Raw genomic sequence first — 57,532 nt, 5'->3', positions numbered from 1 at the left:
CCGCCAGCCGCCTGTTCAACGCCGCCAAGGCGTTCCTGAAACCGGTCTTGGCCAACAGTTCGCTCGCGCTTTCCCTGGAAATGCGCGACATCGATCCGGACCTTTCGCCCAAGACGGGCACCATACGCGACCATTTGGGGACTGCTTGAACCATGTCTGACCTTCAGGACAACATTCAAAAGCTTGACGGCTACCTTGCCCGGTTCAAAAACACCGGCGTCTTGAACCAGATCGGTGGCGAGGCGCTGCCGGCCCAGTCCGGCGAGGCGTTCGAAACCCGCTCTCCGGTGGACGAGAGCCTGATTTGCAGTGTCGCCAAAGGCGGTGCCGCCGATATCGATGCAGCTGCCAGGGCCGCGAAGGCGGCCTTTCCCGCCTGGCGGGACATGGCCGGGGCCGAGCGCAAGAAGATCCTGCACAGGATTGCCGACGCCATCGTGGAGCGCGCGGAGGAAATCGCACTGTGCGAATGCTGGGACACCGGCCAGGCCCTGCGCTTCATGTCGAAGGCGGCGCTGCGCGGTGCGGAGAATTTCCGCTTCTTTGCCGACAGGGCTCCTGCGGCCCGGGACGGCCAGTCCCTGCCCTCGCCGACCTTGATGAACGTGACCACCCGCATGCCCATCGGCCCGGTCGGCGTGATCACGCCGTGGAACACGCCGTTCATGCTGTCGACCTGGAAAATCGCTCCGGCGCTGGCGGCAGGCTGCACAGTGGTACACAAGCCGGCTGAGTTCTCGCCGCTGACCGCGCGTATCCTGATGGAGATCGCCGAAGAGGCCGGTCTGCCGAAGGGTGTCTGGAATCTCGTCAATGGCTTTGGCGAGGATGCCGGCAAGGCGCTGACCGAGCATCCCGACATCAAGGCGATTGCCTTTGTCGGCGAGAGCCGGACCGGCTCCATGATCATGAAACAGGGCGCCGATACGCTGAAGCGCGTGCATTTTGAGCTTGGCGGCAAGAACCCGGTCATCGTGTTCGACGATGCGGATCTCGACCGCGCGCTCGATGCGGCAATCTTCATGATCTATTCGCTCAACGGCGAACGCTGCACCTCCTCCTCGCGCCTTCTGGTTCAGGAGACAATTGCAGACGAATTCGAAACCAGGCTGATTGAACGGGTCAACGCCCTCAGGGTCGGCCATCCGCTCGATCCGCTGACCGAGGTCGGCCCGCTGATCCACAGAACCCATTTCGACAAGGTGACCGGCTATTTCGACATTGCCCGGCAGAACGGCGCGACCATTGCCGCAGGCGGTCAACGTGTCGGCGACACCGGTTACTTCGTCCGCCCGACCCTCTTCACCGGCGCAACCAACACCATGGCCATTGCCCAGGAGGAAATCTTCGGGCCGGTGCTGACCTGCATCCGCTTCAACACCGAGGACGACGCCCTCCGGATTGCCAACGATGTCCCCTATGGCCTCACCGGCTATGTCTGGACCAACGACCTGACCCGCGCACTGCGCTTCACGGATAGCCTGGAAGCGGGAATGATCTGGGTGAACTCGGAAAACGTCCGCCACCTGCCCACCCCCTTCGGCGGGGTCAAGGCCAGCGGTATAGGACGCGACGGCGGCGACTGGTCCTTTGAATTCTACATGGAACAGAAGAACATCGCCTTCGCGACAGGTAACCACAAAATTCCGAAACTCGGGGCGCTGTGAGCAAGTCTGACTACTGAAAGTTTCCGGACTTCAAGCGCAACAGATACCGCCGGCCTTCCGGCAACTCATGACCAACAGGACGAAGACATGCCGATTCCCGCACCCAATCTTTATCCGCCATTCAACATCGTCCGGCTCAGCCATGTGGAACTGGCAGTGACGGATCTTTCGAAAAGCCGGGCGTTTTATGTGGATACGCTCGGACTACAGGTTACTGACGAGAGCCCGGAAGCGATTTATCTGCGTGCAATGGAAGAACGCGGGCACCACTGTATCGTCCTGCGGAAATCAGATGAACCCTGCGCCCGTGATCTTGGGTTCAAGGTGTTTGACGAAGATGATCTCGACAAGGCAGTGCATTTTTTTGAAGGCAAGGGACTTCCGGTCGAATGGGTGGACCGGCCTTACCAGTCGCGCACCTTCCGCACGCGGGACCCACATGGCATTCCGCTTGAATTCTATTCCAGGATGGACCGCCTGCCGCCGATACACCAGCAATACGCACTTTATCGCGGTGTGAAGCCACTGCGGATCGATCACTTCAATTGCTTTTCGCCCAATGTCGATGCCTCGGTCGCCTTCTATAATGAACTCGGTTTCCGCGTGACAGAATATACCGCAGATGAGGAAACCGGACGGCTCTGGGCGGCCTGGACGCACCGCAAGGGCGGCGTCCACGATATTGCCTTCACCAACGGCAGTGGGCCTCGCCTGCACCACACGGCCTTCTGGGTGCCGACACCGCTCAACATCATTGACCTGCTCGACCTCATGTCCACGACGGGATGGGTTTCGAACATCGAACGCGGGCCGGGTCGGCATGGCATCTCAAATGCGTTTTTCCTTTATGTCCGCGATCCAGACGGCCACCGGATCGAGATCTACTGCTCCGACTATCAGACCGTGGATCCGGACCTTGAACCGATCAAATGGGACCTCAAGGATCCACAGCGCCAGACGCTCTGGGGAGCCCCTGCCCCCAAGAGCTGGTTCGAGGAAGGCTCGCTGTTCGAAGGCGTCGACATCCAGGCGTCCAGTCTCGCCGCCCAGCCGATTGTCGCGCCATGATTCTGGCGCATAATCGGCGTGACCGAATCGCCAAGCTTTAAGGATTAGCGCATGGACTGGGACGAGTTCGCCGAGTGGAGCAAACAGATCGCCGATTGGGCAGCGGACTATCACAAGACGCTTGCGGACCGTCCCGTTCGTGCGCAAACGGCTCCCGGCGAGATCGCGGAGCAACTGCCAGTCGCGCCACCGGAAGACGCCGAAGCCATGGAAACGGTTCTTGCGGATTTCGAAACCATCGTCATGCCGGGCATGACCCATTGGCAGCATCCGCGTTTCTTTGCCTATTTTCCGGCCAATGCCGCCCCACCCTCCATGCTGGCGGAAATGCTGGTCACGACGATCGCCGCGCAGTGCATGCTCTGGCAAACCTCGCCTGCAGCGACGGAGATGGAAGGCGTCATGGTCGACTGGCTGCGCCAGGCGCTAGACCTACCGGAGACATACACAGGGGTCATTCAAGACAGCGCGTCTTCTGCAACTCTTTCCGCCGTTCTGACCATGCGCGAACGCGCAACCGGCTTCACCGGCAACCGGCACGGATTGTCCGGCAAAGGCAATCTGCGCATCTACTGCTCGGACCAGGTGCACAGCTCCATTGACCGAGCCTGCTGGGTTGCGGGGATCGGCCAGGAAAACCTGGTCAAACTACCGGCCACCGGGCCTCGATTTGCGCTTGATGCCAATGCATTGGAGCAGGCCATTGCAAGAGATCTTGAAGACGGGCAGATCCCGGCGGGCATCATCGCGATTACCGGCGGCACCGGCGTGGGCGCTTCGGACCAACTCGAACCCGTCCTTGGCGTTGCCAGGAAACACGATCTCTATACGCACCTGGACGCAGCCTGGGCCGGGGCGGCGATGATCTGTCCCGAGCTGCGTGCCGATTTCTGGCACGGCGTGGAAGGCTTCGACAGTATTGTCTTCAATCCGCACAAATGGCTTGGGGCGCAATTCGACTGTTCCGTTCAGTTTCTGTCCGATCCGCTTCCCCAGCTCAACACGCTGAAGATCGAACCGGAATATCTCAAGACCACCGGAGAGGCGGTCACCAATTATTCGGAATGGACCATTCCGCTCGGCAGACGTTTCCGTGCATTGAAGATCTGGTTCCTGATCCGCTCATACGGGCTGGAAGGTCTCAGGGCCCGAATACGCAATCATATTGTCTGGTCCGGGGAAATTTGCGAGCAGATCCGCGCGTTCGAAGGTTTCGAAATCGTGACCGAACCGATCCTCAGCCTGTTTTCGTTTCGCTGCCCGGGCGACGACGCGACGCAGCAACGTCTCGTGGATGCGCTGAATGATGATGGACGTATCTACCTCACCCAGGGAGCCTTTCAGGGCCACAAGGTCATCCGTTTCCAGGTGGGTCAGTTCGACACGACCCGGGAAGACGTCATGATGGCTGCCGGCGTCATCAAGGACGTCTGGAGGCGCATCGCGTGACAACGCGAATTCAATTGACGGACACGCACCCTTGAACCGCGGTTTCCGGCGCCGGGCAGATCGTTTGAACGCACGGTTCCCGATCTCTTCAACACGGTCAACGGTATCTCACAGGAGTTTTAAATGCCTGCCCCACACAATCCTTTCAAGGCGGCCCTGAAAGAAGGAAATATCCAGATGGGCTGCTGGCTGGGCCTGGCAGATCCCTATCTTGCCGAGGTCAGCGCCCATGCCGGCTTCGACTGGCTCCTGATCGACGGCGAACATGCCCCGAACGATCTGCGCTCCGTCATTGCCCAGATGCAGGTGATTGCGGCAGGCAAGAGCCATGCCGTCGTCAGGCCCGTGATCGGCGAAACCTGGATGATCAAGCAGCTTCTGGATGCCGGTGCACAGACGCTCCTTGTTCCCATGGTGGAAAGCGCCGAGCAGGCACGCGAACTTGTTGCCGCGGTCACCTATCCGCCACATGGTGTTCGCGGCGTCGGCTCCGCCCTTGCGCGTGCGTCAGGCTTTGCAGGCATTCCCGATTATCTGACGACCGCGCGGGACGAGATCTGCCTGCTTGTTCAGGTCGAGAATCGAAAGGGCATCGCTGCCCTCGACGACATCCTCAACGTTGAGGGTGTCGACGGCGTGTTCATCGGTCCTTCCGACCTCGCCGCCGACATGGGGCATATCGGCAATCCCGGTCATCCGGATGTCGAAATTGCCGTTCTTGATGCCATGAACAAGATTGTTGCTTCCAACAAGGCCGGCGGGATCCTCACATTACAGCCCGGGATGCAGAAAAAGTGCCTTGAGCTTGGAGCGACTTTCGTTGCAACAGCGGTTGATGTCACGCTCTTTGCAGCAGCGATACGCAAGAGCGCTCAGGAGGCACAATCCCTGCGGAACGGCTTTCGTTGATATCAGGGTCGCTGCGTTTCACAGAAAAAACGGGGCATGATTGAACCGGAAACTCAAGACATGACCGCAACCAATTGATTTGACCGCTGTCATGTCCGGAACAAAGTGCACACTTCTCCTGTCACCAAAATTTACTCGATGAAGGTTCGCGACAGGCGTTCGCTCAATGGCTGTGCAAGGTAGCTGAGGACCGTGCGTTCGCCAGTGGTGATGAACAGGTCAGCCGGCATGCCCGGAACCAGATCCAGACCGGCGACGTTCGCCGGCTGATTTTCATCAAGTCTCACCTTTGCCACATAGAAGGCATCGCCCGTTCTTTCGTCGGTGACGGAATCGGCCGAAATGTCATAGACCTTCCCGTTCGCTTCCGGCACGTCCTGAAGGTCGAATGCGCTCAGCCTGACCCTGGACACCTGCCCGACGCGAAGTTTTTCAATATCCGAAATGTTGATGCGCGCTTCCACGATCAGCTCTTCACTGAGCGGGACCAGTTCCAGAATGTCTTCTCCCGGACGCACCACACCACCCAGCGTGTGAAGTGCCATGTTGACGACAGTCCCGTTGACCGGGGCGCTGACGACCACCCGCCTCTGCCGTTCCACGGCACCCTTGAACTGCGGTTCGACTGCCGCAAGCTGTGCCTCAACCGCCGCAAGGTTCTCAGAAGCTGATTCAAGACGTTGCTGCTTGGCACTGAAATCATTGAGTTCAAGCTCGCCGATCTCGTTTCGCGCACGGGCCTGATCGGTTCTGAAACCCGCATCAAATCCGACCAGACGTTCTATATCCAGGCGTACGGAGTTGATCCTTGCCGCGGTAACGAGCCCCTTTTCAAACAGCGTTTGAAGGGAGGCAAGTTCACTTCTGGAAATCTCGATCTGCCGCGCATTGGACTGGCGCTGTTCTTCAAGTCCCCCGATCTCGTCTTCGAGAGCCGTTAACCGGCGTTTCAGGACATCTTGTTCGCTCATGCGTGCCCTTGCCTCCGTGTCGAACACACGTTTCTGGGTCAAATATGCGCTTTCCCAGAGGACCTCGGGAATTTCCTCTTCGATCATGTTGGCAACGTCTTTCCTGCGGAACGTGGCTTCTCCGCCGATCTGGGCCAGCAGACGTGCGCGTCGCGCCGACAGTTCACCGACCTGGCTGCTCAGAACCGTCAGATCGACTTCCGCCTCGGTACTGTCGAAGACAACCAGCGGCTGCCCGGCCTCGACGACGTCTCCGTCCGACACGAGCAGATCGCGGACGATGCCGCCGTCGAGGTGTTGCACGGTCTTCCGATTTCCATCGACGACGAAGGAGGCCTCGGCAACCACCGCACCATCCAGCTTAGCCTGTTGCGCCCAATACGCGGTTCCGCCAAAAAACAGGGCCACGACGAGAAAGCCGAACACGACAAGCTTGCCGATACGCGGCTCCGGCAAAGGCTCACCCTGGCTTTTTCCGGGCTCAAGATGTGAAACATGGCGGTTTTGGGAAGAAAGTGTCAGATCTTTCACTGGACTGCCCTTTCCTGATTGGTCTTTGTGATTTCATTCGAGTTCTGGCTACGGGCCGGAAGGACGTTTCGCTTCATGTCGCGCAAGACCTCGTCGCGCCTGCCGAAGGCCGTCTGGACCCCCTGGTTAAGCACAAGCACCTTGTCAACAACCTGCAAGGTGCTGGGACGATGGGTCATCATCACAACGACACCGCCTTGCTCCTGGGTGGCGCGGACCGCTTTCTGGAGCGCGGCCTCACCCGTTGAATCTAGATCGGAATTCGGTTCGTCGAGCACCAGCAGAAACGGATTGCCGTAAAGCGCCCGGGCAAGTGCGATCCGCTGACGCTGGCCACCCGACAGGAAGTACCCGTTGCCGATCTGTGTTTCATAACCGTCCGGCAAGTTCGAGACGAGGTCATGCACGTCGGCGGCAAGCGCAGCTTCCAGCACGAGAGCATCGTCGATTTCAGCAGCAAAACGGGCAATGTTCTCCCTGATCGTGCCGTCGAACAGCGCCACGTCCTGGGGCAGGTATCCGATATGACTGCCCAGGTCCTCGGCCTCCCATTTGGCCGTCGGGTTGCCGTCAAGCCGGATCGAGCCGCGCTGCGGTGTCCAGACACCGGCAAGCATCTTCGCCAGTGTCGTCTTGCCGGAGGCGCTCGGCCCGATCACCGCAACCGCATCCCCGGCCTGCAGGTTCATGCGGATATCGGACAAGGTTGCATTTTGTGCCGTCGGCGGACCCGCCTTCTGGATCGCCACGCTGACCGACACCTGCGGCCGAGGCAGCTGAAGCCGTCTTTGACCGGCCGGATACTCGTGAACAAGTTTCTTCAGCTTTGCATAAGATCCCGTCGCGGCCAGAAAGCTGCGCCATTGCCCGATCAACTGGTCAATCGGAGCGAGGACCCTGCCGAGCACGATGGTTGCCGCAATCATGATACCGGCTGAGCTTTCGCCTGTGATCGCAAGGGCTGCTCCGAGCCCCAGAATAGCCGACTGAAGCCCTGTCCGGAGGGTTTTGGAGACGACCGAAAATGTGGAAATGCGGTCGTTCACCCTGCCTTTCAGGCGATGTGCTTCAAATTGCAACTGGCGCCATCTTTGCGCAAGGTCGCCACGCATGCCCATGGCATGGACTATTTCGGCATTAGCCTCTCCTGCCCTGTAGAGCGTGTCGCTACGCCTGCGCGCTTCAGCAGCTTCCATCATCGTTTCGTGGCTGCGCGCATTGTTGATCAGCGCCAGAACAGTCAGGACGATCGCTCCGGCCAATCCAAGATGGCCGAGATAGGGATGGAGAACATAAAGGACGGCGATGTAGACCGGTATCCATGGCGCATCGAAAAACGCAAGCAAGGTACTTCCGGAAATGAAATCCCTGAAGCCGTTCACATCCTCGATCGAATTGTCGCTCGCCGACTGGCTGCCGTGAATTTTCCGCTGCATTGCCGCGTTCAGAACAGGCACGCCGACTTTCAGTTCGAATCTGGCCCCCAGACGGTTCAACATCCGCTGACGAACCCAGTCGAGCAAACCTACTACGACAAAAACACCGCCGAGCAGCAAGGTAAGGGCGATCAGCGTGTCCATATTCTGGCTGGTGAGCACCCGGTCATAGACCTGCAACATGTAGAGGGGTGCAGCAAGTGCAAGAATATTGAGAGCCATGCTGAACGCGGCAATGGCCCAAAAACCCGCACTCAGCGAAGACCAGGCATTGCGGACGGGAGAGATCTTACGGAACATTTCTTGCTCCATTTCCTAAGTTCGGGTCGAAGTACTTTTCGGGAAAGTTCCAGGGTGGCGGAGGCGAACACCGCCACCCCGGGCAACCGGCTCAGACGAGGAAGTCGTCTTCGCCCAGTTGCGACGCGTCGATGTTGACCAGGCGCAGTGAACTGTCCGACCCGAAGGACAGGACTGCATCCGAGCCATCCTGGATCGCGCCGGAGAGAACTTCGGCAACGTCGAAATCATCAGCGAAATCACCGCTTGATATCCGGTCGGTGCCGAGTTCGAAGTCAGTTACCGTGTCGGCACCCTGGCTTGCGGCGAAAATGTCCGCACCGTCGCCACCTGTGAGCAGATCGTCACCGCCGGCACCGTTCAGGAGATTGTCGAAACCGCTGCCGGTAATGACATCGCCGTCGTTGGAACCGATGACGTTTTCGATTGAGCTGAGAACATCCGTTTCGACACTGTTTTCGATCACGTCCTCGCCGACAACACCTGTGCTGGAAATCGGCTCGACGGAATCGAGTGTCGCTCCTGCATCCACAAGCGTATCTTGAACAACCGGACCATTCTGGCCTGCAGGTGCATTGTGAAGGTGGATTGCGGAGACCACTCCCGGAATCGGTGTCTGCAAATCCGCTTCATTGAGGCCAGAGACATCCAGTACGCTGGAATAGGTGACTTCACCCGTTGTCAGGTTCTGGACGATGGTCACCGTTGCCTCGCCGGTTGCTTCACTTTCGGAGAGCGGTCCCGGTTCCTGGGCAGCATCCAGTCCTCCGGAGAGTTCGATGGTCCGGATGCCGTGTTCCGTCACGTCGCTGTCGACAAGCAGCTGCCCCCTGATCTCACCACCCGGGAAGTCCGAAGTGTGGATGTTGTAGTAGAGATTGCCCACGGCTGCCTGGTTTGCGAATGCGGCTCCGTCCGCAATCGCAGAACCGAATTGCGCAGGCGCGGCAACCACCGCATTTTCCACTCGCACGGTGAAACCGGTATCCCGCGTTGCGGTTCCGTTGCCGTTGGCGCCGAGGTTCACGTTGACAGCGACATCCAAGTCGGAAAAGTCCGCCGTGTCGACGCCCTCCCCACCATCAAGGAAATCGTTGCCAAGGCCACCGACAAGGACGTTGTCGCCGTCACCCGCGATCAGGGTGTCATTTCCGGCGCCGCCATTGATGACACCATCGACGAGACCGAGATCGACAAAGATGTCGTCCTCGTTGCCGAGCAAGACATTGCCGTTGATGACGCCGCCGTCGTTGACGATGGTAACGGAGCCGCCTTCGCGGGCATCGATCGCGTTGACGGTGCCCGAGATTTTTCCCTCGTTGATGATGGCTCCCAGAATGTCCAGACCGCCATCGATGCGGATGCCTGCAGCAACCTCGGACCCTTCGGCCCCTGCAATGACACCTTCGTTTTCGACAAGACCGGCAAACCCTGCGTCTTCAACGTTGGAGAACAGACGCAGGCCATCACCAATTGTGTTGCCTTCGCTTGCATCGCCGCCACCGAAAATTGCTCCCTGGTTGATAATCGACGCCGAGACAATATCGCCGTCGACATCACCGGTCTGCAACGAAACTCCGGACGCGTCGTTGCCGTTGGCGTCCACCGTCCCCTGGTTGGTGAAGGTGTAGTTGTCCGCTGTCCCGTCAGCATAAACGGTGCCGTTGCGCTGCGTGCCAGTTGCAAGGATTGCGCCCTGGTTGACAACATCCAGGCCTACGCCGTCGATGTTCAGGGCACGGCTGTCGGAGGAAACGGTCCCCTGGTTGACGAATGATCCGCCGGAATGGTTACCCGTTCCGAAATAGACACCATTTTGAGCGCCGGCAAAAACACCGCCGGCTTCATTTACAAGCGCTCCCTGGAAGTCGACACCGTTGACCGCTCTGAAGGCACCGACTGTACCTTGCTGACTTTCAGCGGTCACCGTACCGGAGTTGATGATCGACCCGGTGAACAGCGCTGTGGCAAAACCACCCTCAGCCAATCTGGCGCCTTCCAGCCTGATGCCGTCTCCCGCGGTTCCGGCAGCCGCGGATGCCTGGCCACGACCAGCAATGGTTCCCGCGTTTTCAACTTCAACCTCACCGTTGCCGTTTGCGGACAGGGAGAGAGAAATACCGGCGCCATTGTTGTTTGCGCCAGCATCGATCACACCGGTCGGCAGGTTGCCGATGGAGTAGTCACTGGCTGTGTCATCGGCATAGACCGTGCCGTTACGTTGATCACCCGTTCCCAGGATGTTGCCGCCGTTGAGGAGGTTGACGCCGGAACCGTCGATATTGACCGCGCGGCTGCCTGACTGGATGGTTCCGAAGTTCTGAACATCCAGATCGTGCTCGGCATTGCCGATATAAAGACCATTGCGCGGTCCTTCGATCGTGCCGGTGCTGGAGTTGAAGATCCGGCCCTCGGCTGCAATACCATCCGCGATACGGATTCCAGCCGTCGTTCCCTGATTGCTTTCGGTGCTGATGAGGCCACTGTTGAAGATGTCGGTCTCCAGCACAGCGCCATCTGCCCCGTCATCAATCCGGATTCCATCGCCTGCTAGCGGCGTGTTGGACGCAGCTTCATCACCCCGGCCCTGAATGACACCACCGAACCCGTTGAATATGCTGCCCTGGACAACGTCATTGAGTTCATCACCAACCTGAAGCGAAATGCCCGCTCCCTGGTTGCCTTCGCCCGCATCGATCGTTCCTCCGGTGAAGTTGCTGATCGAAAAGTCTTCCGCGGTACTGTTGGTGTAGATCGTGCCGTTCCGCTGATCGCCCGTGCCGACGATGTCTCCAAAATTGCGGACGCTGACGCCCTGACCCTGAATATCGACCGCGCGGCTGTCTGACGAAATCACCGCACCACTGAAGTTATCCAGTCGCCCTGATGATTGTGCACCGGCAAACTGGACGCCGTTGAATTCGCCATCGACTGCTCCGAAATTCCGGATGTCGGCGCTGCCGCTTACCTGGATTCCGGTGGCAAGCGCATCCGGACCGCTGTTGGCTTCAATCCGTGCATTGCGAAAATTGAAGACCTGAGCGTCCTGTCCGCCAACGGATACCGCGGCGGCGGCATTGTTCGTGGTCACATGACCAAAATTCAAGAACCGTGTGAAATCATTGTCGAGGACAAACGCGGGCGTGTTGTCAACGACCACATTATTGAAAACACCGTTCGTAAGCGATTGACCGTCACGAGCGGTTTCCTGCGCCAGCGTGGAGGTCGTCAACAAGCGCGCCCGCATACCGGCAAGCATCCCAGATACCATTTGGAAATCTCCATAAGAGTTGTCATCCGGATACGCCCTCTGAATGACGGCGCCCGGTACTCATGGATCTGTTGTGAGCACCTGAGTTCTTGAAATTCATATTGCCAATACACGCCATAACCTGACGAAATGATCACGGAGCGTGTTATCAGGTAGAATTATTTATCCTCATGTTTACAGAGGTTTGCCACTTTTCCTTTCGAGACTGAATCTATTCGTTCACCTGTTTTGGCAAAAACGTGAAGCAAAACAAAAATGAAAGCATTCGCCGTTCGATCCGCGTCAGACGACTTCTGTCTGATGCGGATGCCGAAACGCTCTACTTGAGGACGATCTGGACTGATTTCGATTGCCGGGATTATCGCAACACACGAGCACTTGAAAAATCATGGGCCACCCAAAAGAGGTGATCAGATCGCCGCTGCGGTACGCTCAGTCACTGAATGCACTACAGCTTGCCGTGCGCCATGGGTGCCCTTGGGAGGCGTTTCGCCAATATAGGAACTGATCGAAGCGACCACACCGTAACGGGAATATTGCCGACGGGTAATCGCTCCGAGTTCGCGAACGCTGCCCTCACCATCAAACGGAACAAAGGCAAGACCGAGATTGTCGCGCTTGAACTGTTCGGCAGCAATTGCGTTCACGATTGTGCATGCATCGCAATGCACCAGGTGGCGGCACAGGGTTTCAAAGCGAGCGGACCTGACATCGATCCCAAGCCGCTCGGCGGCATCTGAAGACGAGGCAGGAAGATCCTTTTCAAGGTCATAGCCGAATGGAATGTCGAAACGGATCAGATATTTTGCGGGAACGTCTGCTGCGCGAATACCATTCCTGCCTGACAGAACATGCCCTTCCCGCATACCGAGATAAAGAGGCTCAAACCAGAGCGGTGTAAATGTCAGCGCATCATCAGAGCCTTCGCCATACAGCATGACATGGCTGTTGCGGGAGATCAGAGCTGCATCCAACTGCATCTGTTCGACCATCCTCGACAACTCGGTCGGTTTTTCCTCGACGATCACGAGCCTCAGATCCGGAAACAGCTCAGCGATCATGTCCAGAAAATAGCCTGACAGATAGGCGGCAAGTGTTGGTGTCATGCCCAGCCGAAACGGTGTTGCCTCAAGTTTTCTGAAGTGCTGTGCCGTTTCAGATATGCGGTCTACCAGTCCGTTTATTTCCGCCGCAACTTCAGCGACCTGCTCGCCAAATTCCGTCAGAAGAACATCGTTTCGCGTGCGCTCGAAAATCTGAACGCCGAGTTCGAGTTCCATTTTCTTGATCTGGTTGGACAACGCTGGTTGGCTGACATGGACGGCGCGGGCGGCGCGCGTGAAATTTCTGTGGTGCGCCACGGCAGCAACATATTGCAGATCCCGAAGGTTCATTCTGCTCTCGGACATGACTGGTTAAGTTCGCGCGCATACTGCAACAGGAAAATTCACAGATAAAATGACATTAAATTTATGGATTTTGACTGTTTACTAGAAGCATCTGCCCGCATGGCCGCGCCTGATTGAAGAAAATATTCAACAAGTCTCGTTTTTAATTTTTTTGTAACCTAACCCTATGCCTTGCAAATCATTCTGCCACCGGACCGGCCTTGATTGCCGGTGTTCTGCAATTCTGCCTCACAGAGGTTACGCTCGCGCAGAAAAGATCTTTCAGGTCGGGAAAGATTGCTCATGTCTCCCTGGCCTGCACTCATGTTCTTGTCGATTGCGCCGAGAATGTTAATGAACGAGATATGCGCGGAGACCCGTGCGGGATGCGGACTTGGGGTCAGGACCCATTAATCCGGAAGGTCGCAATGACGGCTTCAAGGCAAACGAGATCAATGCCACTTGTGGAACGAATTGCGGCTTTCCGAGCTCTGCCTTAGGTGTCGAAACCCACGATCAGGCGTAAGAGCTCAATTTGGCTTCTGACGCCGACCTTCTCGTAGACTCGCCTCAGATGTGTGCGCGCCGTGTTCTTCGAGACACCCAAAGCGTCTGCTGCCTCGGCAATCTCAAGACCATTTGCGATCAACCTGACAATTTCTGCCTGCGACTTTGAGAGCGCGTAGATTACCTGCAATATTTCTATCTGTTTGGATAAATCACTGTTGTGCCCAAAAAGGATATAGACACGACCGTCGCTTACCTTGACCCAGCATAGCAAGAGAGCACCATCGGTATTTTCGCCCAAAACAACCGGAAACTGGACCTCGCCTCCGCCAGAACTTTTTGCGCGATTGAACTCGCCAAAACCGGTCAGCCTATGCGCGCCCGAGATGGCATTTCGCAGTTCGGAATTCCATGAAGGCTTTGAGGCGCGGAGCGTTCCATTGCTGACAGTGAGACCCTTGAAATTCTTCAACTCCGATTGAGCTGCACGATTCATCCAAAGAACACGACCATCTTCAGCAACTTCAATCGCAGCGCTTTCAATGTCACGCAAAGATTCAGCCCAACACCCGTGAAAGAGGATGCGCCAAGCCCCATTCGCATGCTCTAATAGACGAAAGTTGTGTGAATGATTTGGTGCGGCCCGTGGATTGGACGTACTTGTTACAGTTTCTTCGTAAGTCGCCCACGCGACATTATTGGATATCTCAATTTCCAAGTTCTCAAACCGCACCTCGGCTTTGACCGGTTCAGGCTCTGTGTCCATTGCGTCGAACACATTCAGACGGAACTCTTCGAATGAGCGCGCAATCTGCATCGTTCCACATTCCATGATGCTTCGAAAACGCGAGTCATTCACCCAGCACTCCAGCCAGGCATCACGATCACGCGCGAGGTAGCTTTTGATGTCCGCCTCGAGAACCTGACGAATGGCATCGCGTGCTGCGGGCAAATTTAGGTACTCAGACATATTCATTTTTTCATAGCTGGATCCGTATAAGCTACTCCGGCAACCGGCAAACGCAAACCGCGTTTAAAGTGCGCTTGGATGACGCGTGCGAACACCATGAACAGCTTCAAGCCGGCTGCCTGAAGCCGAGAGCTTTCCGGACCTGCGAAAAACTCAAAATATGCATCTTGCTCCGATTTCGTCCTACCTGCGAAGTCGCCATGTTTTTTTGCGCTGCGGGAAATATCTGCCCAGTCGGCCATTGTGTCCCTCCAAGAATGTAACCCTGAAGATTGGCTATCATTGAAAGAACCCTTGGCTTGTCACCCGCGCGGACGACAAATCCCAAAAAAGCACATCATAGACGTGAAGCCGGCCTTCGCGTAAAGCGCAGCAAAAAACTTCTCGGAGACCATTTAGGCGGACGCTGCGCCGTAGCCGAATGACTGCCTGTCGTGCTCAGCGCCGAGATCCGGTCTGATTGGTGGAAAGTATTTCGCAGCCGAGATGACCAAACAACTCCGCCGCTTTTCGGGAAGCTTCTTGGGCGACCACCAGACCGTCAATGTTTGTCCAACGCGCAACTTCGAAGGACGAAACTGCCCCGAACTTTTCTGACGATGCCAAAATCACGGCTGATCCCGATTTCTCGATAACCGCGCGCTTTACCTCTGCCTCTTCGCTTTCTCCCGTCGTAATCCCTTGATCCGGGTGCAGCCCGGTGGCCCCGATAAAGCAGATATCGGGGCGGTAGCGACCAAGCCAGGCGATAGTCGCGGCACCACTTGTCACGATGGAATGACGCAATAGCCTGCCACCCACAATTTCGACTTCCAGTCCTTGATGGTTGAGAAGTTCCATCGCGATGTTGGGGCTGTGCGTGATGACCGTCGCATCGAGGTGTCGAGGCAGATGCCGCGCAAGTTGAATCGCTGTCGTACCGCCATCCAAAAACACAACATGACCCGGCTCGATCATCGCAGCAGCACGCTTGCCAATCTTTACTTTTTCAGGGGTGGCAATCCCGATTCGACCCGGAAACGGAGCATTGGCCGGTGCGATCGGAACGGCACCGCCATGCACGCGTTTCAGGCGTCCGTCCCTGGCCAGCTCACGGAGGTCGCGCCTGATCGTATCTTCGGACAGGCCCAATTCACGGCTTACGTCCTTGGCGACAACGCTGCCTTGTTCATCAAGCAGGGATAGCAGGTGGGTCTTTCGTTCATGACTCAGCATTGCACGATCTTTCTTGACTCTGCACGTTTTTGCACGTTACTGCTTCCCAGAGCCAGGAGCAAGATTTTATGAATTCACGTGAATACTACCGTCCGATTTCGAAGGAAGTTCTGTCAGACGACTGGGGTCTTTTGACAAAGCACGAGTTTGAGCTTCTCAGGCGCAATGGTGAATGGCAGCGACAGACCCGCGAGACTTATGATCGTGGCAATGGAGCGACCTGCCTCCTTCATAATCCTCAGACAGATCACGTCTTGCTCACGCGTCAATTCCGACTTCCGGTATTTCTAAATGGTGGTCTGCATTCGATGATCGAGACGCCCGCCGGACTGTTGGACGGAGCGCGTGCCGATGAGCGGATGCGGAAAGAACTCATCGAAGAAACCGGCTTTGAGGTCGACACCCTGACGCATTTGTTTGACGTTTACATGAGCCCGGGCTCGGTGACGGAGTATCTCGCATTCTTCAAAGGCACCTATTCCGCATCCGATCAGACCGGTGATGGCGGTGGCACGTTCGAAGAGGGCGAGGACATTGAGGTGATGCAGGTTGCGCTGACGGAGGCGATGCGGATGATCGAGAACGGTGCGATCTGTGATGGCAAGACGATCATCCTGCTTCAACATCTTTTCATCAACACGCTTTTGAAAAGAGCCGAGACATACTGATCCTGATTTCCGGACCCTACCGTTCGGGGACCAACGACAATCCCGAAAAGATGGCGGCAAATCAAAACGCGCTTGAAGCGGCATCATGGCCGATTTTCCAGCCCGGATACATCCCGATGATTGGCGAGTGGGTTGCTCAACCTGTCCGGCGAGCAGCCGGAGGGAAACTGCCGGGCGATGATCTCCATGAAGAGATTTTCTGTCCCGCCGCGGAGCGGCTTATCTCGATCTGCGATGCAGTGTTGAGGTTGTCCGGCGACGGTCGCGGTGCTGACAACGACGTTGAGCAGGCCAAAGCGTGACTGCTGCCGGTCTCCCACAGTCTGGATGAATTTCCGAACGCCCAGGCGCGGCAAATCAGTCTATGTCGCAGCCGCTGCGAAGGTCAGCAACTGTTTCGAGCGTAAAAGAGCGTGCACATACCAACGCCATCTATTGATATCGCTAATCAACGCTTCAGCACTTAGCGCCTGTCATGTGGTTTTTGACTGCAATCTGTCCGTGCGTTGAGGCCCATCATATCGATACTTTAGAAAAATCATAGTTACGATTGTGACGCAAAAGATCGCATTCATAATGATAACAGGTAAAAGCCCCAAGGCGATTGCATAGATCTCATATGCTATGATGCTGATGAGCGTCGTTGCCAACATCATCCAGGATATGTCATCGGTCGACTTGGTGACCAGTGCCTTCAGAATTTGCGGAAAAAAGCTGATCATCGCAAAAGTCCCACCGACATAGGCGAGCAGGTCTATCATGGGCAAAAAACTCCTTTGGCGTGGCCTGGACCTGTTTTTGAGCTTGCAACTCAGCGGCGCCCCACCCTGAATCAGATTCACGCATGGAGCGTATCAATATCCAAAAAACTGTCTGTCATGAATTGTAAGAAATGCCCCCCTATTTCGGAGAGTCTGTTGCCTCGAAAGTAAGGATGTCCACGGCACCGACATCGATTTTAATGCGAACCGGCTCCTTTACATCGCGCGCAAGCTGAGATGCGAACTGATTCAAGTCTTCCTGTGCGGATTCCAGGTCGTCACGGCCTGCTGTAATTGCCAAGGCAATAACAACAGTCCCTTCACGAAAATCCACACCCATCGTATGGATTAACATGCCCTTGCGTTTGATGTCTGTGAAATGGTCCTTGTCTAGATTTTTATCTATCAACCTGATCACGCGGTTTTTGACGTAAATCTTGTAGAACGCTTGCTGGAGCGGTGGCAGCAGGACATAACTCCCAAGTACAAGAGCAAGAAGTACTGCCAACCCTTTTTTCCATTTGCCATAACCCTGAACAAAAAAAACAAGTGTCGAAACGAAAATGATGCCGACGAAGTTCGTCAGGAAGAGCAGAAACCCTCCCGCAGCTATATCAAAACCACCATTTTGCAGGCCAAACCCCTCAAACCCGATGCCGACATCAAAACCCAGATTTGCCCCTAGCGCCAATCCAATACCTGTCACTGCAAGGGGTGGAACAAGCGCAACCGCAATGGCGACACCGGCAATCGAGTCGGCGATCTTCGGTCGAGTCTGTGCATAGGCACCCGCGCAGCCCGCGGCGAGGGCCACGACAAGATCAAGAAGAGACGGGCTTGTGCGTGAGAGGATCTCAGAGCCCACGACATAGGCACCGATCAGTATCGTGCCAAGATATCCGATACCGATGACGCTGAGAGCGCCGAGCACAACAGTCAGGGAAGCGATTAAGATTACCCGGAAATCGAAGTCAGCAATACCGAAGGCCGTGCTCATGATGGGCGACATCAAAGGCGCGATAATCATCGCACCGATGACAGTCGCAATGCTGTTTGAGATGAGGCCCAGCGTCGCCAGTATGGCGCTCAAGGTCAACATGATGAAAAACGGTACGGTCGGTTTTGCGGCGTGTTTCATCCGGCGCGTCAGGTCGATCGGTTTCGTTGGGCCGCTGTCTTCAGGATCCGATTTCGTTTCGGCCCAAAAGTCGGAAAAAAACCGCCTCAAAGTCAAACCTCTTTCTCTTTTTGCGTCGTAAACCGGTCACGGCCAAAACCGATGGCAAAACTTGCCTGGGCTCAAAGGGCGACAATCGCCGCTGATCGTTCCAACGTCCAATACATGGCAAGTGCACCGATCAAATATGTTGGAACCAGTTCTACCCGGCGTGGGAAACAAACTCCGATCATGCTGATTGTTTTCACTGCCATCAGGATCGCAAATACGAAGGTGAGTTGGCCAAGTTCAACGCCGATGTTGAAGAACAACAAGGCAATCGGAATTTCTCCCCGAGCCAGCCCGATCTCAGACAGGGCACCGGCAAAACCGAGACCGTGCAGAAGACCGAACGCAAATGCGATGATCCACGGATATCTATGGGTGAGACTGACCCGCCCCTGTGCCGCATGAACAATCTCAACGCACAAAAAGACGATCGACAGAGCGATAACCGTTTCGACCGGCCCCGATGGCAGTTTCACATAGCCGAAAGTGGCAAGACCAAGTGTAATGGAGTGTGCAGCGGTGAAAGCTGTGATGGTTTTGACCAGCATCCAGCCGTTTCTTACCAAAATCATGAGCGCCAAAACGAAAAGAAGGTGGTCAAAGCCCTCCAGGATGTGTTCGAAGCCCAGAAACAGATAGCGCTTGGAGGCTGCCCACCAGGGGCCTGAGCCCGCTCTGAGCTCATTCATCGGCAGGTTGATGATCCCTGCTTCATTTTTGAAGAGACCGCGCACTTCACTGCCATCTGCCCAGACGACATTGATCATGACCCCATCTCGGCGCCACGGAAGACGCAGGATATCTTCCGCCGTTAAGGTGCGCTCGCCACGAAATTCAAAGAACTTCCACGGTCCAGCCTGGTTACCGCGTGGATTGGCCGTAAACCAAAACCCCTCAGGTAACTTTGGTGCCGGGAACGTGGCCTCCGATAAAGCTCCTGTCAGAACCCGCAAAGTGTATTTGTTACCCGACAGCTCATGAAGTTCCGTTTTTGAAACCCCGATGTCGTGTGCAAGCGCAATCCCACAAAAAAAGAACATCGCTATGAAAGCAAGAATCTCAGTCGCGGTTTTTTGGCATCTCACCAAGCGGAAGTGGCCGCGCAGCGCTAACGAAGACATCGCTTTCAAATACTGTGACTTGAATCCGGGTTTCCAGATCTTTTCTTCAAGTCGCTCGCCTTCTTTTGCTGAAGGAAACCCTCTGCTCATTCCCGTCCCACCAAAACATCATAGTCGTCTCGGACTGTTTCCAATTCAACTTCAATGAGCTTGCGTGCTTCTTCTGACTGCCAATCCATGAGGAGATAGGGCTCCACGTCTTCGAATTTCGAAAGTTGCGGTGGGATCAGCCCGGTTCGGCGCACAAAATGAATGCCATTTGAAGACGAAAACGGCCCCATCCATGCATCGGGCTTAGCGTTGACAACGGACAGACCAGCTTCCCTGCCAAAAATCTCCACGAGTTCGCTGCGAGTAGCTTGTACCGATGACCGGCCAAAGGTTGGCGTATAGCGCTCGGAAACAGACCGAAAATCCGCACCTTGGTCCAATTGCTCCAGAAGGCCGTCCGGGATCGATGCTTCCTCACGAAAAAAGACATGATCGACTTGAAACTGTTCTTCCGATGTATAGCGTTCTGTGGAGTCCTGGAAGAAGTCTTTGAGTTGTTGTTCAGTCGGCGTGTCCAGTTCGGCGACCAAGAGACCTCTCATTTTCAGGATCATATTGCGACGCATGCGACTGTCACCCTCATTGAGGCCACGCTTATAAGCCTCGCGGTAGAGAATTTCGTCTTCAACATGCGTTGCAATCAGATCTTCCACCTCCGAAGGAGCTATATCCCTCAGCTCAATATTTTCCTGCCGCGCTACGAGGTAGTCGATGGTGCTCTGGTCGACGATGATTTGTTCTTTGCGCGCCGACGCGAAAAAAGCGTCGGCGGCAAAAACGAGCCCCCCCAAGATCAGGAAATGAAACAAGGGCTCGCGCCAGAAAGGCGTTTTGGTTCTCAACTCAAACAATCCACATCTCAACCGTTGAAAATCCGGCAGATTGGTACTCTAGTTGTCACCGCCGTTGTGCAGGATACGCTCGGGATCAAAATACAGCGGATCTTCGATGCCTTCACGCCGCCCCTGCATACCAGCCATCAGCGAACGTGCAAGTCGATCCATTAGTATACCCGTGGATTGGTGGGCATCGTCCAGAAACGGGTTGTACTCGTTGAACTCGGCTGCAACGATCTCATTCTGTATCCCTACCGCACGCATCAACTGAATGGCTTGTTCAGCAGTCAAACCGCCGGGCTCCGACGTGCCAACCCCCGGCGCATAGGCCGGATCAACACCGTCCATGTCGAACGAGACATAAAGCTTCATGCCCTTCAGTTCGCCAAGCAACCGGGCCAGCACCGCGTCCCATCCATCCTTTTCGATCTCTGTCTGGAAGTGGAACCGCAGCTTGTTTTCGCGCATCCATTTCAGGTCTTTGTAATCCGGTGTGGATCCGCGAAGGCCGATGTGGTGAAGCTTTGCACCATCCAGCAAGCCGCTATCAACCGCCAGTTTGAAAAACGATCCGTTATGAACAAAGTTACCGGCTTCTTTGCTGTAGGCGTCGTAATGCGCGTCGATATGCAGGACCGCAACCTCGCCTGGGCCGTGTTTCTGTCCGAGGGCTGTCATGAAAGCGTAGCTTTGGATGTGCGTTCCACCAATCCCGATAGGAACCGCCCCGGCATTGATTATCTCAGAGAGCACTTTATGCACTTCATCGAGATTGGTCTGGTTGTCAGCCATCCAATTTGCAGCAATCGTTCCGTAGTCGGCCACCACGAGCTCGGAAATATCGACACCAAGCGCCTGATCTGTGCCTTGGAACGGGTAAAACAGATAATCGGTAAGCGACCGCATCTTCATCGCAGCAAACCGACCACCCGGCAGCATCTGGTCGCCAATCGAGAGGCCGACCAATGCAACATCCACCTCTCCCGCTACCAAGTCTTCGGGAGACATGGCAATGGGCGCACCCATGAAAGTCGGGATCGAATTCCACAACGGGCCGGTCACGTAGCGGTTAGGATAGAACAAGCCCGGCTGGCGCTCGGGGTCATCCGACGTGTCACGCCGAGCAAACAGATCGTCCTTACTGTCTTTGTAAATCAAGACATTCGGGTTGTTCGGATCTTTCCAAGGCGCCCACTCGAATGGGATGCCGTTGACGCTGTTCTCTTGTGCGTGGATGGTACCGGGAACTGCTACAAGAGCGGCGACGGTCAGAGCTATCAGAGAAACGGAAAATTTCAAATCGGCCTCCATTGGGCAAAGCGCCATAGCGGAACTAAAAGGGTTAGCCTCAATTTAAACCATGTGTCGCTCTTTTCTTTTATGCAGTTTGTGCAAAGTTAAAGGTAATAAGCGCGTGCATTCTTTATGATCGAGATCGATGATGCTGACACATGCAACAGTCCACGGATTGGAACAAATAACTGATATTGTTGTCAGTTCGCAAAGCCATGAGGTCGATGTTCTTCAGCTTTCTGCCGGCGAAGCAACGTGCAGTGCTATGTTGCTTGAGTTCGCTGATCTACGGCTTGTAAGAACCAAATTTGGCGCCCGGCACCGATGGATCGACACAGGAAATGACCGCTCTGTTCATCTTGCGGTTCCGGCAAAAACAACACGCTCCGGAGCCACCGTAAATGGGAAGTCTTACACGGCTTCAAATCTATTCTGCCGCGCTGGTCCTGGCAGTGTGGCCTCGGTTTCGGAACCAGACTTTGAATCATTCGAAATCGTATTGAGTGAAAGACTGGCCGACGAAGTGGGACACCCTGACGATATCGTTGCATTCCTCACTCCTGCAAAGGCGGCACATGACCAGTTGACTGGTTTGTTGCACAAGGCGCTAATGCTCTCTGAAGGAGGGAAAGTTCAAAATTCTGTAACATCAGAGCAGGTTCTCGGTGCAGTCAGTGGAATACTAGGAGCGGTACCTGTTTCCACTTCTGCACCAAATGCGGCAAATCGAAATCGCGAATTGATAATCTCACACGCAGAAGCCATCATGAACGACTGGGATCCGGAGGCCAGACTGGAAATAGAAGACCTCGGTTGTGAACTCGGCATATCACGCAGAACTTTCCATCACGCCTTCAGGGAACATTTAGGCATTGGCCCGGTGGCGTTTTATCGCCTAAAGAGGCTTCACGCATTGCGAGCCAGCCTGAAGGTTGCCGAGCGCGGGAAGATGCTGGTTGCAGATGTCGCTCATTTGCATGGTTTCTTTGAGATTGGACGAATGGCAGGCTATTACAAAGAAATTTTCGGTGAATTGCCGAGCGAGACTTTGAACCGACAGCGGCCCCGTTGAGACCAATCGTGCAGTACAAACAAGCGGCCAACTTGGTGATTCTGGACCAAACTTCAATGCCAGAACCCCAAGCGGCCCTCGCGGTCTATCTACTGGTGTACGCCTAGGCCACAAGTCCACTAATGGCGATCGCGCGCGACAAGCGCCCGCTTGTTCAACTTTCATCATGGGTAAAGTGTGCTGAAATGAATAGCCTTTTTGCAGGACTAATCGAGGCCAGCCAAATGGCTATTACGAACGTTCGTGATCGATAGGATCAATGACAGCTTCGGGGCGTGAATAACGTTCGTTCAACGGTCAGCAAAGTTCCCATTGCTGTTGTCGGTGCCCGGTGCAACCAATTTCCGGAATGAGCCTCGTCTACCGAAATACCCCTCCGTAGCAAAAGTCTGCCCATGCCAATCAGCGGCCTGGACGATGAACCCTCACCTTCGCCGACGTGCCAGCTCGCGATAGAGTGCGGGTGGCGATACACCTATCTGATCGGCAACCCTTATCCATCCGCCAGACGGTGGTTCACCGTTCAAATCCAACCAGGCGTCCAACCTGTCCGACACCCGGCGAAGGCGCAATATCTCGATGCGCGCCCGTTGGGACTGGATCTCCCTGGCATAAGTTTCGATAAGGCCTAGAGCATCGTCTGGCCGGTCACGCAGCGCAGATCGGAAGGTGGCACGAGGCATGAACGCTATCTTGGAATTCAGGCATGCGATCGCATCGCAGTGATAGGTCTTTGCTGACAACGACGCCTCGGCCAGAGCCATTCCAGACGTGGCAACGCTGAGCGTAAGCGCGGTTCCATCCGCGAGCGGGCGCTCAAGCGCGACCATGCCGGATCGAACAAGATACATCGACCGAACGCGATCTTCCCGACGAAAGAGAATAGCACCCTGCTCCAAGGTTCTTGTCGGCGCATCCTCAAATAACTGCTTCCAGTCTGACATGATAGAAATCATACGACGTGGGTACAACGTTGGATAGGGTGTTCTCGACAATTGCGAGGCAAGAGAATGAAAACGAAGACAATTTTGGCCGTCGTAGTGCTGCTCGGTGGAGCGGCCTTTGCAGTTGCCCAAACGACCCACTCAGGCCATGACGACAGCACGGATCACGCGACCCACGTTCAAGACCAGTCACCCCGGGGCACGATCCTGAGCGAGCCGGGACAAGGGGCTTTCGCGGCGCTTTCTGAAGTTGTGCGCGTGCTCGAAGCCGATCCCGACACCGACTGGGGCCAAGTTGATCTGGCGGGCCTGCGGGCGCATCTGGTTGATATGGATCGCCTGGTCTCAGACGCGATTGTGGAAGAGACAGCACTGCCGGACGGCCTTACCGCGATTGCGACGGGGGATGCTGACACGGTCGCCACACTGCGACGCATGGTGCCCGCACATGCAGCCCAATTGGCGCAGGACGACCGCTGGACCGTCACAGCAATCGAAGCGGAAAACGCAGTGGAACTGCGCGTCACAAGTAACGATCCCGCCGTGGCCGCGCGCATAAAGGGGCTGGGCTTTTTTGGACTTATGGCAAGTCAGGACCATCACCGGGAACATCATCTGATGATGGCGCGTGGCGCAGATGCCCACGCACATTGACGTGGCCTGACACGTTTCGCCCAAAGCCGGAGCTCATGTCTTGGCACAAGGGATGCGAAGTCGATGGCAACCTGCCGTTCGACCGGCTGGATTGGAAGGCAGCAAAGTCCGCATTTTCCAGATTCTCGCTGGCGCGCATTTCCATGATCTGGTCATGGCCTTTGTGATGATTTCAACGAGAGTGATCGCTCCAGCTTTCACTGTTTCAATGCTGACGGGTTCGCCGGCAACTCCGGGAAGGGGCATAAAGAACAAAAGAAACAACAACTTCTTCATCAGTCACGCCAAACAAGAAGGTAGCGAAACGCGAAACTGCTCGTCGACGAAGTCAACTATGGTGCTTGAAAAATGCAAAGACCGCCGGCTGCAAAAGCCGGCGGTCCATTCATCTCTTTAAAGTTTGAAGCAGGCCTCACCAGATTTTTTCAAGGCCCAGCTTTTCTTTCAGCTCTCTTGCTGCGCGTTATTGGATCACGCGGCAGCGACCTTGGCCAGGAAGTCATCGACCACGACCTTGATGTGGCGTGCCTGGTCCGCGACCTCGTTGGATGCCATTTCCACCTGGCCCGCAGATTGTGCGGCTTCGGCGACAGCGCTCATGACACTGGATATGTTGTCAGCCACACCCTGGGTCCCTTCTGCCGCATCACGAACGTTTCGGGAAATCATCGCCGTTGACGCGTCTTGCTCCTCAACTGCCGCCGCAATGGCGGACGTCGTCTCGTCAGCCTGTTCCATCGTGTCACGGATCTCCTGGATCGCGACGACAGACTGTCCGGTTGATGACTGGATTGCCTCGATCTGCGTGGCAATTTCCTCTGTCGCCTTCGAGGTCTGGGTCGCCAATTCCTTGACCTCCGCAGCAACCACCGCAAAGCCCTTCCCGGCCTCACCTGCTCGTGCTGCCTCGATCGTCGCATTCAGGGCCAGAAGATTGGTCTGTTCCGCAATGGCCCGGATCAAAGTGACGACTTCGCCGATCTTGTTTGCCGATTCAGCGAGCTCCGAGACCTTCTCGGTCGTCATCCGGGCACTTCCGGAAGCGTTTGTGACAATCTCGGTCGCGCGGGAGACCTGTTGCCCGATTTCCGCGATCGATCCGGCAAGCTGTTCTGCCGCCGAGGCAACCGATCCGACGTTTTCGGATGCGGCCGTGGAACTTGCTTCTGCTTCGGAGGCCTGAGAGGCGGTCTCAGTGGAGATCTGGCTCAGAACCTGTGCTGTGGATTGCATCTGATCCATGTTCGCGGTGACATTGGCAAGCACGGATTCCATCTCGTCGCGGAAGTCCGTGATCATGTCTTCGATACGGCTCTGCCGCTCCAGTTGCGCGTTTTGTTCTTCCCGGGACACGGCTTCCAGGTTGTTGCGTTCCACCGCGTTTTCCTTGAAGACTTCCATTGCCTTTGCCAGATCACCGATTTCATCGTTGCGGTTTGTTCCGGCGATATGTCCATCGAGCTCACCGTCGGCGAGCGCTCGGGTAATACTGACAAGACCCAGCAGCGGTTTCACCAGTCCACGGTCGACGACAAAGAAACCGATTGCACCTGCAATCACCAGGCTTGCAATCCCGATGGCGATCAGAGCAAGAGACCCGTTGTCGAACAGCCTGTTGATCTGTGTCGTTGCCTGATCTACCGCAGCCAGTTCCATTTCGATGAGCGAAGCGACGGACTGACCGATACGCTCAACTGCGGTGAACATCTCCGTCACCTGTTCGTTCGACTTCCTGGTGCTGGTGAGTTCTTCCAGGTGATCGCGCAAAAGACCGTTGTCGGGATTGCCATACGCCAGAAGCTGTTCGAGTTGTGCCTTGATGTCTTCAGACCCCAGGGTATCAAGGCCATCACGCATGTGTTTCGCGTCGGCTGTAATTTTCTCCTGAAGCGGCACCAAGAGCGCCGGATCCTGCGTCAAGCCGCCTTGAACAAGGGTTGCGACAAACTTGTTGGCAAAGGCCTGTGCTTCCAGGGTGCTCTTCAACTGGCCCACTTGATTGTTCAGCAGATCGGTGATGATTGCCGAGTTTTCCGTTACAGCCTCTTCCGTGTCGATCGTCAGCGTGAACAACTGGTCGTCGATCTGCATGATGAGTGCATCATCAATTGCTTTTTGCAGGCCGATTGCTTTCTGTAACGTCTGCTTCTGCTCGCCGGCCGTAATGTTGTTCGCGCTGCTTTTTGCCAGCGTGCTTGCAACCAGTTCGTTCAGTTCGTCAAACTCGGCTTCAGCACCCGTAATCAGCTCGAGCGCGCTCAATTCCTGACGATAGTCGGCAATCTTCTTCTCTGTCGCGATGATCTTGTCTTCGAAGAGGGTCAGCAGCGCAGCATCATCCACAAACGCGACAGTTTCGGCCAATCCGACAAGCAGGTTGGTTTCCGCACGCAGCTCCAGATAAAGTCTGAGCTTTGCCATTTCAGTATTGGCAAGATTGTCGACGAGTTCCTTGCTCTGAGTTGCCGCGTCTTCGCCACCCAGCACAACGGTAAAGTAGGCATCGTCCACGATTGGCGTTATCGCACTGTTTACACCGTCATAAGCCTTGAAAAGAGCAGCCATGCGCGCATCTTTTGCATCTCGCGCAGCAATTTTTTCCTTGGTGGCCTGATCGAGGACGCCCAGGCGTTCCTTGAAAGTATGGCTTTGGGAAAAGAGCGCTTCAACAATCTCGCGGTTCGAGTCCGAAGCGACAAAAGTCGTTTCTATGCCTTCGATGACAGCGACAGATTTCTGAAGAGCCTGAAACGAAACTTCCTGGGACTGCAGCGTCACGCTATTGGCTACAGCTGCGGCCGCAGTCGCAACTTCCGTACTTGAAAGCGCCAGCTGGGCTGCATTTTCAATTGAAGGCAGCCGTTTTTCAGAAAGTTCCGCAAAACCGCTTTCGACCCTCTGAAAGGAAAAAAGGCCTATGCCGATCGCTGTCGCGGTCAGCAAGACCAATCCCGCAAACGCGGTGAACAGTTTTCCCCGGGTCCTTAAATTGAATGATGATCTCATCCGAGAAGGCCCTGAAAAGAATTTTTTAAACCCAACCATGTTCCCGACAGTCCCCCAAAGAACACATGCTCTGCCATGTTATCCAACCCCAGATGGCAGAATGGAATTTCGCTGGCCCGTGTTCCGGGCCAGCGACAAGGAGCTCATTAGCTCGCAGGCTTGTCGATCGGCGAGAAGCCGCCGTCTTTTTGAATGGTCGTCAGGAAAACGTCGTTCATGCCCTGGTTGTCGTCCTGACCGAAGGACAGGGTCACACCGCCCAGGTCAAAGTCACCAGTGGACCAGAAAGCGTTCAGGAAGTTTTCACGCGTGACGTCTTTTCCGGCTTTTTCCAGCCCCATGACAGCCAGTCGACCAACCACATAACCTTCCAGCGTGACAAAGCCCGGCTCAGCAGAAGGATCTTTTGCCTTCAGTGCAGCCTGATATTCCTTGACGAGCGGAACAGTCGTGTCCCACGGGAACGGAACAACCTGGGAGATGATCACACCTTCACCGGCATCACCGAGTTCAGCAGAAAGGGCTTTCGAGCCGACGAAGGAAATGTTGACGAATTCCGCATCCATCTTGACCTTCTTGGCAAGCTTGATGAATTCCGCGATCGGCTTGTAGGCACCGACCATGACAACTGCCTGCGGCTTTGCCTTGCGAATTTCAAGAAGCGCAGACTTAACGGCGGTGGTGTTGCGCTGATACGTACCTTCCGCGACGAGTTCCAGGCCACGCTTTTCCATGGCAGCCTGAACACCGGCAAGACCGACACGGCCAAATCCGTCGTCCTGATAAAGAATGGCGATCTTGTCGAGGCCCAGCGCGCCGTTCAGGTGATCGATCCAGGCTTCGGTCTCCGCAGCGTAGGTCGCCCGGACGTTGACAATGTTGCCGTGCGCCGGATCACGCAGGAAACCAGCTCCGGTGAACGGACCGACAAACGGAACTTTCGCAGCTGTTGCAATTGGCTGGGTCGCCTTGGAGGTCGGCGTGCCGACCGGGCCGATCAGACCGAAGACCTTGTCGTCATTGATAAGCTTGTTGACCGCTGCAATCGAACGATCCGGCTCGTAGCCATCGTCCATGCTGATCAGTTCGATCATGCGCCCGTTGACGCCGCCAGCAGCATTTGCTTCGGCAAAGGCTGCTTCGATCCCCAGCTTCATTCCCGTGCCGAGAGCGGCAGCCGGCCCTTCAAGAGCAGCAGCCTGACCGAATACGACCTTGGAATCCGTGATACCATTTTCCGCAAGCGCCGGACTGATCGACATCATAAGTGACGCAGCCAGCGTTGAAACTAAAGCATTTCTCAATGTTGTCATTATTTGAGCTCCCCCAAAGAGTGTGCGACGCACAACTGCACGTCTATTCCGCTAAGGTAGAGTCAAAGTATTAAAAACCAGTTTTCGTTGAATACACAGTTGTAACTTCAGGTTTTACATTCACCACAAGATTTATATTTATGAGCTTGAAATTCATGTTTTAAGGTGCTGAGTTTACACATGAAAACTCAAAATCCGACTGATTGAAATTTAGCAGCAAATCGCTGCAACTTTCGAGATTCCAGCCAATTTTTCAGCGCGCACATTCAAGAACACCCTAGGGTTTCATTGTAATAACAACCCAATACAAACCCTTTTTGCGCGTGTCTCTCGTTCAAGATTCATATGCCGCTCAATATTGTTGCTTCGAAACCCGGTCCACTTTCGCAGCCTCCAACAATTGACGCAGTTCGCCCAGATCCCCGATACGGTTTGCCATCAGCAGAATGAGCCGTGCGTTGAAGGCATCGCTCTCTTCCTTGCCGAGTTTCTCATGAGCGGAAAGCAAATCGGCGTAGAACGCGTCGGGAGCTTCCAGATTTGGTGTGGTGACGCTTTCGCTCATTGAACCTTCCCTCCGATTGCCTTGGCTAATGCCGCCCCGATCTCTGTTTGATCGTAATCCAGCCATCGCGCCGCGACATGCTGATCCGGGCGGATCAGGTAGATTGCGGCTTCGGCGTTTCCAAGATAGCGATCCCGGAGCTCCGGACTGATGTTTTCCCTGCCGATAGTGATGCCGGTGAGCGAAACACCGTTGATCTCGTTGTCTGACGGAATGTCGACGCCAAGCCCGAGAAGCACGAATTCCCCTGTCAGGTGATCAAGCAGCCAATCTTCACCGAGTGGTGCATCCACAACGGTACTGCCCGGGCGGGTTCTTTGCGGCAGAGAACTGACATCCGGACCGTTCAGCGGCGAGCCGTCATACGTGCAAGGGACGGACAGGCGCCCTGAATTCACAAGCGGCCGGGCAAATTCGTAGTGTTCCGAGAGATCGAGCACAGCATCGCGGAAAATCCGGCTCATTTCCGATTTCGGTGTTATGAAATCCGTCGAGCGGGAGCTTTGCAGTATATTTTCGTCGGCACCATGCTCGCGCTCGAATGAATAACTGTCGAGCAGCGTTTCAGGTGCCTTGCCGTCAAGAACCAGCTTCAGCTTCCAGCCAAGATTGTCGACGTCCTGAAAGCCGGAATTTGCACCGCGGGCTCCGAAGGGTGAAACCTGATGGGCCGCGTCACCGGCAAAGATCACCCTGCCGTGGCGAAACTCTTCCATCCGCCGACACTGGAACGTGTAGATGGATACCCATTCCAGGTCGAACTCAACGTCGTCCCCGAGCATCTGCTTCAATCGGGGAATGACGTTTTCCGGCTGCTTTTCCTTTTCCTTGTCAATGTCCCAGCCGAGCTGAAGGTCGATCCGCCAGACACCGTCCGGTTGCTTGTGAAGCAGTGCCGACTGGTCCTTGTTGAAGGGCGGGTCGAACCAGAACCAGCGTTCGGTCGGAAAATCGGCCTTCATGATGACATCTGCAATCAGGAAATTGTCTTCAAAAACGCGTCCGACAAAGTCGAGGTCGAGCATCCGCCGCGTCGGCGACCCTGCCCCGTCACAGGCAACAAGCCAGTCGGCCTCCAGGTTGTAGGCTCCTTCAGGAGTCTCGATCGTTACAAGCGTATGGTCATCATAGCAATGCAGGTTTTCAACGCGGTTGCCGCCCCGGATTTCCACCGGCTTGCCTTCCGTCTGCAGCGCCCTGATGCGTTCGACCAGATAGAGCTCGCAGTAGTATTGCTGCAGATTGATGAAGGCCGGACGCTTGTGACCGTCCTCGGGCAGCAGGTTGAAGTTATAGACCTGCCGGTCACCGAAATGGACCTTGCCGAGGTTCCAGACGACCCCCTTGTCGACCATTTCGTCACCGCAACCCAGCCGGTCGAATATCTCCAGGGAACGCTTTGAAAAACAGATCGCCCTGGAACCGACACTGACCTTGTCATTGTCGTCGAGCACAACGACTGGAACGTTCGCCTGGGCAAGATCGATTGCCATGGCAAGCCCGACGGGTCCTGCCCCGATAATGACGACCGGGTGGTGGACAGGTGCCGGCGCATCCTGGTCAGCGGTGCGCTTGTAGGGATAGAGCGGCACTTCAAATAATTTGGTCACAGGTTTGTCTCCCAGCTCCCACGTCACATGTGTTTTTCAGCCGCCGAATGGCGGTCGAACTCAAGAAAGAACTCATCCAGCTGAGGCGGTGCGACACCGGTTCCGGCCAGCATGGCATGCACCTGTCCACGGTGATGGATCTGGTGCTGGAAGAGATGCAACAGCGTGTTGCCAATGGTCTCTCGCATGACACCATTGTTTCCCCGGTCCTGCGCAACGCTTCTGTCCAGATCCGCTTCGCTCAAGCCGTCACAGAACAGAACAAGTTGTTGATCCTGCCAGGTTTGCGCCGATCTCAACTCCTCCGCAGTCTGAAGATGCGGCGTCTCGTAGACTGCCAGGCCCTTCCCATCTTCGCGCAGTGCATCCAGGTAGTAGCGATCAACTTCCCAGTTGTGATTAAGCGTTTCCCGGATCGACGGGAAAAAGCCGCTCCGCTCGGCCTCGAACTCTGCCTGACTGAGGCGGCAGCACGCCTGATAAAGCCGTTCGTTGGCATAGGCATTGTTGCCCGCCATCAGTCCGAGGTGTTGAAGTGCTGTAGACATGAGGACCTTTAGTACAAGCCAAATCGAGCGTGAGAACTTACAAGTTCCTCGAGCTCTGGTTCCAGATCTCCAACGCCGTCAAATACCCGCTTTGCGTGATCTATCATATCGTCTGAAGCAGCAAACAGCGTTCCACTGCCACAAAGGTCCGATTGCGATACCGCCAGCCGGTCTCCAGTATCCAGTATTGGAGGGCTAGGAAACACACCGTTTGCAAGATCCTGAGGTTCGCGATGAAACTTCCACATGCTACCGGTGTTCACATTCAATACTGCAAGGCCAAACAAGAACTTTCTGCCTTTCCATGTTGCGTGTTGGCAAGCCAAAGACGCTTCATAACCTCCTGCAGGTAAAAGGACTATCAGGTCGCTACCTTGCATTAACGGCGCCGCATTCCCGCGGATCTGATCGGTAACTTCGATGACAAACTCCAAAGGTTTGCCTTGAGTTTCAAGAGGCCTCATTTGCTGTATTGTGCAATCCGCGAAGCGCCCGGCCACTACGATTTCTGAACGTATGAGGCGTTTTATACTTCCTGCACCCGAGCGAGTGCATGCCGTAGCAGCAGAGGTCAGCAAAACCAGCATTACGGCTATTGCGACCAGAAATTTCACCCCTGAAGATCCGTCCACATTTTTGCATCCCGTTCGGCCGTCCAGATACGCGGCGTGTCGATGCCGAGTGCCTCGTCATAGGCCCGAGCAACATTGAACGGCAGGCAATGCTCGTAGATCGCGTAGTCCTTGAACTTCGGATCGCATTCGGCGCGGCAGGCGTCCCAGGCCTCTTTCAGCGATCCGCCACCCTGAGCGATCCGGGCGACCGGCCGGTAGGTCGAGGACACGAAGTCGGCCGTGTTGGTCAGCGCCTTGCCCACCATCTCCTTGCCAACCAGCGCGTCGCCGCGACCCGGTGCGATGGCTTCCACATCGAAGGTACGGATTGCTTCAAGCGTTGCCGGCCAGTCGTTGAAATGGCCGTCGCCGCAATAGCAGGCAGAGTGGTATTCGACGATATCGCCAGTGAACATGACGTTCTGGTCCGGCACATGGATGACGATGTCACCCGCCGTATGGGCGCGACCAAGGAAGCGCAGATCGACCCGGCGCTTTCCCAGATAAACGGCCATGCGGTCGTTGAAGGTGGTGGTCGGCCAGGTCAGGGGCGGAATGTCGTTGACATTGTCATAGCCCATGAACAGGCGCGGGAACCGCATGAATTCAGATTCCCGGTCTTCAGCGCCACGCTCCACAACCATGGAACGGGCCTTCTGGCTCATGATCACGGTCGGTGCCTGATAGGCGGCAGCGCCCAAAACGCGCACGGCGTGATAATGGGTCAGCACAAGATGGCTGATTGGCTTGTCCGTGACGGAGCGCACCTTTTCGATCACCTTGTTGGCAAGTTCAGGTGTCGCCTGCGCCTCGATGATCATGACGCTGTCATCACCGACGATGACGCCGGTATTCGGGTCCCCCTCGGCGGTGAAGGCCCAGAGGTCCTTGCCGATCTCGGTGAAGGAGATCTTCTTTTCCGCCATGTCCCCGGCGGATGCGAATTGTTTGCTCATGCGTACTCCCCAGACACTGCGCCTGCTTGTTGTTTGATCCGGACCGGGTCCGGGACCGTGTCAGCTTCGATTTGACCGGCAAGGTCTGCCTAGACCTTCTCCACCGTCTGCTCGATCGCTCCGAAGATCGAATGCCCTTCCCCGTCCATCATTTCGATACGCACCGTGTCACCGAATTTCATGAAAGGAGTCTTGGCCTGACCGTCATTGATCGTCTCAATCATGCGGATTTCGGCAATGCAGGAATACCCGACGCCACCGTCTGACACCGGTTTGCCCGGGCCTCCGTCAAGCTTGTTCGAAACGGTACCTGAGCCGATGATTGCTCCTGCGCCAAGATCACGCGACTTGGCTGCATGGGCGATCAGCTGGCCGAAATCGAAGGTCATGTCGACACCGGCTTGTGCTCGGCCGAACGGCGCGCCGTTCAGATCCACATGAAGCGGCAGGCTCAGCTTGCCGTCTTTCCAGGCATCGCCCAGCTCATCCGGTGTGACAGCAACAGGTGAGAACGCGGAAGAAGGCTTGGACTGGAAGAAGCCGAATCCCTTGCCGAGCTCCGCAGGAATAAGACCGCGCAGAGACACATCGTTGACAAGCATCACCAGCTGAATGGATTTCAAAGCGTCCTCGGAGCTGACACCCATTGGCACGTCGCCAGTGATGACGGCGATTTCGCCCTCCATGTCGATGCCCCAGGCTTCCTCGCGCATTCTGATCGGGTCGCGCGGTGCGAGGAAAGTGTCGGAGCCGCCCTGATACATCAGCGGATCGGTCCAAAAACTGTCCGGCATCTGGGCGCCTCTTGCCTTGCGCACAAGTTCCACGTGGTTGACATAGGCCGAGCCGTCCGCCCACTGAAATGCGCGCGGCAACGGTGACAGGGCATCATGTTCGTGAAACCGGATCGTCGGCACGGCATCGTGCGACAGGCTTTCGGCCAGCAGCTTCAGCTTGGGCGAAATGACATCCCAGTCGTCCAGCGCGGCCTGCAGCGTCGGCGCGATGTGGCTTGCATCGGTGCAAAAGGTCAGCCGTTCGTTGACCACCACCAGCTTGCCGTCCCGGCTGCCATCCTTGAGCGTTGCCAGTTTCATTAATTTCAGCTCCTTGTGATTGTCAGCCCGTCATGGCCGACAATGGTTTTACCGGAAAAGGCTTTCGTGGCATCCAGCCATTCTTCTGTTTCAAACCCGGGCAGATCCGCCGGGATCAGGTGGTTGAGCACGAGCGTCCCGGCCTTAGCAGCCTCGGCAATCTTCGCGACATCGGGCGCCGTTGTATGGCTCGCCAGAAGGTGTTCCCTTAGCCGCGCACCATTGCCCGTAATTTGCACGATCCTGTCAACACCGCGTTCCAGCATCGCCTCGTGAACAAGCACTGCACACCCTTGAGCAAACTTCGCCAACGGCGGAAAATAGGTTGTATCGGCTGAAAGGACGACAGACCAGTCAACCGTTTCGAACCTCAGTGCAAAGCAATCGGCAACCGGCGGATGATCAACCTTCAGCGCTCTCACGGATAGCTTTTCGTCTTCCAGCGACAGGTCGCCTTCACGAATCAGATGGATCTCCACCAGATCACGCAAATCGGGCCGGCCTTCATCGTCGATCCTCAGATCGATGTCGTAGCGCATGGAATTCAGGAAACCGTCCCAGTATTCCATCAGGTCTGCCGGTCCGTAGACCCTCACCGTACGCGCAAGTCCCGTTGTCCATGCGGTGTGAAGAAGCGGCCCGAGTTCCAGCACATGGTCTGAATGCATGTGCGTGATGAAGACAAGGTCGAGGTCCTTCAACTGAACCCCTGCCTCCACAAGGCCTCGGGTTACACCCAGCCCGCAATCGACAACGCATCTTCGGCCGCCGATCTCGATCAGCGAACTGGTCGGCGACGGGCCACCCGGACGTATGGCCGGGCCACCTTTCGACCCGAGAATGACCAGGCGGTCCTTGAGATCCGTTGACGCCATCTGTCCAATCAACCCTTGTTCCACGTTCCTTCCGGGGTCCCGTCAAACTTTTTCTCAAGTGTCTCCCAGCAGTCAATATAGTCGTCCTGAAGCGGTGCTTCCCGGGCAGCAAATTCGGTAAGGTGCTGCGGAAAGCGGGTCTCGAACATGAACGACATGGTGTTGTCGAGTTTTTCCGCTTTCAGATCCGCATTGGACGCGCCCTCGAAGGCATTCTTGTCAGGTCCGTGCGGTATCATCATGTTGTGCAGGCTCGTGCCGCCTGGAACAAAGCCTTGCGGTTTGGCGTCGTACTGACCGTAGATATTGCCCATCATTTCCGACATGATGTTCTTGTGATACCAGGGTGGACGGAACGTATCTTCCATGACCATCCAGCGCTCGCGGAACAGCACGAAATCGATATTGGCCGTGCCAGGCACGCCAGACGGTGCCGTCAAAACCGTGAAGATCGACGGGTCCGGGTGGTCGAACAGGATTGCTCCGATAGGGCAGTAGTTCCTCAGATCGTATTTGCATGGAGCATAATTGCCATGCCAGGCAACGACATCCAGCGGAGAGTGTCCGATCTTTGTCTCATGAAACTGACCGCACCATTTCACTGTTACGGTTGACGGCGCTTCGCGATCCTCGAAACAGGCAACAGGCGTCTTGAAATCCCGCCGGTTCGCCATGCAGTTGGCACCAATCGGTCCCCTGCCCGGCAACTCGAACTTCTGCCCGTAATTCTCGCAGACGAAGCCGCGCGCGGGACCTTCCAAGACTTCGACCCTGTAGACAAGTCCTCGTGGCAGGATGGCAATTTCCTTTGGCTCAAGCTCAATGACGCCGAGTTCCGTACAGAACCTCAGGATCCCCTCCTGGGGCACCACCAGAAGCTCGCTGTCGGCTGAAAAGAAATACTGGTCTTCCATCGATTTCGTGACGAGATAGATATGGCTCGCCATGCCGACCTGGGTGTTGACATCACCGGCGGTGGTCATCGTGCGCATGCCGGTCAGCCAGGTGAGATCTTCATCCGTATGGGGCACCGGATCCCAGCGGTATTGGCCGAGCGAGATGACATCCTCATCAATGTTCGGCGCGCTCTTCCAATAGGGCAGATCTATCTTCCTGAAGCGGCTGGTATGCTTCACAGACGGACGGATGCGATAGCACCATGTGCGTTCATTCTGATGGCTCGGCGCGGTAAATGCCGTGCCCGAGAGCTGCTCACCATAAAGACCGTAAGCACATTTCTGCGGGCTGTTCATGCCCTGTGGCAAGGAGCCCGGAAGCGCTTCCGTTTCGAAGTCGTTGCCGAAGCCCGGCATGTAGTCGGTCTGCGAAGAATTGCGGCCGTTGCCGGACACATCCTGAGTGCTATCCGTTCTCTGATCCATCACGTCCTCCCGGGTCAGGGCTAAATTAGTTACATATGTAACCAATATTCGAAATGGGTCAAGATATATCGGCAATGATTTTTTCAACTTCAATTTATTGAACGCTTAACTATCTGATTTAACTAAAATAATTTACCTACCATCACCCCTTGCCAACAAGGTGTCTTGATCGCCGGGCCAGATTACGCTAAAAAGAACAAACTAAGAACATTTGAGGTAAGCATGCAATTTGTCAGCCCTGTCCAAGGCCAGTTTGCTGTTGTGGTGGCTTCACAAACGTCCGGTTTCGATGCGTTGCCGACCACGGATGTCACGCCGGAAGATGTCCGCGAGATGATGACCTACCTGCGCAAGGCCAAGGAACGGGCGGTCGCCATACGGGATCACTCGCCGGCAGGCAGCTACATGGAAAGTGTTTTGACGAGAACCATCGACGGCATCACGCTTGAACTCTCCCAACTTGACTACCTGCTTGCACGCAAACCCGTCATGCTGGCGGAAAAAGGCCCATCGGACCGGCGCATGCGTCCGGCAATCTGATACGGTCTCGGAAGATCCCGATCTCCCCGGAAGTGTCGTTCGGGTTTACCTGTACTTTCCGGCGGTGATGAACTCACCGAAGGCCTCGCACCACACCAGCACCGTATTGTAATCGTCGATGCTCACGTCCCCGGGAACTTCAACGATGAAGCCGTCGAAAGTCTTGATATCTCCGAGCCGGACAGCAGACTCCTTCATGGCAATAAAGCCGGCCTCATCATCGACGAACTCCTTGACGAGATAGAGTTTGTAGTCCGGGCCAGGCGAGAGTTCGCCTTTGTGGACAATCCGGCGATCGGAAAGACTGATCGTGCCTTCGCCCCAATGGAGCAGGTCGCTACCCTTGAGGTCCCGAGACAGGGGAACCTCATATCTTGCACCTTCCGCCGCTGCAGCCAGCGCGGTCGCGTCCGGCCCATTTGGTTCTGTCAGGATCGGCAGAAAATAGACGCCGAGCGCGAAACCGATGGCCAGAACGGCGCCATGGGAAACCAATAGAAGAAGCAGCTTCAGCATATCAGGTCCTTGTTATCGATTTGGCGTGCGCTTCAACAGGTGAAGACATGTGACGATACAACCAAGTCAAGGTGACAATTGCGTGCAAGACCTTTGAACCGGGCCGCCCTTATGCCGCCGCCTCGTCGCCTGGCGCTGTCTGCCAGCCAAGATCTGTCAAGGTGACAATGCGATTGCCGCGCAGGTCCGTTGCGCAGACGAGGAAACCGCGCTCTTCCATGTGGCTCAACAGCCATCTTGCCCTTCCTGGCGACCTCGTTCCATAAGCTGTTGCAATCTCGATATTGCCCGGACATGGCGTTTTTGCCAGCGCGGCTTTTGCAAGCAGCAGATAAACGCCTCGCATGTCGTCGGGCAATTCCGCCGCGATCAGTTCCGCCTGCGCCCAGGCACCTTCATCCATCTCACCCTTTTCAACCCCTGCCCGCGCAACCGACAGTTTTTCCCGAAAGTTCTGCAAATCCGGCGCGCCGCCTGCCAGTTTGGCAATCCGGCACCGAACCTGGAAATCCTGATAGAGCGTTGCAATCGGCTGGAACGCCGCGTCTTCGTCTTCCAGAATACCTGCAATGATCTCGGCGACTTTCTCCTCGCGCTCACCGAAGTCCAGCAGGTTCTCGGCCTGAGGTAACGCATCTTCGCCGGCCAGTTCGGCGCTGGAAAGCCGATCAAGCACTTCGCCTGTCGAAACGACCGGTTCCACAAAACGCTGTCTGATGGGCCGATGCTCATCTGCTGAGGGCGTGAAGATCAGATCCTTCGCCTCTTCCTTCGGCTGATCCGGCAAAGGCATCAGTTTCGGGCTCCCTCCGCGCCCCATGGTCTCAACGGGGCCAATCTTTATGGGCACGGGCCGTCGTGACAAGGCAGGACCAAGTGCAATGAAATTGCCCCGGTCCAAATTGCGAAAACTTTCAGCTTGCCGGCGTTCCATACCAAGCAGATCCGCAGCACGCGCCATGTCGATATCGAGAAATGTGCGTCCCATCAGAAAATTCGAGGCTTCCGCGGCAACGTTCTTGGCAAGCTTTGCCAGACGCTGGGTTGCAATGATACCCGCCAGTCCGCGTTTACGGCCGCGGCACATCAGGTTTGTCATCGCTCCCAATGAGCGTCTTCGGGCTTCTTCCGTGACTTCACCGGCAGCAGCCGGTGCGAAAAGCTGGGCCTCGTCGACAACGACAACCATCGGATACCAGAGATCGCGATCAGCGTCGAAAAGCCCGTCCAGGAAAGTTGCAGCCGCCTTCATCTGGCGGTCTGCGTCGAGGCCTTCCAGATTGAGAACAACGGAAACGCGGTGCTGACGGACCCTTCCTGCAATCATCTGCAGGTCCTTTTCCGTACCAACGGCATCGACAACGACGTGGCCGAATTTCTCCGCCAGAGACACAAAGTCTCCTTCCGGATCGATGATCGCCTGCTGCACCCAGTTCGCCGACTGTTCCAGGAGACGCCTTAGCAGATGCGATTTGCCCGAGCCGGAATTGCCTTGCACCAGCAGACGCGTTGCAAGCAACTCTTCCAGATCGAGCCCGGCGCGCGAACCACCCGTCATTTCTCCGATATCGATCTCAACTGTCATACGAATTCGTTCAGCGTATTTCGACGCTTCGATTTCTCCGCTTGTGCCGCCTATCAAGTACGCGACTCAGCACGATTCCTCGGCCATTGCAAAGACCACCGGACAGGAATCCATCGTTTTCCAAGAATTCCACGCAACGGGTTTTCGCATACCGGAAATTCCGGCCCGCCAATCCCCAACGAATTGATTTCTCCTCTCCTCTTCAAAAGCGTATTTGTAGCTCCATCTAATTCTAAGGCACTGCCTTGAGGGAGAGACCAGATGAAAATCCACGCCGATCTGAGCGTACGCGCCGTTGTCGACAGTGCGGCCCTGGACTGGGTGCCCTCGCCGATGGCTGGTGTCGAACGACGTATGCTTGAACGCGATGGTGAAGAAGTCGCGCGTGCGACCAGTCTCGTGCGCTACGCACCCGGATCAGCTTTTTCCGCACACACACATGACATGGGCGAAGAGTTTTATGTTCTGGACGGCGTCTTTTCAGACGAAAGCGGCGATTTTCCCAAAGGCATGTATGTTCGAAACCCTCCAGGCTCAAGCCATGTGCCTTCCAGCGAACCGGGTGCGGTGATCCTTGTAAAGCTGCGCCAGATGCAGGCAGACGATGATGTCTATGTGCGCGTCAACACGCTTGATCCGGCCGGTTGGCAAGTGGGACGGCCGGGCGAATCCATTCTGCCGCTGCATATCCGTCCGGACGAGGAAGTTGTCATGCTCGACTGGGAACGCGGCTCCAGTTTCTCCCAACAGACGTTTCCCGGCGGGGTCGAATATTTCGTTGTGGAAGGCAGTTTCGAAGATCAGAACGGAAGATATGACCAGGGCGCCTGGCTCCGCCTTCCCCCGGACAGCAGCCAGACCATCATGACCAACCAGGGCACAAGGGTCTGGCGCAAGACGGGACATCTGTGCCGTTGAATGCCTAAGACGCAGTTGCCGTCGTGAGCCTCTGCTTAACCGCGGTATCCAGTACGGTTGAAGCGATCTTCTTGTGAAATGGCAGAATCAGAGCGAGATAGACGTGGCCGAAAATGTTGTGTCGCTTGCAACAGGTGGATGCAAAGATCCTGGGTGACCGGTCAGTTCGGCGGAATATCGACAGCCTGAAGTCCTGGTGCCAATCATCCTCGCCGAGAAGGATCTCGTTGTCTTCGACACGGAAGATCCTGAAAAAACCTATCCGGTCACCTGGCTTTCTGTCTTCAAGTGGCGTGTCTTTCTCTTCCAGACCGAGATCTTCGGTTGTTTTCAGCCCGAACGGCTTGACAACGGTATCACGCAGCGAGAGCAGCGCGTTCATCCAGCCGATCTCGGCCATCAGGATGTGATCAGCAAGGACACGCATGTCCGCAGCTTGAAGATCCGGCCTTTCTGCCAGTGACACGGAATAGACGTCCATGAAATCACGTGGTGCATAATAGGTGTTGAGAATGCTGTCACTCGGCAGTCTGTCTCGAACGCTCATATCAAGACCCCATCTGGTGTGCTTTCCGGGACAATACACCATCACATCAACGTCCTCATCGCGCCGATTGACACACCCCGCGACACATGGACTTTCTGTTGGAATTTCCACCTGGAAAACTGGAAGCCGTTACGTCCGAAGATTGCGAAGACGGCCAAAATAAATTGTAAATTGCCCTGTTTTCAATCGCTTCGCCGCGCATTCCGGTTATGATGAAAATCGATTTGAATTGGACATGTTTCGGCTGGAGGGGTCATGAAAGCTGCCAAGGTATTGTTGGGCCTGACTGTCGGTCTTGTCAGCGGGATCGGTGCGAGTGCTCAGGAAAGCGGATCATCCCCTCAAAAAGTCAGCGTAGCCAAAGTCCAGATGATCACACCGGCAAACAGTTCGCGTTATGTCGGCCGCGTCGAGGCAACGAACAGCGTCGACATCGTCGCCAGGGTTGAGGGCTATCTGACAGAACGCAAGTTCACCGAAGGCGGTTCGGTCAAGCAGGGCGACCTGCTTTACGTGATCGAAAAGGATCTTTACCAGGCAAGCGTCGACCAATCCAAAGCCACGCTCGAGGGAGCGAAGGCAACGCTCAAAAACGCACAGATCGAGCTGGAACGCCAGCGGCAATTGCTTGCCAAGGGAGACGTCTCACAGGCTGTCTATGACAGTGCGAAGGCGACGGCGGATCTGGACCAGTCCAATGTGGACGAGGCACAGGCCAACCTGGAAACGGCCACGATCAACCTGGGATATACGAACATCACCAGTCCGATCGACGGCCGCATCAGCAAGACCAATCTCAATGTAGGCAATCTTGTCGATTCGAACACCGGCGCGCTCGCGACCGTTACCAGCGTCAATCCGATCTATGTCAGCTTCTACATGGGCGAAAAGGATCTGATAAAGGACCGGGAAGCTGGCCTTATCGGTGACGACGGTGCAACGTTTCAAGTCGGTCTTACCCTTGCCGACGGAACGAAATATCCCTCCGAGGGAAAGATCTCCTACGTGGGAACCTCGGTCGAGGAAGGCAGCGACTCCGTCGAACTGCGCGCAACATTCGACAACCCGAAGAACCTCCTGATCCCCGGTCAATTCGTCAATGTCTCCGTCAAGGACGAGACGCAGACGCCGATGCCGGCAATTCCGCAATCCGCAATCCAGCTCGACGCGAAGAGCCATTTCGTCTTCGTGGTCGGTGCGGACAACAAGGTCGAACGGCGGGACATCGTGCTCGGCCGGCAATCGGGCACGCTCTGGGAAGTCACATCGGGCCTCAAGGATGGAGAGCAGGTCGTTGTTCAGGGTCTTCAACGGATTCGACCCGACATGACGGTCGACCCGGTTGAAGCAAAAAGCTAGAAGAGACCTGAGGCCATGCTGTCCAAGTTTTTTATCGACCGACCGAATTTCGCGCTCGTGCTGTCGCTGATAGCGTCCCTTGTTGGGGTGATCGCCATCATCTTCATACCGATTGCAGAATATCCGGACGTCACTCCGCCGCAGATCGTGGTGGCTGCGCAGTATCCCGGTGCCGATTCCGAACTCATCGAAAAATCGGTCGCGGTCCCGATCGAAGAGCAGGTGAACGGCGTCGACGACATGCTCTACATGTCCTCGACCAGTTCCAACTCCGGTTCGTATCAACTGACCATCACGTTTGAAGTCGGCACGGATCCGGATATTGCGGCGGTAAATGTGCAGAACCGGGTGGCGCTCGCCGAACCGACCCTGCCGCAGTCCGTCAAGACACTTGGCGTTTCCACGCAAAAACAATCCGCAAACATGCTCCAGGTCATCAATCTGGTTTCACCGGACGAAAGCCGGGACGCCATCTACCTGAGCAACTACGCGACCATTCACATGCAGGACCGCCTGTCCCGCCTGCCCGGCGTTGGCAGCGTGTCGCAATTCGGTCCGCTGGACTACAGCATGCGGGTCTGGATGAACCCAGACCAGATGGCGGCCCTCAACCTGACAGCATCCGACCTTTCGAACGCAATACAGGCCCAGAACGCCCGTGCAACAGCCGGTCAGATCGGCGGAGCGCCCTTTGCGGGCCCGACCGACCTGCAGTTTACGCTGAAATCGCAGGGCCTTCTGGAAACGACTGAGCAATTCGGCAACATCGTGGTATCAGGCGACACTTCAGGGCAACTCGTGCGGCTGAGAGACGTGGCAAGGATAGAGCTCGGCTCCAGTTCCTATTCGGCCTATTCTGCGCTCAACAACAAACCGGCGACGTCTATCGCCGTTTACCAGAGCCCCGGCGCCAATGCGCTCGACGTGGCAGCCCTCGTCGCCGAAGAGCTTGACAGGATGAAGGCGGACTTTCCGTCCGGGGTCGAATACGAGCTTCTTTACGATATTACCAAGGCGGTCCGTGCCTCTATCGAGGAAATTCTGACGACCCTTGCCATCACAACGGCACTCGTCGTGTTCGTTGTGTTCATGTTCCTGATGAACTGGCGTGCGGTCATCATCCCGGCCGTTGCCATTCCCGTATCGTTGCTTGGAACGCTGGCGGTTCTCTACCTGATCGGGTTTTCCGCAAACCTGATCACGCTGTTCGGTGTTGTCCTTGCCATCACGCTCGTCGTCGACGATGCCATCGTCATCATCGAAAACACCGAGCGTATCATGAGCGAGGAAGGTCTCGCACCTCGTGAAGCCACCCTCAAGGCCATGAGTCAGGTGACGAGTCCCATCATCGCGACCACATTCGTACTGCTTGCGGTTTTCGTGCCGGTTTGTTTCTTTCCGGGGATTACCGGACGGATCTATCTGCAATTCGCCCTGACGATCACCGTCGCTTTCTGCCTGTCTGCGGTCAATGCGCTGACACTGTCACCCGTGTTGTGTTCAATCCTTTTGCGCCGCTCGGATGCCAAGCCGCCCCGGCTTCTGCGGTTCTTCGCCAGGTTCGTCGACAAGGTTCGCGACGGCTACGTGTGGCTTGTCCGGATCATGATCCGCCACGTCGCACTGTCACTTCTCATACTTGTCGCCGCTGTTGCAGCGACTGTCTTCATGTTCCGCGAAACGGCAACCGGCTTCATACCGCTTGAGGACAAGGGCGTCCTCTTTGCCAATGTCCAGCTTCCGGATGGCGCATCTCTGCAGCGATCGGACGCGCTGGCAAAAGAAATGACATCTGTGATGCGGGAGGTCGAGGGCGTGACCGATGTCATTTCCGTTACCGGCTTCAGCATCATTGCGGGTGAAGGCTCAAACTATGTCACGCTGATCCCGATACTGGCTCCCTGGGATGAACGGAAAACGAAGGCCACCCAGTGGTACAACATCCTTGGAACACTCAACGAGAAACTTGCAACCTTCGAGGAGGCGATCGCCTTTGTCTTTCCCCTGCCCCCGATCGACGGACTTGGAATTTCCGGTGGCATAGCAGCCCAGATCCAGGATGATGCCGGTGCCAGCGTGGTTGATCTGGGAGCGGTAACGAACGCGGTCCTCTCGGCGGCGAACGACAACCCGATCTTCCTGCAGGTTTTCAGTTCCCTTTCCGCCAGCAATCCTCAATACGAGGTTGATCTGAACCGGGACAAGGCAGAGGCCCTCGGCGTCGATGTCAGCGACATATTCACCGCTCTTCAGGCCAATCTCGGGTCCTACTACGTCAACAATTTCATTCTCGACAGCAAGATATTCTGGGTCATCCTCGCGTCCGAGGCGGAGTATCGGCAGACGCTTGAAGATGTAGGCAACATATATGTCCGCGGCTCATCCGGCGACATGATCCCGCTCAGTACGCTGGTCAATCTTACCCCGGTTGTCGGTCCCCAGAGCGTAACCCGCTACGACATGGTCCGCTCGGCAGCGGTTCAAGGCCTCACCAACACGGGTTTCAGCACTGGCGACGGGATTACCGCCTTCGAGAAAGTCGCCCAGGACGTTCTGCCAAAGGGGTATTCCATTGAATGGACGGGCATGTCGCTTCAGGAAATCGAGGCCGGCTCCTATGTCATCTATATTTTCCTGCTGGCCTTCCTGTTTGCCTATCTCTGTCTTGTTGCGCAGTACGAGAGCTGGCTGTTGCCGATTTCCGTGATGCTGTCGGCAGTCTTTGCGGTTTGCGGCGCCATGATCCCGCTCTACCTGATCGACGTTCTGAACAACAACATCTACGCCCAGATAGGTATGGTGCTTCTGATCGGATTGGCGGCCAAGAAGGCGATCATGCTTGTCGAGTTTTCCCGCAATTGCCGTGACGAAGGCATGAGCATAACGGACGCAGCGATCAGCGCGGCACACACGCGGTTCCGCCCGGTGACGATGACCGGCCTGTGTTTCATCATCGGGGTCTTGCCGCTGGTATTCGCGACAGGTGCCGGGTCGGCGAGCCGGATTTCCATTGGCCTGCCGGTTTTCGCCGGAATGATCCTGGACAGCACGATCGGTCTCCTGATGATCCCGGTTCTTTATGTGGCGGTTCAAAGTTTTCGAGAGAAGGTATTTGGGAAGCCGTCGTCGGAACTGGACAAAGTTCAATCCGGCTCAAGTGCGTAATGTAGCGGGGTGGCGATGCAATTATTCGCCACCTTCGCTCGATGCGCAAGAGAACCGTTTCGTCAGCCCCAGGTTCCCGCAAAAGCGATTTCGCTCAGTGGTTTGCGAGCGCTCGGCGTTTCGCGCTCCTGCAGACTTTCCGACAGTTGAGACGCATCGCCCCGCCTGCCGATTGCAATGGCGATTTCCGGCTTGAACCGGTCCGGGACACCCAGCCGCTGGTGAATATCCTCTTTCAAGATGCCGGCCATCCCATGTGTGTGATACCCGAGCGCGGTTGCCTGTAGAGCGACATGGGCCCAAGCCGATCCGGCATCGAAGGAATGGGTGCCGCTCGCCCGGTTCGGCTCGTCGTTCTTGCCGTCAACTTCCGTGTCAGAAAACAGATAAACCAGCGCGGAGGCATGCTGGGCCCAATCCAGGTTGAAGGGGTTCAGCAGATTGACCAGGGTTTCCCAATGGTCAGCCCCTCGGCGCGCGTAAACGAACCTCCAGGGCTGAATATTGAAGGCAGACGGCGACCAGCGCGCCGCTTCGAGGATGGTTTTCAGATCGGCTTCCGGCATTTCGGATCCGTCAAAAGCGCGCGTTGACCAACGATCGACAAAGAGGTTTTCGACGGGATGATCGGGATTGCGACCAGTCATTGGCAAGTTCTCCTAGGCTCATGCGGGCTTCTAGCTGCCCGGTTGAGCCGGAGATAATCACTTTTTATCTTTATATCAAGATTCTTTTTATAAAGATATTTATCTTGCCTGAACGACCCTCGGTTCCTGTGCCGGGCTGGCGCCCGGTGCTGGCGCAACCAGTATCGCGGACAGAACGAGCAACGCACACACGAGTTCGAGCAATCCGAATGTCTCACCGAAAACAAGCCAGCCAACCAGGAACATGGTGGGCAGTTCGAAACTGCCGGCTGCTGCGGTTCGCATAGGACCGATTTTCTGGCATGCGATTGTGTACATGATCTGCGGAACGAGCGCCGTGACCAGCCCCATCAACACAATCAGCCACAACTCATCGAATGATGACGGCAATATGGATCCGCCACCTTCATGGAGCGCCAGCGGCAACAAGCCGGCAATGGCACCGACCAGGGTACTCACGGCGCGCTCAAGCGGATTGAGATCACCGGACATTCCGCTCAGGACGACGATCAGAAAACCGAACGCGATCGGCGCGGGGATAGCCCACAGCAAAGCCGCAAGGATCTGAGGCGACAACGCAGATGGGTCCAGCAGGAGCGAAGCCGCCCCAAGCACCAGAGCGATCGCGGCGAAGGTTCTCCAGGTGAGCGCCTGGCGCAGAAGTCCCCATGCAAACAGTGCTGCGAAGGCGGGGTAGGACATGTAAACGACGCCGGCTGCTGCGAGTGGCGCCATGCTGATCGCCTCCAGATAGCCGATCAGACTGAGGCCGACGACACCTCCCGCGCCGGCAAGAAGCAAGGCCTTTCCCCATTTATGCCGCTCGCGCGGAAGAAACGGCAGCAGCACAACCACCGAGATCCCGTAGCGGTACAGCGCAATCGTGGCCGGACCGGTTCCCAGCCCCTGAAACTCCCGGACAAAGACTGGTACCAGACCGAAGCAGATAGCCGTCACCACGATTGTGAGTGTTGCGACTGCAGGACTGAGTTGGAAGCGGGGTAAAGAGAAGACTGACATGCCCTTTCGATACATCGCCTCTCTCCATAAATAAAATTCTTAGTTTTCATTTTGATCATGAAATGATTTCATGGAGGAATGATACCGAAACTCGCCATTCATCACCTGACGCTCCTCTCCGCCCTGAATGAAACCGGAAGCATGACCATTTCCGCATCCCGCCTGGGCATAACCCAGTCCGCCGCCTCCCACCGGCTTCGCGAAGCCGAGCGACGGATCGGGATTTCTCTCGTCCAACGGGGTGAAACCGGCTTTCAGCTCACACCCGAAGGCGAACGCCTCAGGCGGCTGGGGGAAAATTTTCTCGCCGAGTTGTTCAGGCTGGAGCAGGAACTGGAGGCTTCCGCGCAGGAACAACGTCTGCTGGTCCGGCTCGGCCAGGCGACTTACAGTCGTTACCACTGGTTCCCGGCCTTTCTGGAATATCTGGAAGCCGAAGACACCAACCTGACAGTAGATCTTTCGGGCAACGCGACGTCCCGGCCGCTCGCCTCGCTGATCGACGGTTCCGTGGATGTTTCGCTGGTGTTCGGCAGGGAACCTGCCCTTGCCCAATTCAAGGCCACAAAACTTGGATCCGACCCGATCGTCGCCGTCATGTCGGCAAATCACCCACTGGCAGGCGAACCCGTCGTCAACAGTCTGAACATGGGTGACGAGCGATTTTTCGTATATCCGCTGACGGCCGAACCCGGTTTCGACTGGACCACCCTTCTCGGCGCTCCGGTCGAACCTTTCCGCCGCCTGACGTCGATGCCGACACCGGAGGCCGTCATCGATCTTGTGCGAGCAAGTTTCGGCGTTGCGCTTTTCAGCCAATGGGCGATCGAACCCGAACTGGCGGATGGCACACTGGTTGCGCGGCCAATCGCGGACGAAGGCATGTATCTCGACTGGTGGTGCGTCAGACGCGCGTCGGACCCGAACGACGGTCCGGCGGCCCGCCTGGCAGCGGCCCTGTTGTCCTGGAGTGCGCAGTCTGACCGTGCCTTGTCTACGCTGGCCTTTGCGGCAGATCGGCCAAGCCTTTGATTGCATTCTCAAGAAACAGCTATGCTACCGTCTGCCGGCTGACTTAAGGTGGAAATTGACCGGCACAGGGCAAGCAACGCCCAAAGTGTTTATCGACAAGGAAGCAGCGGATAATGTCACTTTCCGACAAAGAGCGTAAGCGGGGTCTTGTTCTTGCGGTTGGTTGTCTCGGCGGTCTCGTCATGCTCGACGAAACGGTGCTCGGCGTGTCATTGCCCGCCATTCGCGAACATTTCCACCTGTCCGCGACAACGACACACTGGATACTCAACGCGTACATGCTTGCCTTCACATGCTTTGCTGCCGTTGGCGGCAAGGCAATCGACCTGTTCGGATTTCGACCTGCCCTCATTGCCTGCAGTATTGTTTTTGCCATCGCCAGTCTTGTCGCGGGATTAGCAGACAGCATCGCAATACTGATCGCAATGCGTGTCGTTCAAGGACTTTGCGCGGCGATCATGTTTCCCATGTCACTCGCCGCCGCAACTTTGACTTTCGACGAAAACGAACGCGGCAGGGCGATCGGCATACTGGCCGCCATGGCGACCATTTTTCTCGCAGCCGGTCCATTGGTCGGCGGTGTTCTGACGGATTTTCTTTCCTGGCGGTGGGTCTTCTGGATCAACGTTCCCGTTGTCGTCGCGGGGAGTGTTCTTGCCTGCATCTTGTGGCGCAATCCGGAACACTCGCGGCCACGCCCCGTCATCGATCCCATCGGACTTGTGCTGATGCTCATTGGGCTAACCGCATTTATTTTCGGCCTGATGGAAGGACCCGATTTCGGCTGGTTGTCACCGGTGATCCTTGGAACCGTGTTCGGAGGTGTCATCGGCATCGCGGTCTTCCTGGTCTATGAGACCAGAAAGGCCAAACCGCTGATCGATGTACGCCTGTTCAAACTGCCCCCGTTTCACGCGAGCGCGATGATCATTCTGCTCACCCAAATGAGCAAGATTGTCGTTGCGATCTATGTGCCGCACTACCTGCAGCTGGATCTGTCCTATTCAGCTCTCTGGGCTGGAATCGGCACAGTCATCGCCGTCTTGCCGATGCCCATTCTGGCTGCCCCGGCCGGAAAATTCTCGGACAAATACGGCTCCCGAAAACCGGTTCTGTTTTCCATGGCCCTCCTGGCGGTAGCCAACATACTGATTGGCCTGGTCATGCTGCTGAACACTTATTGGGCGCTGGCGCCAGTTCTGCTCATGTGGGGGATTTTCCTGCCGTTCGCAATGATCCCGACAGGACGCATAACCGCAAACTCCGTGCCGAGAGACAAACAGGGCGAAGTCAGCGGCCTCATCATCAGCGCCCGTCTTGTCGGCGGCACACTCGGTGTCACTCTGGGAAGCGTCCTTCTGGCCATGGGAGCGGGTTTCACGTCGATATTCGTCACCATGGGCGTCATGATCGCCCTGGCATGTGCCTACAGCTCAATTGCACTGGAATATGATTCGACATCATGAGGCGTGGAAGGTGAAATGACGGAATTCAGGGCTCAATCACTCGCAGAACTGATCGCTGATGGTGCTATCCACACGATTGGCATCTGCCTCGGTCTGACCGCAACGGTCGTGCTCGCGGTAACGCTCTGGAATACCGGCGACCCGACCCGGCAGATCACCGTGATGATCTATGCGGCCTGCCTGATGACCATGCTGATCTGTTCAGCGCTCTACAACATGCTCGCCAAGGATCACAAATCCGGCATTTTGCGGCGACTTGATCATGCAGCGATCTTTCTGATGATTGCAGGCACCTATACGCCCCTTGCTGCTGTCATCATAGGAGGTTGGACCGGCGGCATCCTGCTTGCGATCGTTTGGACGGGTGCCCTGTCCGGGGCCCTGCTGAAGCTGGTTCACCTGTCCCGTACCGAGCGATTGACGGTTCCGATCTATCTGGGTCTTGGCTGGGTCGTTGTCTTTGCCGCCAATCCGCTGATCGAAAGAGCGTCGACATTCGGCTTCTACATGATCCTGGCCGGCGGATTGCTCTACACGATCGGGACTGCATTCTACGCCTGGAAGAAGCTGCCCTTCCAAAACGCCATCTGGCACGCGTTCGTCCTCGCCGCGGCAGTCTGCCACTTCAGTGCAGTCCTGCACGACGTTGCCCTAACCTAGGCTCTGGCACCACTCGACGTTACGCCTCGGCGTTGGGGTCCTTGCTCAGCACGACCACCTTCGTTCGCAGCGGAACACGGTTGAACAGGTCGATCACGTCCTGCTGCCACATGCGAATGCAGCCGGAAGAAACGCTCTTGCCGATGGAGGAAGGCTTGTTGGTGCCGTGAATACGAAAAAGCGTATCGACCGGCCCCTGCCAAAGATCCATGGCACGCGCACCGAGCGGATTTTTCAGGCCGGGCGGATAACCCTTTTCCCAGTATCGCTCGAGTGAGGGCTTCCGCGCGATCATCTCGCGTGGAGGGCGCCAAATCGGATGTTCGCGCTTCACGCGGATCAACGCTTCACCGGACCAGTCAAATCCGGCGCGACCGACACCGATGCCGTAGCGAAGCGCTTTCTTGTTGCCAAGGGTCCAGTAAAGATAGTTGTTGTACGGATCGACAATGATCGTGCCTGGTCTTTCCCGGGTCTTGTACTCCACGATCTGCCGCAGATAACTCTCATCGAAATTCTTGTAATTGATCGCCGGCCAGGTGTACTCGCCATCCGGCAAAGCCGCGTAGGCGGTCGCATAGTCGAAGTTCTCGTCCGGCAGCTCGGCCTGATCCGGCAGCCCGACGGCCGTCTGGCATCCTGCCAACGCGGCACCGGTGAGCAACAGGCCTCCGGTCAGAAATGTCCGGCGTGAAACCAGGCCATCTTTTCCCAAATTTGAGTTTTCGTGCAGCGGCAATTCGCGCGTCATGTGACCTCCGAAAAATCTGGCACTCTTCTTGGGCCAGCTTTTCAACAGTTGCAAGTCACTTTCGCAAAAGCGCCTTACATTATTTGCGCGAACGACTAGAGTATGCACGTCGCCCCCCCATTTGTGATCCTCCGGTATCTTCAAGGACATTTCGTGCAACACGACGCTTCAGCTTCTCACTATCCGATTTTCGACGGTCACAACGACACGCTGCTCAAGCTTGAGATCAACGCGATCAAGGGCGAGGAACGCGACTTTTTTGAACGGTCTGACCAGGGGCACATCGATTTTGTTCGCGCAAGGCAAGCCGGCTTTTCCGGCGGCCTCTTCGCCATGTTTGTTCCATCGAATCCGGACCAGGACTTTTCCAAGTCGTTCAATCCGAAGGACCCGTCCAATTTTCAAGCAGTACCGCAAAAACAGGCGCTCGACTTCACCAAGCGCCTGTTGGAGCGCGCCGAACAGATTGAAGCCGCCTCGAACGGTTCAGTAGTCATCTGCAAATCTCCAAAGGAAAACCGGGAAGCGATCGAAACCGGCAAGCTTGCCATCAGTCTTCATATCGAAGGCGCCGAAGCCATCGACACGGAGTTCCACGCCCTGGAAGAGCTCTACGAGCGGGGACTTCGTTCCATCGGCCTTGTCTGGAGTCGTGAAAATGCCTTCGGTTACGGCGTTCCGATGTCCTATCCGGCGTCACCTGATATCGGTCCTGGCCTGCCAGAAGCCGGGCGTGAACTTGTCAGGGCCTGCAACAAACTTGGCGTTTTGCTGGATGTCTCACATCTCAACGAAAAGGGATTCTGGGACCTTGCAGGCATTACCGACCGGCCGATCGTCGCAAGTCATTCAAATGTGCATTCCATCTGTGCCAGCAGTCGAAACCTGACCGACAAGCAACTCGACGCCATCAAGGAAAGCGGAGGCCTGGTCGGGGTAAATTTCCATGTGGCGTTCCTGAGACCTGACGGCAAATTTCAGAAAGACACATCCCTTGAAGTCGTTGCCGATCACACTGCCTATCTCGTGGATCGGCTCGGTGAGGACCATGTCGGCCTGGGTTCCGACTACGACGGGTGCATTCCGCCTGCAGATCTGAGTGATGTAACCGGTCTGCCACGGCTCTTCGATGTGCTGCGAGAGCGGGGTTTCAGTTCTGACACACTCAGAAAACTGGCTTTTGAAAACTGGTTGTCCATGCTGGAAAAGTCGTCCGCCTGAGGGCACCTGATCCCGACCCAAACCGGCTGCCCGTGGCTTCGGACCTTTTTCTGCTCGCGAATTTGTTACTAAAGCTTTCGAATTCGCGATTGCAATCATTGTGACCAAGGTCGAAGATGTACACATCAGCACTTTTTGCAGCCGTTCAAATGTCAATTCCGGCATTGTGAGAATCCCACTTTCAGGCAATTTTGACCGACCCGGTTTTCACCAGAAACGTGGAAAGGTCACAAAAGACCGGCAGATGGCTGCTATTGGTCGGTGCGCCCCATTGACCGGTATTCCGTTGCTGGCGGAAAATCGGATGACAAGGAGCATGCAGGGTTGCCTGAAATTTCCGGCATCCATTGCAGCTCCTTGCGGCGATACCGATCTTTGATCAGTGGCGGGGGCGACGACGTGAACATACAGATTGCTGCGGACAAGACGCCGCAAGCAAAAGAGGTTTCAGGGGACAAACGCACCCGAAAATCGGAGTCGGTTTTTCAGGACCTGAAAGGCCGTATTCTGACTGGCCAGCTACGGCAGGACAGCCCCATGACCGAACAATCCCTCGCAAAGGACTATGCGTGTTCTCAAAGCACGATTCGGGAAGCCCTGATGTTGCTGCAGGAAGGCGGCCTTGTTGTCCGCAAAGGGTATCAGGGAACCTTCGTCACGGACCCTTCCGTTTCCGAAGCCCTGCTATTGCTCCGGTTGCGCGTCAATCTTGAAACCACCGGCATCATGGAAGCGGTAAAGAAAATTACTCCCTGCAAGCTCGCTGAACTTCGTGACCTCGATCGGCAATTCGTGGAAGCCCGAAGCCAGCGGGATGTCTTCACCTGCTCGGAAATCGATCGCGATTTTCACCTGCAGATCTTCAAGCTCGCTGGAATGCCCGCACTGGACTCCATGCTGGTCAGAACGTTGATGATGCTTCAGCGCATCATGCTGCCAAATCCGAGGCCGGATGAGGCATGGACTCACCCGGATATTGTGCAACACGACCTGTTGCTTGATGCGCTCGAAGCAAGAAACGACAAAGCAGCGGTCAAAGCGCTGAAGGATCACGTGTTTTCCAGCGCAACGCTTCTTGCCAAACAGTATTACGGCCGGGATCCCGTCGCCCTGCGGGCGCTGTGTGAAAGAGAGCCCGACCAGGTCGTTCTGGAAGGGCTCTGAAAGTCACATATCATACTGAGCCAAATCAGGCAGTTTCCATCATTTGCTGCTGGGTCAGCATCGCGGCACCGATAAGTTCTTTGGTGTAGTCGCATTTAGGCGCTTCAAATATCGCGTCTGCCGTACCGGCTTCGACCACTTTGCCGCGCTGCATGACCATCACCGTGTCTGACAGAGCGCGCACGACCGCGAGGTCATGGGAGATGAACAGATAGGTCAGTTCATGAGTTTTCTGCAAATCACGCAGAAGCTCGACAACCTGTTTCTGAATCGTGCGGTCCAGAGCCGACGTCGGCTCGTCCAGAACGACGAATTCAGGCTTCAGAACCATCGTGCGGGCAATGGCTATGCGCTGACGCTGCCCACCGGAGAACTCGTGCGGATACCGGTTGCGCATGACTGGATCGAGAGACACCTCCTCCAACGCCTGGCAGGCACGTGCATCCCGGTCTTTGGCGGTCAGCGATGGCTCATGCACGAGCAGGCCTTCGGAAATGATCTGACCGACCGTCAAGCGCGGACTGAGCGAGCCAAACGGGTCCTGAAAGATAAGTTGCATGTCCTTGCGAAGCGCCCGCATGGCAGCCTTGTCCAACCCGGAAATCTGTTGTCCGTGAAAGACAACGCGGCCCCCCGCGGGCAACAGGTTCAGGATCGCGCGGCCAAGCGTTGACTTGCCTGATCCGCTTTCACCCACAATGCCGAGCGTCTGGCCTTTGCGCAGTGAAAAGCTGATGTCGTCGACCGCGCGCAAGATGTGCTTGGGTTGCAGAAAACCGGAATCCAGTTCGAACTCGACCTCGACTTTCTGGGCTTCCAATAGAACTGGAGCGCTGTCGGGTACCGGAGGCTTGTGACCTGTCGGTTCGGCATCCAGCAGCATCTTGGTGTAGGGGTGCTCCGGCTGCGCGAAGATCTTGGCGGTTTCGCCGCTTTCAACGACCTCACCGGTTTTCATCACATAGACCCGATCGGAGATCCGGCGCACGATGCCAAGGTCATGGGTGATGAACATCACCGCCATACCAAGGCGTTTTTGCAGATCACGCAAAAGATCAAGGATCTGCGCCTGGGTCGTCACATCCAGAGCGGTCGTCGGTTCATCGGCGATCAGCACGTCCGGATCGTTTGCAAGTGCCATGGCGATCATCACGCGCTGGCGTTGACCGCCGGACATCTCGTAGGGATATGCCTTGATCTTGCGTTCCGGCTCCGGAATGTTCACCAACTTCAGAAGTTCAAGTGCCTTTGCCTTGGCCTCTTTCCAGGACAGGCCGCCATGAACCACCATCGGTTCAGCCAGTTGGCGGCCGATGGTATAAAGCGGATCAAGCGATGTCATCGGCTCCTGAAAGATCATGGTGACCTTGGCTCCGCGTATATCGTTCAGCTGCCTGGTCGACAGTCCGAGAATGTTGCGGCCTTCGTAGATGACTTCGCCTTCCGTTCGCCCGTTGGAGGCAAGAAGGCCCATGGCCGCCATCATCGTCTGGCTCTTGCCGGACCCGCTTTCTCCCACGATGGCGACCGTTTCACCGGCTTCCACGTGGATGTCGACGCCACGAACGGCATTAATTGTGCCCGTGCCGGTTTCAAAATCGACCTTCAAGTCGCGGATGGAAAGAACCGTTCTGCTGTTTTCCTGGGTCATGGTGCTCTCCTTACCGGTCCTTGGGATCCAGCGCATCGCGCAGGCCATCGCCGATAAAATTCAGCGCGAACAGGGTCGATGTCAGGAAGATTGACGGGAAGATGAGCATCCAGGCTGCCCCTTGCAGGTTCCGGGCGCCCTCAGAAATAAGAACGCCCCAGCTTGTCATAGGCTCCTGGATGCCAAGTCCCAGGAACGACAGGAAACTCTCAAGCAGAATGACTTTCGGTACGAGCAGTGTCATGTAGACCACAACAGGTCCGAGGGTGTTCGGAATGATGTGACGCTTCAGGATGCCGCCGTCGCCCACACCCATGGCTTCTGCCGCCTGCACGTATTCCTGACGTTTTATTGTCAGGGTCTGGCCGCGCACGATGCGGGCCATATCCAGCCATTCGACCGCCCCGACCGCAATGAACATCAAAATGAAGTTCCGGCCAAAGAACACGACAAGCATGATGACGAAGAAGATGAACGGCAGTGAATAGAGGATATCGACCACGCGCATCATCATCTGATCCACGCGCCCGCCGAGATACCCGGAGGTGGCGCCGTAGATGACGCCGATCGAAATGGCAACCACCGTCGCAAGCAGGCCGATCGTCAGGGAGACACGTCCGGCGATGAAGGTCCGGGTCATCATATCCCGGCCATTGGCATCCGTACCGAAGTAAAAGTGCATGTAGTTGATGCTGGCGCGGATGGTTGCGGATTTCTTGTCCGCGGACATGTCTGTCAGCTGGGCGTCCTTGAAGAGATCACTGCGATCGAAATACCGTGTCGAACGCGGATCGATTTCCCGTTTCGACGTCACGTTGGCAACCACGGTGTCCCCGTCCCGTTCGTACCCCTCCACTGTCATTCGGGCCCTCTTGGCGACGGACATGAATCCGGGCTCGACCTGTTCCGGTCTCGGATAGGCTTCCAGGCTCGCGGGAACCTTGACGTAGTCACGGTAAACCGTGTCGAATTCATGCGGTGACAGGGCCGGTCCCAAAACGGACACCAGAGCAATCGCCACCAGAACGATCATGCTGGCGACGGCCGCCCGGTTGGCCAGCAATCGATCACGCGCATCATCCCAGAGCGATCGACCTTTTGCAGGTGCGTCATTGTCTGTAACGGTTATCGTCATGATCCTGTCCTTCCTCAATCGTAGCTCACGCGCGGATCGAGCAGCGCATAAAGCAGATCCACGACGAGGTTGAACATGATGACGAAGCAGGCAACGACCACGACAGTTCCCATGACCAGTGTGTAGTCACGATTAAGCGCGCCTTGCACGAAGTACCGGCCAATGCCGGGAATGCCGAATATTGTCTCGATGACGACGGAGCCAGTCAAAAGTGCTGCGGCCGCCGGCCCGAGATAGGAAACGACCGGCAATATGGCGCCGCGCAAGGCATGCACGACGATGACCATGTAACTGGTCAGACCATAGGCACGTGCTGTGCGGACGTGGTTGGACCGGAGCGCCTCGATCATGGAACCGCGTGTCAGCCGCGCCACGACAGCGACCTGTGGCAGAGCCAGTGTCACGACCGGCAGTATGACATTGACAAAGGCACCGCCGTTCCAGCCTCCCACGGGGAGCCAACCCAGCCAGACACCGAGGATCAGGGTCAGGATCGGCGCGACGACAAAATTCGGAATGGTCACGCCGAGGGTCGCCGCCGCCATCACGGAGTAGTCTGTTGCCTGGTTCTGCCTGAGGGCTGCAACGACACCCAGCGTGCCACCGACCACAAGCGCAAGACAAAGAGCAGACAACCCGAGTTGAATGGAAATGGGCAGACTTTGGGCAAACAACTCGTTGATCGAAAAGTCGCGAAAATAGAAACTCGGCCCGAAGTCCAGCTGAACAATGCTTTTCAGGTAAAGCAGGTACTGGTTCCAGAGCGGTTCGTCGAGATGGTAGATCTTGTTCAGATTCTCCATCACCTTGGCCTCGAGCGGCCTTTCCAGGTCAAACGGACCACCCGGCGCAATCCGGATCAGGAAGAACGATATTGTAACGATCAGAAAGAGAGTCGGGATTGCGCTGAGCAATCGACCGAGCACGTAACGGTGCATAGGATCTGCCCCTGTTGTTCTGCTGGCGGTCTTTTTCATGCCACCTTGCAAAAACCGGCAGGGAAATCCCTGCCGGTCCTGTTTTTCGGTTTATTCGGAAATGCTCATGAAGCGGGTCGGGTGAACGTTGAGGAGATTGTCCTCAAAGCCGGCGACCTTGTCGGAAACCATGTTCATCGAACCGTAGTACATCAGCGGGATGAACGGCAGATCGCGCATGAACAACTCTTCCGCCTGCTTCAGGATTTCGGACCGCTTTTCCAGGTCGACCGTTGCCGCGGCTTCATCCATCAGGGCGTCGTATTCCGGGTTCTCGTAGCGAGCGTAGTTGAACCCCGTGTTGTCGCTTTCAACCATGAACAGGAAGTTCTGCGGGTCGGAATAGTCTCCGATCCAGCCTGCACGGGCGACGTCGAAGTCCTGACGGTCACGAAGCATTGCGTAGTGGGTCTTCGTGTCCGTGTTGACCATGGCAACTTCAACACCAAGCGGCTTCCACATGTCGGCGATGGCAACCGCCGTGTTCTTGTGGTTTTCAGAGGTATTGTAGTTGATGGTCAGCTTCACCGGATTGTCAGGGCCATAACCGGCCTTTTCCAGAAGGTCCATCGCCTTTTCTTCGCGATCGATCTGGGACATGTCCATGTAGTCGGCGAAAGCCGGTTCTCCATAGTTGCCGATACCCGGCGGCACGAACGAATAGCCCGCAACCATGGTGGAGCCCCAGATTTCATCGGCCAGGAACTCGCGGTCGATCGCCATGGAAAGCGCCTGGCGAACTTCGGGGCTGCTCAGCGTTTCGTCTTCGTGATTCAAGGCATAGTAGTATGTGCCCAGATACGGAGCGACGCGGAACTGGTCTCCCAGATTTTCCTTCATGAAGGCAACTTGCTCGGTTGGAGCATCGTTGTTGGTATGAAGTTCACCAGCCTGGAAACGACGCA

General features: G+C 56.1%; 52 protein-coding genes (2 of these 52 running past the window's edge). 19 read left to right on the top strand and 33 right to left on the bottom strand.

Annotation, left to right across the window (positions count from 1 at the left end; translation table 11 throughout):
- The 5 genes from ACO6TI_RS14975 to ACO6TI_RS14955 all read left to right on the top strand — a co-directional run.
- Positions 1-149, top strand: the 3' end of a protein-coding gene (locus ACO6TI_RS14975) for a 5-carboxymethyl-2-hydroxymuconate isomerase (RefSeq protein WP_422385202.1). It extends 238 nt beyond the left edge of the window; only the last 149 of its 387 coding nucleotides appear in the window; its start codon lies off the left edge, out of view; its stop codon occupies positions 147-149.
- Between the two features lie 3 nt (positions 150-152).
- Positions 153-1,667 carry a 5-carboxymethyl-2-hydroxymuconate semialdehyde dehydrogenase gene (gene hpaE / locus ACO6TI_RS14970; protein ID WP_108873052.1) on the top strand — a complete coding sequence of 505 codons (1,515 nt, stop codon included), beginning with the start codon at positions 153-155 and terminating at the stop codon, positions 1,665-1,667.
- 87 nt (positions 1,668-1,754) lie between these two features.
- The gene (hpaD, locus tag ACO6TI_RS14965; RefSeq protein ID WP_108873053.1) at positions 1,755-2,735 is read left to right on the top strand and encodes a 3,4-dihydroxyphenylacetate 2,3-dioxygenase; all 981 of its coding nucleotides are present in this window, start codon (positions 1,755-1,757) and stop codon (positions 2,733-2,735) included.
- A 51-nt stretch (positions 2,736-2,786) separates the two neighbouring features.
- Positions 2,787-4,184, top strand: a complete 1,398-nt coding sequence (locus ACO6TI_RS14960; protein ID WP_422385201.1) for a pyridoxal phosphate-dependent decarboxylase family protein — start codon at positions 2,787-2,789, stop codon at positions 4,182-4,184.
- A 123-nt stretch (positions 4,185-4,307) separates the two neighbouring features.
- Positions 4,308-5,093 (top strand): HpcH/HpaI aldolase family protein, encoded by a 786-nt coding sequence (locus ACO6TI_RS14955; RefSeq protein ID WP_108873055.1) that lies wholly within the window; start codon positions 4,308-4,310, stop codon positions 5,091-5,093.
- A gap of 131 nt (positions 5,094-5,224) precedes the next feature.
- On the opposite strand, the gene ACO6TI_RS14950 is transcribed toward ACO6TI_RS14955, so the two are convergent.
- From ACO6TI_RS14950 to ACO6TI_RS14920, 7 genes are all read right to left on the bottom strand, one after another.
- A complete protein-coding gene (locus ACO6TI_RS14950; RefSeq protein ID WP_108873056.1) occupies positions 5,225-6,595 on the bottom strand; it encodes an HlyD family type I secretion periplasmic adaptor subunit in 1,371 nt (456 codons plus the stop codon).
- The gene (locus ACO6TI_RS14945; protein ID WP_422385200.1) at positions 6,592-8,331 is read right to left on the bottom strand and encodes a type I secretion system permease/ATPase; all 1,740 of its coding nucleotides are present in this window, start codon (positions 8,329-8,331) and stop codon (positions 6,592-6,594) included. The genes ACO6TI_RS14950 and ACO6TI_RS14945 overlap by 4 nt, the downstream gene beginning before the upstream one ends.
- A 91-nt stretch (positions 8,332-8,422) precedes the next feature.
- The gene (locus tag ACO6TI_RS14940; RefSeq protein WP_422385199.1) at positions 8,423-11,602 is read right to left on the bottom strand and encodes a beta strand repeat-containing protein; all 3,180 of its coding nucleotides are present in this window, start codon (positions 11,600-11,602) and stop codon (positions 8,423-8,425) included.
- Between the two features lie 410 nt (positions 11,603-12,012).
- Positions 12,013-12,996 (bottom strand): LysR family transcriptional regulator, encoded by a 984-nt coding sequence (locus tag ACO6TI_RS14935; RefSeq protein WP_422385198.1) that lies wholly within the window; start codon positions 12,994-12,996, stop codon positions 12,013-12,015.
- Between the two features lie 490 nt (positions 12,997-13,486).
- Positions 13,487-14,467, bottom strand: coding sequence for a LuxR C-terminal-related transcriptional regulator (locus tag ACO6TI_RS14930; protein ID WP_422385197.1), 981 nt, complete (start codon positions 14,465-14,467; stop codon positions 13,487-13,489).
- 2 nt (positions 14,468-14,469) lie between these two features.
- Positions 14,470-14,709 (bottom strand): hypothetical protein, encoded by a 240-nt coding sequence (locus ACO6TI_RS14925; RefSeq protein WP_422385196.1) that lies wholly within the window; start codon positions 14,707-14,709, stop codon positions 14,470-14,472.
- A 196-nt stretch (positions 14,710-14,905) separates the two neighbouring features.
- Entirely contained in the window at positions 14,906-15,682 is a 777-nt protein-coding gene (locus ACO6TI_RS14920) for a DeoR/GlpR family DNA-binding transcription regulator (RefSeq protein WP_422385195.1), read from the bottom strand.
- A 68-nt stretch (positions 15,683-15,750) separates the two neighbouring features.
- Here ACO6TI_RS14920 and ACO6TI_RS14915 point away from each other — a divergent pair, with 68 nt between their 5' ends.
- Both ACO6TI_RS14915 and ACO6TI_RS14910 read left to right on the top strand, forming a co-directional pair.
- Positions 15,751-16,350 carry an NUDIX domain-containing protein gene (locus ACO6TI_RS14915; protein WP_108873063.1) on the top strand — a complete coding sequence of 200 codons (600 nt, stop codon included), beginning with the start codon at positions 15,751-15,753 and terminating at the stop codon, positions 16,348-16,350.
- Positions 16,344-16,652, top strand: coding sequence for a DUF4406 domain-containing protein (locus tag ACO6TI_RS14910; RefSeq protein ID WP_422385313.1), 309 nt, complete (start codon positions 16,344-16,346; stop codon positions 16,650-16,652). The genes ACO6TI_RS14915 and ACO6TI_RS14910 overlap by 7 nt, the downstream gene beginning before the upstream one ends.
- A gap of 171 nt (positions 16,653-16,823) precedes the next feature.
- Here the strand turns inward: ACO6TI_RS14910 and ACO6TI_RS14905 are convergent, their stop codons facing one another.
- From ACO6TI_RS14905 to ACO6TI_RS14885, 5 genes are all read right to left on the bottom strand, one after another.
- Positions 16,824-17,111, bottom strand: a complete 288-nt coding sequence (locus ACO6TI_RS14905; protein ID WP_422385194.1) for a SemiSWEET family sugar transporter — start codon at positions 17,109-17,111, stop codon at positions 16,824-16,826.
- A 139-nt stretch (positions 17,112-17,250) separates the two neighbouring features.
- Entirely contained in the window at positions 17,251-18,201 is a 951-nt protein-coding gene (locus tag ACO6TI_RS14900) for a DUF389 domain-containing protein (RefSeq protein ID WP_422385193.1), read from the bottom strand.
- A gap of 209 nt (positions 18,202-18,410) precedes the next feature.
- The gene (locus ACO6TI_RS14895) at positions 18,411-19,547 is read right to left on the bottom strand and encodes a HupE/UreJ family protein (RefSeq protein ID WP_422385192.1); all 1,137 of its coding nucleotides are present in this window, start codon (positions 19,545-19,547) and stop codon (positions 18,411-18,413) included.
- The gene (locus ACO6TI_RS14890) at positions 19,544-20,359 is read right to left on the bottom strand and encodes a peptidyl-prolyl cis-trans isomerase (RefSeq protein WP_422385191.1); all 816 of its coding nucleotides are present in this window, start codon (positions 20,357-20,359) and stop codon (positions 19,544-19,546) included. Before ACO6TI_RS14890 ends, ACO6TI_RS14895 begins: the two co-directional genes overlap by 4 nt.
- A gap of 39 nt (positions 20,360-20,398) precedes the next feature.
- A complete protein-coding gene (locus tag ACO6TI_RS14885; protein WP_422385190.1) occupies positions 20,399-21,643 on the bottom strand; it encodes an arginase family protein in 1,245 nt (414 codons plus the stop codon).
- A 139-nt stretch (positions 21,644-21,782) separates the two neighbouring features.
- On the opposite strand from ACO6TI_RS14885, the gene ACO6TI_RS14880 reads away from it, so the two are divergent.
- Positions 21,783-22,709: a helix-turn-helix domain-containing protein gene (locus ACO6TI_RS14880; RefSeq protein WP_422385189.1), complete on the top strand. Its 927-nt coding sequence runs from the start codon at positions 21,783-21,785 to the stop codon at positions 22,707-22,709.
- Positions 22,710-23,134: 425 nt separating this feature from the next.
- Here ACO6TI_RS14880 and ACO6TI_RS14875 read toward each other — a convergent pair whose 3' ends face one another.
- Positions 23,135-23,653, bottom strand: a complete 519-nt coding sequence (locus ACO6TI_RS14875) for a Crp/Fnr family transcriptional regulator (RefSeq protein ID WP_196896169.1) — start codon at positions 23,651-23,653, stop codon at positions 23,135-23,137.
- A gap of 66 nt (positions 23,654-23,719) precedes the next feature.
- On the opposite strand from ACO6TI_RS14875, the gene ACO6TI_RS14870 reads away from it, so the two are divergent.
- Both ACO6TI_RS14870 and ACO6TI_RS14865 read left to right on the top strand, forming a co-directional pair.
- A complete protein-coding gene (locus ACO6TI_RS14870) occupies positions 23,720-24,307 on the top strand; it encodes a hypothetical protein (protein ID WP_422385188.1) in 588 nt (195 codons plus the stop codon).
- A gap of 40 nt (positions 24,308-24,347) precedes the next feature.
- On the top strand, positions 24,348-24,704 hold the full coding sequence (locus ACO6TI_RS14865; RefSeq protein WP_422385187.1) for a hypothetical protein: 357 nt from the start codon (positions 24,348-24,350) through the stop codon (positions 24,702-24,704).
- A 74-nt stretch (positions 24,705-24,778) separates the two neighbouring features.
- On the opposite strand, the gene ACO6TI_RS14860 is transcribed toward ACO6TI_RS14865, so the two are convergent.
- The 10 genes from ACO6TI_RS14860 to hmgA all read right to left on the bottom strand — a co-directional run bounded on the left by ACO6TI_RS14860 (position 24,779) and on the right by hmgA (position 36,273).
- Positions 24,779-27,250: a methyl-accepting chemotaxis protein gene (locus tag ACO6TI_RS14860; RefSeq protein ID WP_422385186.1), complete on the bottom strand. Its 2,472-nt coding sequence runs from the start codon at positions 27,248-27,250 to the stop codon at positions 24,779-24,781.
- A 209-nt stretch (positions 27,251-27,459) separates the two neighbouring features.
- A complete protein-coding gene (locus ACO6TI_RS14855) occupies positions 27,460-28,626 on the bottom strand; it encodes an ABC transporter substrate-binding protein (RefSeq protein ID WP_055111917.1) in 1,167 nt (388 codons plus the stop codon).
- Between the two features lie 352 nt (positions 28,627-28,978).
- On the bottom strand, positions 28,979-29,191 hold the full coding sequence (locus ACO6TI_RS14850) for a DUF2783 domain-containing protein (protein WP_055111914.1): 213 nt from the start codon (positions 29,189-29,191) through the stop codon (positions 28,979-28,981).
- Positions 29,188-30,801 carry an FAD-dependent oxidoreductase gene (locus tag ACO6TI_RS14845; protein ID WP_422385185.1) on the bottom strand — a complete coding sequence of 538 codons (1,614 nt, stop codon included), beginning with the start codon at positions 30,799-30,801 and terminating at the stop codon, positions 29,188-29,190. Before ACO6TI_RS14845 ends, ACO6TI_RS14850 begins: the two co-directional genes overlap by 4 nt.
- Before the next feature lie 23 nt (positions 30,802-30,824).
- Positions 30,825-31,349 (bottom strand): DinB family protein, encoded by a 525-nt coding sequence (locus ACO6TI_RS14840; RefSeq protein ID WP_422385184.1) that lies wholly within the window; start codon positions 31,347-31,349, stop codon positions 30,825-30,827.
- Positions 31,350-31,357: 8 nt separating this feature from the next.
- Positions 31,358-31,963 (bottom strand): hypothetical protein, encoded by a 606-nt coding sequence (locus ACO6TI_RS14835; RefSeq protein WP_196998298.1) that lies wholly within the window; start codon positions 31,961-31,963, stop codon positions 31,358-31,360.
- Positions 31,960-32,919 carry an MBL fold metallo-hydrolase gene (locus tag ACO6TI_RS14830; protein ID WP_422385183.1) on the bottom strand — a complete coding sequence of 320 codons (960 nt, stop codon included), beginning with the start codon at positions 32,917-32,919 and terminating at the stop codon, positions 31,960-31,962. The genes ACO6TI_RS14835 and ACO6TI_RS14830 overlap by 4 nt, the downstream gene beginning before the upstream one ends.
- 89 nt (positions 32,920-33,008) lie before the next feature.
- Positions 33,009-34,016, bottom strand: a complete 1,008-nt coding sequence (locus tag ACO6TI_RS14825) for a fumarylacetoacetate hydrolase family protein (protein ID WP_055111907.1) — start codon at positions 34,014-34,016, stop codon at positions 33,009-33,011.
- A gap of 5 nt (positions 34,017-34,021) precedes the next feature.
- Positions 34,022-34,891, bottom strand: coding sequence for an MBL fold metallo-hydrolase (locus ACO6TI_RS14820; protein WP_422385312.1), 870 nt, complete (start codon positions 34,889-34,891; stop codon positions 34,022-34,024).
- Between the two features lie 8 nt (positions 34,892-34,899).
- A complete protein-coding gene (hmgA, locus tag ACO6TI_RS14815) occupies positions 34,900-36,273 on the bottom strand; it encodes a homogentisate 1,2-dioxygenase (protein ID WP_055111905.1) in 1,374 nt (457 codons plus the stop codon).
- Between the two features lie 222 nt (positions 36,274-36,495).
- Here hmgA and ACO6TI_RS14810 point away from each other — a divergent pair, with 222 nt between their 5' ends.
- Positions 36,496-36,813, top strand: a complete 318-nt coding sequence (locus ACO6TI_RS14810) for a hypothetical protein (protein WP_055111903.1) — start codon at positions 36,496-36,498, stop codon at positions 36,811-36,813.
- Positions 36,814-36,858: 45 nt separating this feature from the next.
- Here ACO6TI_RS14810 and ACO6TI_RS14805 read toward each other — a convergent pair whose 3' ends face one another.
- Positions 36,859-37,329 (bottom strand): DM13 domain-containing protein, encoded by a 471-nt coding sequence (locus ACO6TI_RS14805; protein ID WP_055111901.1) that lies wholly within the window; start codon positions 37,327-37,329, stop codon positions 36,859-36,861.
- 109 nt (positions 37,330-37,438) lie between these two features.
- Positions 37,439-38,914: an ATP-binding protein gene (locus tag ACO6TI_RS14800; protein WP_055111899.1), complete on the bottom strand. Its 1,476-nt coding sequence runs from the start codon at positions 38,912-38,914 to the stop codon at positions 37,439-37,441.
- A 261-nt stretch (positions 38,915-39,175) separates the two neighbouring features.
- On the opposite strand from ACO6TI_RS14800, the gene ACO6TI_RS14795 reads away from it, so the two are divergent.
- Positions 39,176-39,832, top strand: a complete 657-nt coding sequence (locus ACO6TI_RS14795; protein ID WP_055111897.1) for a cupin domain-containing protein — start codon at positions 39,176-39,178, stop codon at positions 39,830-39,832.
- Positions 39,833-39,836: 4 nt separating this feature from the next.
- Here ACO6TI_RS14795 and ACO6TI_RS14790 read toward each other — a convergent pair whose 3' ends face one another.
- Positions 39,837-40,379: a DUF2867 domain-containing protein gene (locus tag ACO6TI_RS14790; protein WP_422385182.1), complete on the bottom strand. Its 543-nt coding sequence runs from the start codon at positions 40,377-40,379 to the stop codon at positions 39,837-39,839.
- A gap of 255 nt (positions 40,380-40,634) precedes the next feature.
- Between ACO6TI_RS14790 and ACO6TI_RS14785 the strand changes: the two genes are divergently transcribed.
- Together ACO6TI_RS14785 and ACO6TI_RS14780 are read left to right on the top strand one after the other, a co-directional pair.
- A complete protein-coding gene (locus ACO6TI_RS14785; RefSeq protein ID WP_196900744.1) occupies positions 40,635-41,738 on the top strand; it encodes an efflux RND transporter periplasmic adaptor subunit in 1,104 nt (367 codons plus the stop codon).
- Positions 41,739-41,753: 15 nt separating this feature from the next.
- Positions 41,754-44,903 (top strand): efflux RND transporter permease subunit, encoded by a 3,150-nt coding sequence (locus tag ACO6TI_RS14780; RefSeq protein WP_055111893.1) that lies wholly within the window; start codon positions 41,754-41,756, stop codon positions 44,901-44,903.
- A 62-nt stretch (positions 44,904-44,965) separates the two neighbouring features.
- On the opposite strand, the gene ACO6TI_RS14775 is transcribed toward ACO6TI_RS14780, so the two are convergent.
- Positions 44,966-45,550: a nitroreductase family protein gene (locus tag ACO6TI_RS14775; RefSeq protein ID WP_104702833.1), complete on the bottom strand. Its 585-nt coding sequence runs from the start codon at positions 45,548-45,550 to the stop codon at positions 44,966-44,968.
- Between the two features lie 99 nt (positions 45,551-45,649).
- A complete protein-coding gene (locus tag ACO6TI_RS14770; protein WP_422385181.1) occupies positions 45,650-46,585 on the bottom strand; it encodes a DMT family transporter in 936 nt (311 codons plus the stop codon).
- Between the two features lie 63 nt (positions 46,586-46,648).
- On the opposite strand from ACO6TI_RS14770, the gene ACO6TI_RS14765 reads away from it, so the two are divergent.
- From ACO6TI_RS14765 to trhA, 3 genes are all read left to right on the top strand, one after another.
- Positions 46,649-47,602 (top strand): LysR family transcriptional regulator, encoded by a 954-nt coding sequence (locus ACO6TI_RS14765; protein WP_196878474.1) that lies wholly within the window; start codon positions 46,649-46,651, stop codon positions 47,600-47,602.
- Between the two features lie 113 nt (positions 47,603-47,715).
- Positions 47,716-49,068 (top strand): DHA2 family efflux MFS transporter permease subunit, encoded by a 1,353-nt coding sequence (locus ACO6TI_RS14760; RefSeq protein ID WP_422385180.1) that lies wholly within the window; start codon positions 47,716-47,718, stop codon positions 49,066-49,068.
- 15 nt (positions 49,069-49,083) lie between these two features.
- A complete protein-coding gene (trhA, locus tag ACO6TI_RS14755; protein WP_104703076.1) occupies positions 49,084-49,728 on the top strand; it encodes a PAQR family membrane homeostasis protein TrhA in 645 nt (214 codons plus the stop codon).
- Between the two features lie 19 nt (positions 49,729-49,747).
- Here the strand turns inward: trhA and ACO6TI_RS14750 are convergent, their stop codons facing one another.
- A complete protein-coding gene (locus ACO6TI_RS14750; RefSeq protein ID WP_104703077.1) occupies positions 49,748-50,479 on the bottom strand; it encodes a L,D-transpeptidase in 732 nt (243 codons plus the stop codon).
- 153 nt (positions 50,480-50,632) lie between these two features.
- Between ACO6TI_RS14750 and ACO6TI_RS14745 the strand changes: the two genes are divergently transcribed.
- Both ACO6TI_RS14745 and ACO6TI_RS14740 read left to right on the top strand, forming a co-directional pair.
- Entirely contained in the window at positions 50,633-51,700 is a 1,068-nt protein-coding gene (locus ACO6TI_RS14745; protein WP_422385179.1) for a dipeptidase, read from the top strand.
- 399 nt (positions 51,701-52,099) lie between these two features.
- Positions 52,100-52,864 (top strand): GntR family transcriptional regulator, encoded by a 765-nt coding sequence (locus ACO6TI_RS14740; protein WP_158510328.1) that lies wholly within the window; start codon positions 52,100-52,102, stop codon positions 52,862-52,864.
- 25 nt (positions 52,865-52,889) lie between these two features.
- Here the strand turns inward: ACO6TI_RS14740 and ACO6TI_RS14735 are convergent, their stop codons facing one another.
- The 4 genes from ACO6TI_RS14735 to ACO6TI_RS14720 all read right to left on the bottom strand — a co-directional run.
- Positions 52,890-54,515 (bottom strand): ABC transporter ATP-binding protein, encoded by a 1,626-nt coding sequence (locus tag ACO6TI_RS14735; protein WP_209013304.1) that lies wholly within the window; start codon positions 54,513-54,515, stop codon positions 52,890-52,892.
- 10 nt (positions 54,516-54,525) lie between these two features.
- The gene (locus ACO6TI_RS14730) at positions 54,526-55,650 is read right to left on the bottom strand and encodes an ABC transporter permease subunit (protein WP_196878476.1); all 1,125 of its coding nucleotides are present in this window, start codon (positions 55,648-55,650) and stop codon (positions 54,526-54,528) included.
- A gap of 14 nt (positions 55,651-55,664) precedes the next feature.
- Positions 55,665-56,588, bottom strand: coding sequence for an oligopeptide ABC transporter permease OppB (oppB, locus tag ACO6TI_RS14725; RefSeq protein WP_029063583.1), 924 nt, complete (start codon positions 56,586-56,588; stop codon positions 55,665-55,667).
- Between the two features lie 90 nt (positions 56,589-56,678).
- A protein-coding gene (locus ACO6TI_RS14720) for a peptide ABC transporter substrate-binding protein (RefSeq protein WP_055111873.1) crosses the window boundary here: on the bottom strand, positions 56,679-57,532 show its 3' portion. 733 nt of this gene lie beyond the right edge of the window; 854 of the gene's 1,587 nt are visible here — the last part of the coding sequence; its start codon lies beyond the right edge, outside the window — the gene reads right to left on this strand; its stop codon occupies positions 56,679-56,681.

This window comes from Roseibium album (assembly GCF_965233825.1).
In the GTDB taxonomy this organism is placed as follows: domain Bacteria; phylum Pseudomonadota; class Alphaproteobacteria; order Rhizobiales; family Stappiaceae; genus Roseibium; species Roseibium album.
Note: the sequence above shows the minus strand (reverse complement) of the source record. Positions and strands in the feature narration are given on the sequence as shown.

What these genes read in the sequence shown, in the direction of transcription:
- hpaE (WP_108873052.1), top strand. Translation starts at nt 153, where the DNA reads ATGTCTGACCTTCAGGACAACATTCAAAAGCTTGACGGCTACCTTGCC.
- hpaD (WP_108873053.1), top strand. Translation starts at nt 1,755, where the DNA reads ATGCCGATTCCCGCACCCAATCTTTATCCGCCATTCAACATCGTCCGG.
- ACO6TI_RS14960 (WP_422385201.1), top strand. Translation starts at nt 2,787, where the DNA reads ATGGACTGGGACGAGTTCGCCGAGTGGAGCAAACAGATCGCCGATTGG.
- ACO6TI_RS14955 (WP_108873055.1), top strand. Translation starts at nt 4,308, where the DNA reads ATGCCTGCCCCACACAATCCTTTCAAGGCGGCCCTGAAAGAAGGAAAT.
- ACO6TI_RS14945 (WP_422385200.1), bottom strand. Translation starts at nt 8,331, where the DNA reads ATGTTCCGTAAGATCTCTCCCGTCCGCAATGCCTGGTCTTCGCTGAGT.
- ACO6TI_RS14940 (WP_422385199.1), bottom strand. Translation starts at nt 11,602, where the DNA reads ATGGTATCTGGGATGCTTGCCGGTATGCGGGCGCGCTTGTTGACGACC.
- ACO6TI_RS14935 (WP_422385198.1), bottom strand. Translation starts at nt 12,996, where the DNA reads ATGAACCTTCGGGATCTGCAATATGTTGCTGCCGTGGCGCACCACAGA.
- ACO6TI_RS14930 (WP_422385197.1), bottom strand. Translation starts at nt 14,467, where the DNA reads ATGTCTGAGTACCTAAATTTGCCCGCAGCACGCGATGCCATTCGTCAG.
- ACO6TI_RS14925 (WP_422385196.1), bottom strand. Translation starts at nt 14,709, where the DNA reads ATGGCCGACTGGGCAGATATTTCCCGCAGCGCAAAAAAACATGGCGAC.
- ACO6TI_RS14920 (WP_422385195.1), bottom strand. Translation starts at nt 15,682, where the DNA reads ATGCTGAGTCATGAACGAAAGACCCACCTGCTATCCCTGCTTGATGAA.
- ACO6TI_RS14915 (WP_108873063.1), top strand. Translation starts at nt 15,751, where the DNA reads ATGAATTCACGTGAATACTACCGTCCGATTTCGAAGGAAGTTCTGTCA.
- ACO6TI_RS14905 (WP_422385194.1), bottom strand. Translation starts at nt 17,111, where the DNA reads ATGATAGACCTGCTCGCCTATGTCGGTGGGACTTTTGCGATGATCAGC.
- ACO6TI_RS14895 (WP_422385192.1), bottom strand. Translation starts at nt 19,547, where the DNA reads ATGAGCAGAGGGTTTCCTTCAGCAAAAGAAGGCGAGCGACTTGAAGAA.
- ACO6TI_RS14880 (WP_422385189.1), top strand. Translation starts at nt 21,783, where the DNA reads ATGATGCTGACACATGCAACAGTCCACGGATTGGAACAAATAACTGAT.
- ACO6TI_RS14875 (WP_196896169.1), bottom strand. Translation starts at nt 23,653, where the DNA reads ATGTCAGACTGGAAGCAGTTATTTGAGGATGCGCCGACAAGAACCTTG.
- ACO6TI_RS14870 (WP_422385188.1), top strand. Translation starts at nt 23,720, where the DNA reads ATGAAAACGAAGACAATTTTGGCCGTCGTAGTGCTGCTCGGTGGAGCG.
- ACO6TI_RS14855 (WP_055111917.1), bottom strand. Translation starts at nt 28,626, where the DNA reads ATGACAACATTGAGAAATGCTTTAGTTTCAACGCTGGCTGCGTCACTT.
- ACO6TI_RS14850 (WP_055111914.1), bottom strand. Translation starts at nt 29,191, where the DNA reads ATGAGCGAAAGCGTCACCACACCAAATCTGGAAGCTCCCGACGCGTTC.
- ACO6TI_RS14840 (WP_422385184.1), bottom strand. Translation starts at nt 31,349, where the DNA reads ATGTCTACAGCACTTCAACACCTCGGACTGATGGCGGGCAACAATGCC.
- ACO6TI_RS14830 (WP_422385183.1), bottom strand. Translation starts at nt 32,919, where the DNA reads ATGAGCAAACAATTCGCATCCGCCGGGGACATGGCGGAAAAGAAGATC.
- ACO6TI_RS14825 (WP_055111907.1), bottom strand. Translation starts at nt 34,016, where the DNA reads ATGAAACTGGCAACGCTCAAGGATGGCAGCCGGGACGGCAAGCTGGTG.
- ACO6TI_RS14820 (WP_422385312.1), bottom strand. Translation starts at nt 34,891, where the DNA reads ATGGCGTCAACGGATCTCAAGGACCGCCTGGTCATTCTCGGGTCGAAA.
- hmgA (WP_055111905.1), bottom strand. Translation starts at nt 36,273, where the DNA reads ATGGATCAGAGAACGGATAGCACTCAGGATGTGTCCGGCAACGGCCGC.
- ACO6TI_RS14810 (WP_055111903.1), top strand. Translation starts at nt 36,496, where the DNA reads ATGCAATTTGTCAGCCCTGTCCAAGGCCAGTTTGCTGTTGTGGTGGCT.
- ACO6TI_RS14805 (WP_055111901.1), bottom strand. Translation starts at nt 37,329, where the DNA reads ATGCTGAAGCTGCTTCTTCTATTGGTTTCCCATGGCGCCGTTCTGGCC.
- ACO6TI_RS14800 (WP_055111899.1), bottom strand. Translation starts at nt 38,914, where the DNA reads ATGACAGTTGAGATCGATATCGGAGAAATGACGGGTGGTTCGCGCGCC.
- ACO6TI_RS14795 (WP_055111897.1), top strand. Translation starts at nt 39,176, where the DNA reads ATGAAAATCCACGCCGATCTGAGCGTACGCGCCGTTGTCGACAGTGCG.
- ACO6TI_RS14790 (WP_422385182.1), bottom strand. Translation starts at nt 40,379, where the DNA reads ATGAGCGTTCGAGACAGACTGCCGAGTGACAGCATTCTCAACACCTAT.
- ACO6TI_RS14785 (WP_196900744.1), top strand. Translation starts at nt 40,635, where the DNA reads ATGAAAGCTGCCAAGGTATTGTTGGGCCTGACTGTCGGTCTTGTCAGC.
- ACO6TI_RS14780 (WP_055111893.1), top strand. Translation starts at nt 41,754, where the DNA reads ATGCTGTCCAAGTTTTTTATCGACCGACCGAATTTCGCGCTCGTGCTG.
- ACO6TI_RS14775 (WP_104702833.1), bottom strand. Translation starts at nt 45,550, where the DNA reads ATGACTGGTCGCAATCCCGATCATCCCGTCGAAAACCTCTTTGTCGAT.
- ACO6TI_RS14770 (WP_422385181.1), bottom strand. Translation starts at nt 46,585, where the DNA reads ATGTATCGAAAGGGCATGTCAGTCTTCTCTTTACCCCGCTTCCAACTC.
- ACO6TI_RS14765 (WP_196878474.1), top strand. Translation starts at nt 46,649, where the DNA reads ATGATACCGAAACTCGCCATTCATCACCTGACGCTCCTCTCCGCCCTG.
- ACO6TI_RS14760 (WP_422385180.1), top strand. Translation starts at nt 47,716, where the DNA reads ATGTCACTTTCCGACAAAGAGCGTAAGCGGGGTCTTGTTCTTGCGGTT.
- trhA (WP_104703076.1), top strand. Translation starts at nt 49,084, where the DNA reads ATGACGGAATTCAGGGCTCAATCACTCGCAGAACTGATCGCTGATGGT.
- ACO6TI_RS14750 (WP_104703077.1), bottom strand. Translation starts at nt 50,479, where the DNA reads ATGACGCGCGAATTGCCGCTGCACGAAAACTCAAATTTGGGAAAAGAT.
- ACO6TI_RS14735 (WP_209013304.1), bottom strand. Translation starts at nt 54,515, where the DNA reads ATGACCCAGGAAAACAGCAGAACGGTTCTTTCCATCCGCGACTTGAAG.
- ACO6TI_RS14730 (WP_196878476.1), bottom strand. Translation starts at nt 55,650, where the DNA reads ATGACGATAACCGTTACAGACAATGACGCACCTGCAAAAGGTCGATCG.
- oppB (WP_029063583.1), bottom strand. Translation starts at nt 56,588, where the DNA reads ATGCACCGTTACGTGCTCGGTCGATTGCTCAGCGCAATCCCGACTCTC.